The following is a 44,815-nucleotide window of genomic DNA, read 5'->3' on the forward strand; positions in this document are numbered from 1 at the left end:
CGAGAGGGAAGGCGACGACGACAAAGACGACGAGGGGCTCGGGTGGGACCGGCTCACGGAGGCCGCCGCCGGGCCGTTGTCGTCGGAACCGCCGTCAGCGAGTGCCGCACCACCGAATCCCAGCGCCGCCAGCAGTCCGGCCGTCAGCATCACCGCGGCGATGTTCTTCTTGACCTTCATCGTTCTCCCCCTCGGGTGGTTTCTCTCGTCCGGCGTTCCGGACAGGGAGAACCATCGCGGAAAGATCACTATGGGCACGCTGTGCGAACGTTAAGGCCCCGCTAACGCGACCGCAGGTGGGCGAGGATCCACGCGGCCGGCGCCAGCAACCCGGCCGACACGAGCAGGGCGACGGGAATCGACGTACGCCCGGCCAGCGCACCCAGGAGCGGGATCACGGCCGACACGCTAGTCCGGCTACTCTCCCCGTACCCATGAATATTTCTCTTCCGCGTGTGTCCTGTGCCGTGCTGCTGCTGGCCGGCGGGTGTGCCGCACCAGGCACGGTGCCCGAGCCGGAGACCGGGCGGTCCACACCGGCCCGGCCGGCGCCGTCGGTGTCCGTGACCCGCAGTCCCGATCCGGTGCCCCGGTGCATCGACGGGCTGGAGATCTCCGTCGGTGAGGGGGACGCCGCGTCGGGGCTGCGCGTCGTGGGTCTTCAGCTGCGCAACTGCGGCGGGAAGCCGTACCGGATCAAGGGTTATCCGGAATTGAGCATCCTCGATGAGGATCGGAAGCCGCTCGACGTGCGCGTCCTGCGCGGTATCGGCGAGGTCACCGCGCTCCCGCCGTGGGAGGTGCAGCCGAAACAGGAGACGCTGGCTCCCGGCGAATCGGTCAGGGCCCTGCTGGCGTGGCGCAATCTGACGACCGACGCGGAGACGGTGGCGGTCGGTGAGTTCGTGAGCGTCGCCGCGGGCGCGGGGCAGTCACGGCACCTTCTCGCCCTGCACATCGACGCCGGCAACACCGGCAAGGTAGCGATCAGCCCGTGGATCAGCGGCACCTGAGGAGAGGGCACCGAACGTGGGCAGTCATGCCGAACTGGGCGATACCGTCCAGCCGGCCGAGGAGGAACAGCACAGTGACCTGACGCCGGGTGAGGTCCGGCTGCGGCGGCTCCTGGCCGTCGGTGGCGTCGTCGCCCTGGTCGTCGGGCTGCTCGTGTTCGTCCCCCGGCTCCTGCGCACCGGTCCGCCGCCACACTGGGAGCCGCCGGGCTGGGCGGCGACGGTGTTCCCGTTTCAGCCGTCGTGGCTGCCGGACGGATCGCATGAGCCGGAGGTCTTCCGCGGCGGCCCGGCGGTGACGGTGCAGTACTGGTACGGCGGCCGGCGCACACTCAGCGCGCAGGTGACCGCCCAGCGTCCGGAGTGGGATGCGGACCGCACCGAGGAGCACCCGTCCGACATCGGTGGCAGACCGGCGACGGTGCGGACCGCGCCGGACTTCGTGGGGGTGCTCTGGCAGCTCGCCGACGGCCGCTGGCTCAAGGCCGACGGCACCGGCACGTGGACCGAGGACGAGGTCCTACGGTTCGCCCGCGGACTCGGGCCAGGCGCCGTGCCGTCCTCGCCGCCGTTCACGTTCGCCGAGGTGCCGCCCGGTCTCACCCTGCAGCAGCAGAGCCCCTGGAGCATGTGCCTGGCGTCTCCGGAGGCCGCAGCCGAGGTGGTCGGGCCCACCGGGATCTGCGTCGAGCTGCCCCGGTCGGTGGGGCGGATCCAGCCGCTTCCGGATCCGGAGACGGTCACCGTCGCCGGCCGGACCGCGCGCTACCAGGAGAGCCGGGCCGGTGGCGAGATGCAGGTCGACCTCGGCGACGGCCGGACGCTGCTCGTTCAGTGGGACGAGTCCATCCGCATGGATCGGGACGAGGTGATCCGCTTCACTGCGGCGACGAATCCCGCCGGGAGGTAAGCGGATCCGGCTCGCCGCGGCGTCCTATGTGCGACGGAGGGAACCGACGGCGGGAGACGCAGTTGCACAGCGGTTTCGAGGATTATGTGCGGGCCCGGGGGGACGCGCTACGGCGGTTCGCCTACCTCATCTGCGGCGACCGGCACCTCGGCGAGGACCTTGTGCAGGAGGTGCTGGTCAAGGCCTATCGCCGGTGGCCACGGATCGAGGCCGACCAACCCGACCGCTACATCCGTACGGCACTGGTCCGCTCGCATGTGTCCTGGCTGCGCCTGCGGTCCAACGGGGAGCGCCCCGGAGCCGTGCCGGACGAGCCCGCCTCCGGTGACTTCGCCGAGGGGCAGGCGCTGCGCGACGAGCTGTGGACCAGGCTCGGCGGGCTCACCCGGGCCCAGCGGGCGGTCATGGTGCTGCGCTACTACGAGGATCTCGACGACCGGCAGATCGGCGACGTGCTCCGGTGCTCGCCCAGCACGGTGCGGGTGCACGCCGCCCGCGCACTGGCCCGGCTGCGGGCCGACCTGACGACGGCCACGATCGAAGGGGCGAAGCCATGACCCTCGAGGAAGACCTGCGGGTCACTCTGCACGACCGGGCCGCCGCGGCGAGGCCGCCGGCCGACGATCTCCTGACGGAGGTGACCCTCGGAGTCCGTCGTGACGTGCGCCGCCGGCGGCTGGTGGCCGGCGGGGCGGCCGTCGCGGTCGTGGCCGCGGCTCTGGCCGTGCCGCTGCTGCGCCACGACGACGACCGGCCGCGACCGTTGCCGGCGGCGTCTCCCCCGCTCGCCGACGACTGGGACCGCGGCCCGTGGACGCCGTCCCCGTTCTTCTCGCTGCGACCAACCTGGGTGCCCGCCGACCTGGGGACCGGGCCGGAGGTGCTCCAGCTGGGATACAACGAGGTCCTGCAGTACGAGAAGGACGGCGACGTGCTCTCCGCCGAGACCGGTCCCCAGGAGCCGGGCTGGGGGGCCGAGACGACCGGCGAGCACACCGCGGACGTGGGCGGGCAGACGGCGATCGTGCGTACCGCCGACGACTACGACGGCGCCGGGCCCGGTGACCGCTTCATCGCCGTCCGGTGGAAAGTGCCCCCCAGCGACCTGTGGGTGCAGGTCACCAGCTTCGGCGGCCATACCGAGGCGGAGGTGCTGCGGTTCGCCCGCGGGCTCGACGGCGGCACCGGCTCGGTCGCGGGGACCAGTCCGGCCCCGTTCACGTTCAGCGTCTGGCCACCGCGGATGACCACCCAGCATCAGAGCCCCACCCAGGTCTGCCTGGTCGGTCAGGAGCAGCAGCTGCAACGGCAGCCCGAGGGGTTGTGCGTCCTGGTGACGGAGGAACCGTTCGCCCCCGGCACGGACGGTGAGCGGCTGACGCTGGCCGGCCGCGACGCGGAGCTGCACCTCGACGCCGGTTCGCTGACCGTCGACCTGGGCGCCGGCCGGCTGCTCTCCGTCACGTGGGACCCGGAGACGATCCCCCTGAGCCGCAACGACGTCCTCCGTTTCGCGGGCGGGATCACCTACCACGGGTGAATCGCCGGATGGGACCATGAGCGGGTGGATCTTCGTGTCGAGCCCTGGCAGCGGCCCGCTCATCACCCCTCCGGCCGGGAGGCGGCCGTGCTCCTGGTCGTCTTCGCCGCCGATGAGGTGCTGACCGGGCTGGACCTCACCGGCGTGGTTCCGGCGACGGCTCCGGTGGACGCGCTCGACGTGCGCCTGCACCGGCATGCGGAGAACCCGGAGTGGGTCGACGGATTCCGCAGTGGGCCGTTGCGGAGCCTGGCCGAGCGGGAGCTCCGTGATCTGCGGCTGCTCGACGAGGCGACCTGCTGCTACTCGATCCAGGTCCGGGTGCCGGACCCGGCCGACCTGGCCCACCTGCAGCTGGCCTGGGCGGTCGCCGCGGCGGCGTCACGGGCCGGGGCGACCGCGGTGCTCGACGTGTTCGCCCACGACTGGTCACTCGCCGCGTCGATCGCCGGGCTGGACCCGCACCGGCCGTTCACGGTGCTGCGGGAGATCAGCGTGGTCGCCGAGAGCGAGGAGTCGCCCGGGTTCGGGCATGCGGTGCACACCCGTGGGATGCTCAAGTTCGGCCGCCCGGACCTGGTCATGGGAGTTCCCGGGGACCGGATCGGCGAGGCCGCCGAGATCCTCAACCAGCTGGCCCGGATGCTCGCCGACGGTCACGACCTCAAGCCGGGCCAGCAGCTCCGCATCGACGGCGAGCGGACCTTGACGGTCGTCCCCTACGCACCCGACGACCGCATCCCCGACGTCCGGCTGATCGGCGACGGCCTGCTGATCACCTCCTGATCACCCGCCTCGCGCAGCGTTCCGGCGGTTGCCTGCCGGGTCAGGAGCGGCTCCACAGGGCGACGTCGCTGCCCACCGCGACGGCGAGAGTCCTGCCGGACGGGGAGAAACCGGCGGCCCGCAACGGCATGTACCGGGAATGGAAGATGTGCCACCAGGTCACCCCGTGGTCGCCGGCCCAGGGGCTGTGCCACGGCGCGGACAGCAGGACCCGGTGGTGCGGCCAGTCCGGGCCGACCACTTCCACGCCCCATCCGTCCGCCGACACGGTGTGCAGGCCACCGCCGTACAGGCCGGCCATGCGCACCCGGGTTCCGGCGAGCGGGCCGATCCCCGGACAGGTCAGGTCGCCGTCCGGGTGGCCCCGCTCCTGGTCGTAGTCCCGGGCGAGCCGTTCACCGCTCGCGCCCAGCAGGCCGAGCCCCGTGCCCGACGCCACCAGCAGCAGGTCACGCCCACTGTCCGGATCCGTCCCGAACCCGACGCCGACCAGCCCGCCGACGGCCACCACGACACGATCGCCCCACGGTTCCGGCGCCCTCATCTCGGGCGCCGCCAGAAAGCGGGCGCGCATTCCGTCCACGGGCGGCCCGGGTTCATCAGCCATCGCGGCAGTCTGCCGTATCCCGCGAGCCGGCCGGCCCTCCGGGACCGGCATTCGCCACGCGCTCCCCACCCCGTCCACCCTAGGGGGCCGACCACCGTCGAGTGGGCGACCTTGGACGGGTTCGCAGCACCCCCGGGTCCTCCGGCTGGTCACCACCGCTGTCTCCGGACGCTTGAGACAACGCTGACAGCCAGCCAGGCCCACCCGGCTGGTCACCACCGCTGTCACCAGACGCTTGAGACAACGGTGACAGCCAGCCAGACCCTCCCGGCTGGTCGTCACCGCTGTCTCCGGACGCTTGAGACAACGGTGACAGCCAGCCGGGGCCACGTGGCTGGTCGCCACCGCTGTCTCCGGGCGCCTGAGACAACGGTGACAGCCAGCCAGGGCCACGCGGCTGGTCGTCACCGCTGTCTCCGGGCGCTTGAGAGAGCGGTGAGAGCCAGCCGGAGGAGGGCGGGCGGGCGGTGCGCGCGTCGGGGTTCGGGACGGGCAGGGGGTGGTGGGGGTCGGATTCGGCCCGGCGGGCGCGGAGCGGCCGGGAGGGGACGTCCGCGTCGCGGGGGAGCCACGGGACGGGGTGGATCGTGGGGGCGGTTCTAGACGTACGAATGCGGCGGTTTTATCCAACGATGCAGCAGGAAGGCGGCCAGGAGACCGGAACCACCGACGGCGACCGCCGCCGCCGAGAGGGTCGCCGCCGCGGTGATGGCGCCGATCAGGAGGGGCCCGCCGCCCTGGCCGATGTCGGAGCAGAGGCGCCAGGCACCGAGGAACTCGGCGCGGCCGGACGACGGTGACGCGTCGGCGCCGAGGGTCATGACGAGGCCGGCGCTGAGTCCGTTTCCCAGTCCCATCAGCAGCGCGATCAGGGTCAGGCCGGTCACGCCGCCGGCCAGCGGCAGGAGGATGTGGGCGGTGCCGAGCAGGGTCATCGCGGGGACGGCGGCGGCGCGGCGGCCGTAGCGGTCCATGAGTTTGCCGGCGGGGTAGAACAGCAGCATGTCGATGCCGCCGGAGACTCCGTAGATCAGGCCGATGGTGGCCGGGGACAGGCCCAGGGAGACGCCCCACAGCGGCAGGATGGTCTGGCGGGAGGCGCGCAGGGCACCGACCAGCAGGACGCCGGACCCCAGGGTGCGGAGGGTGTGCCGGTGGGTGCGGATGACCGTCCAGAGGCCGGGGCGTTCGGTGCCGGGCGGGACGGCGCGGTCGTGCGGGACCGGCGGCAGGAGGACGAGTACGGCGGTGGCGAGGCTGACGCCGGCGATCGCGACCAGGTAGGCGCCGTCGAGGCCGGACACGTGCATGGCGGCGGCTCCGAGGAACGGGCCGCTGAACGTGCCGATCCGGCCCACACCGCCGAGGGTGGACATGGCCCGGGCGCGGAGTTCGGGGCGGACCGCCTCGGTGAGGTAGGCGTGCCGGGACAGCGCCCACGCCGAGCCGCACACGCCGAGGAGTGCGACGGCCAGCCCGAGGAGCAGGACGTTCGAGGCGGACATGCAGGCCAGGAGAGCGGGTACGGCCAGCGCGGACGCGGCGAGCATGGTGCGGCGTTCACCGATCCGGGAGATCAGCACGCCGGCCGGGAGGGAACCGCTGATCTGCCCGAGCCCGAGCAGGCCGGCGACCACGGCCGCGGTCGCGGGGGACGCGCCGAGGCCGAGGGCGGTGAGGACGATGACCGGGGCGACCGCGCCGATGCCGGTGGAGTAGACCGCGGACGGCAGGTAGACGGTGGGGCCGAGCTGGCGGAGCGTCTGGCCTCGGGTCTCGGTCACCCGCGAACGATAACGGGGGGCGCTCGGGCCCGGCGGGGGACCTCCGCCGGGCCCGAGCCGGGGGTTAGTCCAGCTGGCCGTCGTAGTCGGGAAGCTTGAAGGTGCGTTCGGCGTGGCCGCCGCCGAGGTCGGTGGCGCTGTTGCCGACGTTGGCGACGATGGTGTAGCCGCGCTTCTCGATGTCGATCCGGGCCTTGGTCTTGAGGGTCTGGTTGTCGGAGAAGTCGAAGGTGAGCCGGGTGTAGATGTCGGTCCACCGGTATCCGACGGCGCTCAGGTTGAGCTCGGTGGCGGCTTCGATGATCTCCGGGCGGGCGGTGACGAAGAAGACGGCCGCCCCGTCGGCGCGGGCCTGGCGGGCGAGCGCGAGGACGGCCGGGGTGGCGTCGTACGGCTTGTACTTGCTCTGCAGTGCGGTGTTGTCGATGTCGAGGACGATCGCCGCCCGGACACCGGAGGCGGGGAGCCGGTCGTCGAGGTAGCCGGCGGCCTGGTCGGTGACGGCTTGGACGTCGGCGAGCCAGGTGGCGCGGGACGGCAGGGCCGCGGCGTGTGCCGGGGTGGCGGCCACGCCGGTGGCCAGGGCGACGGCGACGGTGGTCACCAGGATGCGGAGGGAGAGGGTTCGCATGCGCCACATTATCGATGATCATAGATGAACGGGAACTGAATTCCGTTTTGTCTCGCTGCGAAGATGACGTTCATGGAGAAGATTCCCACGCTGTTCCAGCGCGACCCGAACGACCGCAAGCGCGTGCTGCCCGAGGCCAACCCCGTCTGCCGGTGGGTTCTCGACGGCGAGGGGATCGCCACCCGGAAATACGACGGCACCTGCGTGCTGCTCGACGACGACGGCGTCTGGTGGGCGCGGCGCGAGGTCCGGCCCGGGCGCACCCGCCCGCCCGGCTACCGGCCGGTGATGACCGACGAGAACACCGGCAAGACCGTCGGCTGGGAGCCGATCGCCCAGTCCAGCTATGCCCGCTACCACGCCGAGGCGGTCGCCGGGTCGCCGCGGGCGCGGCAGCCCGGCACCTACGAACTCATCGGGGAGAAGATCAACGGCAACCCCGAGGAGGTACGCGGACACGCGCTCGTCGCCCATGCCGAGGCGGAGCGGCTGGACGTCCCCCGCGACCTGGCCGGACTCCGTGCCTGGCTGCTGGCGCACCCGAAGTGGGAGGGCATCGTCTGGCACCACCCGGACGGCCGCCGGGCCAAGCTGAAGTACCGCGACTTCGTCCAGGCCTGACCCGCACCCGGCGCCCTAGCCGGCCGCCGGGGCCGGGCGGATCGCCAGGTAGGACAGCCACCCGACGCCGATGATGAACCCGAGGGTGATCAGCCGGTAGAGCACGACGACCGCGATCGCGATCTCGGCACCGATCCCGCCGGCCATCAGGCCGAGGATCAGAGCGCCGTCGATGATGCCGAGGCCGCCGGGAACGATGGTGATCGTCCCGGCGGCCATGCCCGCGCAGAAGGCGAGCAGCAGCTGCCCGGCGCTGATCGTGCCACCGCCGACGGCGATGCAGCACAGCCACAGACAGGCCGCGTCGAGCAGCCAGTTCAGCAGGGCGAAGGCGACCGCGGCGGCCCCGTGGCCGGGGGTCAGCCGGGCCACCCGCAACTGGTCGAGGAAGCCCTGGACCCGGTCCTGCCCGTGGTCGGCGGGGCGGCGCCGCAGCCGGTTGACGAGCATCAGCACCGGCCGGGTGACGGTGGTGAGGCCGTCCGGATGCCGGGCCAGCCGCCGCACGCCGATGGTGGCGAGCAGGGCGGCGACGGCCAGGGCGGCGAAGGTGCGCCAGTCGGGGGCGCCGTTCGCGGTGATCGCGCTGAACGCGGTGATGCCGGCGAGCGCGGCGGCGGACAGGATCCCGGAGAGGGCGATGCACCAGGAGGCGACCGCGGGCGAGGCGCCGAAACGGCGCATCTGACGGTAGTTGAGGGCGGTGGAGAACGCCGGGCCACCGGGCAGGGTGACACTGAGCGAGTGGGCGGCGTAGGCGAGCGCCACGTGCCGCCGCAGAGCGACCCGGACACCGGCGGAGCGCAGCAGGCGGCGTTGCATCCGTGCGTAGGCCTGCATGGCGGCGAGTTCGGCGAGGAGCGCGGCGGCCAGCCAGCCCGGGTGCGGCGTACGCAGATGGGCGACGGCGTCGGTGAGCGAGCGCCAGCCCAGGGCGAGTTCGGCGGCGAGGACGACGGCGACGACCACCCCGGCGACCCGGTACATCCGCCGAGGTGGCGCCTTTCCCGCGAGGGTGGTCATGGACGGTCCCGTACTCGGTAAACAGGTGTTGACTTAAAAACCGTACCGGCGTACGGCATACTCGGTCAACAGACGTTTACGTCACATCGGCACGGCGGATAAGCTGGCACAACAGAGTGGAGGGAGGGCTGTGGCAGCGAACGAGACAGCGACGTCACCGCGCCGGAGGGACGCCGGCAAGACCCGGCAGCTGCTGCTGGAGGCGGCTCTCCAGCGGTTCACGCGGGACGGCTATGCGGCCACCACGGTGCGCGACATCGCCGACGACGCGGGCGTCAACGTGGCGCTCATCTCGCGCTACTTCAAGTCCAAGGAGGGCCTCTTCGAAGCCTGCCTGACCAGCAGCGTCGACGAGATCAAGCGGACCACCGGCGACACCCCGCTGAGCCGCACCCCGGAGGCCATCGCCCGGCAGATCGCCGGCCCGTGCACCGAGGGCCTCCCCCACCACCTCGTGCTGCTGCTGCGCTCGTCCGGGGACGAGTCCGCCGACCGGATCCGGCTCGACCTGCTCCGGTCGTACGGTCAGCGGCTGGCCGTCGCCGCCGGCCGGTCCGCCGACGACGAGGACATCCTGCTGCGCGCCCAGATCGTGCTGGCCGCGGCCACCGGGATCGCGTTGATGCGGACCAAGTCGGGCCTGGAGCCGCTGGCCTCGGCCACCGCGGAGGACCTGGTGCCGCCGCTGCGCGACCTGATCGGCGCGCTGCTCCAGAAACCCTGATCGGATCAGCCGGTCCGGGCGTGATCAGGGCTTGCTGATCCAGACGTCGTCCACCGCCCCGTGGAACTGGTCGTTGTGGGCGTGGGCGCTCTTGCCGCCGAGGTTGAGCGACATGGCGTTGTCGACGCGCAGCGCCGCCGGGATCCGGGCACCGGCCCGCGGCACGCCGTCGACCAGGATGGTCAGCGTGTCCGGGCCACGCCGGCAGGCGATCGTGTGCCAGCCGCCGTCGGCCACCCCCACGTCGGCGACGACCACGTGGATGGCCCGGGAGCCCTCACCGACCAGCACACAACTGGGATGACCCCCGGCGCCGTCGATCTGGAGCTTGTACTGGCTGCCCTCGGCCGAGTAGCCCTTCTGGAGCACGTTCTGGCCGTCGGTGGTGTGCCGTGGGGACAGCCGTACCGTCGCGCCGAAGCTGAACGGGTCCCGTCCCGGGTTGAGCGCGGGCCGGCTCAGCACCCGCAGGATCAGCCGCGGGCACGGCTCCCGGCGGCACGGCGGCGGGAACTGGACGGCCTGCCCCGCCTCGTGCGGCACCATCCGGATCCGGGCGTCGTTGCCGGTGAACGGGGTGAGGTCGCTCCACGGCCGGGCACCCTCGAACCCGTACCAGGCGACCGTCACCGCCGGTGGCGCACCGGGCACCACCCGGGCCGACGGGGCCGGGCGGTCCGGCCGGCGCGCGAGTACGGCGACGGCGATCAACAGGGCGATCACCAGAGTCTGGCGGCAGAACCTCACACCCGGTCAAACGCCGGCGGCACCGCCGGGGTGGCGGGGGCCGGGACTGACCAGTCCGGTGTCGTAGGCCACGATGGTCGCCTGCACCCGGTCCCGCACCCCGATCTTGCCCAGCAGGGCATTGACGTGCACCTTCACCGTGCCGGTGGTGATGCCGAGCTGGGCACCGATCTCGGCGTTGGACAGTCCCCGCGCGATCGCGATCAGCACGTCCCGCTCCCGTGGGGTGAGCGCGTCGATCCGCGGGTCCGTCTCCGGAGCCGCGGACACCGCACCGGAGGCGAAGGCGTCGATCAGGCTGCGGGTCACCGCCGGGCTGAGCATGGCGTCACCGGCCGCGACGGTCCGGACGGCGGCCACCAGTTCGGCCGGCTCGGAGTCCTTGAGCAGGAACCCGGACGCGCCGGCCCGCAGCGCCTGGAAGACGTACGCGTCGTGGTGGAACGTGGTCAGCACGAGCACCCGCGGCGGGTTCGGGCCCGAGGTGAGCCGGGCGGTCGCGGTGAGCCCGTCGACGCCCGGCATCCGGATGTCCATCAGGATCACGTCCGGCCGCAGTGTGCCGGCCAGCTCGACCGCGGCGGCGCCGTCACCGGCCTCGCCGACCACCTCCAGGTCCGGCTGTGAGCCGACGATGGCGGCCAGCCCGGCCCGGACCATCACCTGGTCGTCCACGACCATCACTCGGACCGCGATGACGACACCTCCGAAGGAGAAACCGGCGAGGAAGGCGGAGCCGGCGCGGAAACGGGAGCCGGCGCGGGAGCGGCAGCCGGCGCGGGAGCGGCAGCCGGCGCGGAAACGGGAGCCGGGTCCGCGGGTGGGGCGGGAGCAGGCGGCGGGGTGGGTGCGGTCTCGGGGCGGCCGCCGAGACCGTCCAGCAGGGAGCGCATGGCGGTCAGTGCCCGCCGGGCGGCGGCGAGCACACCGGCCAGGTCACCGCGCTCCGCCGCGCCGGGCACGTCGGCGGCGTGCCGCAACACGTCCTCGTGCAGTCCGGCGGCGATCCGGTGCCGCTCCAGCAGGGCGTGGAAGGCGGCCTGCTCCAGTTCGTTGGTCAGCCCGTCCGCCTCGCGCCCGCGCAGGCGGTCTCCGCGGCGGCGGCCCGCGAAACCCACGCCCCAGCAGGCCACCGCCGGGATGGCGAACACGATGGCGACCAGCGGTGTCATGACCGCGACGAAGGCCATCCGCTCGGCCGTCCCGTGCAGGGCGAACTCCTTGTCGGAGTCGTCGATGGCCAGGAGCATGGCCGCCACGAAGGCGATCGTCCCCGCGCTGACCGGGACGGCGAGCCAGCTCAGGCCGGGCCGGGCACCGCGGGCCGCCACGGCGTGGACGGCCGCGAAGTCGACGGCGCAGCTGAACAGCAGCAGGTAGCCGTGCTGCTCGGGCACCGCTCCGGCGACGACCAGCAGCGGGCTCAGCAGGCCGGTCAGGGTGACGCCGGCGAACGCCCACCAGGCCGCCCGGCGGCGCCACAGCAGCGGTACGGCGTGCACCACCTGCGCCAGGAGGATCAGCGCGGCCGCCGTCCGGGGCAGGCCGTCCTGGTCGGCGGTCATGATGCCGGCCTGTGCCACGACCAGCAGGATCACGAGGACGGCCGAGGCCCCGAGCGGGCCGCGGAGCCAGGGGTACGCGGTCCGCACGGTCCCGCCCTCCCCCGGCAGCACGACGCGCACCCGCCAGCCGCCGCCGGCGTGGGGCCCGGCCGTGCAGTCCCCGCCGATCGACTGGGCCCGCTCCCGCATCCCGGTGACCCCACGCCCGCCGCCGAGCCCGGTGACCGGCGCGGTGCCACCGTCGTCTTCGACCAGCAGTTCGGTCGGGCTGTAGCGGACCAGTACGTGACCGCCCGGCGCGTACCGCAGGGTGTTGGTCAGGGCTTCCCGGACGATGCCGTAGATCGCCGGGGCGTGCGCCGGGGGCGGGTCGCCATCCGGCAGCTCGACGGTGATCCGCTGCCCGAGCGCCCGGAAGCCGTCGGCGAGGTCCCCCAGCGACGGAGTGTCGTCGCGTCCCGTGGTGACCGGCAGGATCGCGACCAGCCGGCGCAGGGCGTCCAGCGTCTCCCGTCCGGTGCGTGCCGCGAAGTCGAGCGCCTCGGCCCGTAGCTCCGGCCGTTGGTCGCCGAGCATCTCGGCAGCCGAGGAGTTGACGACGATCGAGGTCAGGTGGTGTGCGGTGACGTCGTGCAGTTCGCGGGCGAGGCGGCGGCGTTCGGTGTCGGCGGCACCGAGCCCGGCCTGCCGTGCGGCGTCCAGCCGGCGGGCCGCCTCGGCACGCTCGGCGTGGAACCGGCGGCGGCGGCGCCCGAAGAGGACGATCAGCCCGTGGACGAACACCCCGGCGGCGAGCAACTGCGCCTGGAGGACCCAGTCGATGCCCGGCTTGCCGTCCTGGACGACCGAGACCAGCATCTGCTCGGCGACGACGCCGGCGAAGGCGGCGGGCAGCAGGCGGCCCGGGGCGTGGACGGCGACGCTGAACAGGGCGACGAGCGGGGTGATCGACAGGATCAGGACGGCGTCGCCGGTCTCGACCCACTGGGCGTCGACGGGTGCGCCCAGGACGGCGATGACGTCGGCGGCCAGGACCGTGGCCAGCGCGGACAACGGCCGCTCCCGGCGCTGCACCAGCCCGGCTCCGGCGAGCAGGCACGCGGCGGCGACGACGATCGCGGCGAGGGGGCCCACCGGGTTGCCGGCGAGCAGCGGCAGGACCGGCCAGTAGAGGAGCTGACCCGCGACCAACAGCCCGGGAAGAGTCCATCTGGCCATGACCGGAGACTCTAGCGAGACCGCGCCCCGCCGGACGCCTGACCCGCGCCCGACGTGACGGCCGATGCCATGGAATCGGGCATATCTTGTAACCTGCGTTCCGCTACTTGCGATGAGCCATCGGCCTAGACTCGACCGGGCCGGACAAACGAGGAGACTGATGATGATGAGTGCCGGGGATTCGGCAATGGTGCACGACACCCGCGGCCCGGAGGCCTTCACGCAGCTCGTCGAGCTGGAACAAGAGGCCGCGCAGATCTTCCTCAATCAGCCGCTGCACCTGCCCGGCCTGCTCCAGCGCCGCGACTACGCCGCCGAGATCATCAGCGGGATCACCGGCCTGGCCGAGGACGACCCGGAGCTGACCGAGAGGGTGAACCTGCGGATGCGCCGGGCCGCCACCTTCGCGCAGCGGCTCGACGGCCCGAACCCGCCGCGGCTGGTGGCCGTGATCGACGAGGCGGCCCTGCGCCGTAAGGTCGGTGGCGCCGAGGTGATGCGCGCCCAGATCGCCCACCTGATCGAGGTCTCCCGGCGGGACACCGTGCAGCTGGCGATCGTCCCGTTCAGCGCGGGCGGCCATCCGGGGCAGACCGGCTCGCTGGAGGTGCACGAGGCCGCCGACGGCCGGGCCGCACTGTTCTTCGAGGGGGCCGCGGGCGACGAGCTGATCGTCTCCGACCAGCGGCGCGCGCAGGCACACCGGGATCTGGTGGAGGGCCTCGCCGCGTCGTCGGTGACGGGTTCCGAGGCCCGGCAGCTGCTGGAGAAGATCAGCGACGAGCTATGAGGGCGCCGTCACCGCTGAGACCGGAGATCGGCGACGAAGCTCCGGAAGACCGCGATCTCGAAGGTCAGCACCGGTCCGGAAGGGTTCTTGGAGTCCCGTACGAAGACCGAACCGTCATGGTTCGCGACCTCGACACATTGGCCGCCACTGCTTCGACGGCTCTTTCGCCACGTGAGCGGACCCGGGTCAGTCATATCGCCTCCCGTAGATCATGCACCTCAATGGAGCCGATCAACCACACACAGTACCGGAAATCCAGACTGGTGGATGGCTTGCGCGGCGGGGTGGCGGCCGGGCGGTGCGATAGGGTTCGGCGGATGGAAAAACGCCACCTGCGTCGTGCAGATTCCGCGGGAGCCCGCCGTGTCCACCTCGGCTGACTCCCCGATGGATGTGGGCCCCACGATCGCCCGGCATCTCGTCCGGCAGCGGCTGCGGGCCTTGCGGGAGGCGAGTGAGCTGTCCCCGGCGACCGTGGCCGAGCTGACCGGCTGGTCCCTGTCGAAACTGAACCGGATCGAGAGCGGCGACGTCACCGTCCAGCCGCTGGAGGTCCGCGCGCTGCTGCGTTTCTACGGCGTCGAGGACAAGAACGTCGTCGACACGCTGGCGCGGCTCTCCCAGGCCTCCCGGACCCGTCAGTGGTACAGCAGGTATCGCCTGGCCGGCGACTTCCAGCGATTCGTCGCGTTCGAGCACGAGGCCGCGGTGATCAACATCTGGCAGGCCCTGTTCGTGCCGGGCATGCTCCAGACCGAGGAGTACGGTGCGGCCACCACCGCCCTGTCCATGCGCCTGAGTCCCGGCGACCGGGAGGTGCAGGCCCGGCTGAAGCTGCGGATGGACCGGCAGTGGGCGTTCCGGGAGCGGCTCGGGCAGCCGGGGGCGCCACGGATCGTGGCGGTGCTGGACGAGTCGGTGCTCCACCGGCCGCTGGGCGGGCCTGATGTGCTCCGCCGCCAGCTCGACCATCTGCTCACTCTGGCGGAGCAGAAGGACACGTACTCGTTCGGGGTGATCCCGCTGAACCTGGCGCACCACTCCGGGATCGGCGGCACCTTCGAGTTGTTGCAGTTCGCCGGTTCTGATCACGCCGACGTGCTGTTCGTGGAGACCGCGGCCGGCACCGACTCGCTCACCACGGACGAGGAGCAGACCGGCCTGTTCAAGACGATCTTCCAGGATCTGTTGCGATACGGGCTGACCGGCGAGGACGCACTGGACATGATCCGTGCGCGGCGTGCCGCCCTGCCCGGGGCCTGACTCTCACGGGGTCGCCGGGCCGGGTCTCGGCCCGGCGAGGGGATCAGGGGCGGGGATCGCGGTTGGCCTCGACCGCCCGGATGACCGCGCGGCGGACCCGCTGGAATTCCCGGCTGCTCCGGGACCGGTAGAGGACGACGCGGCGACTGCCGTTGGTCGCCTCCAGAGTCGCCCACCGGGAGCTGCGCCGCTCGCCGAGGACCAGAGCGGCCGCCGTGGCCGCGGCAGCGACCAGGCCGACCACGACGACGAGCGCCGAACCGTACGCGACGGCGAGACCGGCGGACAGACCGATCTCGACCGTGCCGAGAACCAGCGCCAGGGCGTGAGCGTACCGGGCGGCCGCCTCGGCCCGGCGGATCGCCCGCAGGTCCCGGATGCGGTGCCGGCCCTCCCCGTTCTCGATGTAGTGGCTGGTGACGACGATGCCAGGGCCGCGGTAGTAGACGACGACCCAGATCTCCGGCTTGAGTGCCATGGTGACCCTCCCTGCCATCCATCGTGGGCAGCAAATCGGCTGTCAGCAACGGGCACTCGACGGTCTCCCGTCAGCAGGCAGCTATCTGCGTCACGCAGACAAGGAGTTAAGACCGGTTTGATACTGGCTTGCGAGGTTTTGACGACGTCCGGTGCGAGAGGGTTGGAAGGCTTATTCCCGAAAGCGCGATCCGTGCGCGTGGTGCGCCGGGCCGGGACGGCGCACCACGCGGCGGAGGATCAGGCGCCGTCGATCGGGCCGGTCGGCAGTTCCCGGCGCAGGAGCTTGCCGGTGGGATTACGGGGCAGGTCGTCGACGAAGACGACGTCGCGCGGCACCTTGTAGCGGGCCAGACCGGCGCGGACGAAGTCCCGGATCTCCTGCGGGTCCCGGGCCGCATCCGCGGTGGGCACGATGAAGGCCCGCAACCGGGTACCGAAGTCCGCGTCGTCGACACCGATGACCGCGGCGTCCATCACGTCCGCCCGCTCGGCCAGCAGGTTCTCCACCTCCAGCGGGTAGACGTTCTCCCCACCGGAGATGATCATGTCGTCGTCACGGCCGTCGATGTAGAGCAGGCCGTCGGCGTCGAAGTGCCCCTGGTCGCCGGTGGCCATGTGACCGTCGATGACCTGCTTGTGCTGGCCGTCGGTGTAGCCCTCGAACGGGATGCCGGTCCGCACGAAGACCCGGCCCTTCGCCCCGACCTCGGTGACCGGCTTGTCGTCACCGTCGTAGAGCGCGACGTGCACGGTGACCGGCGGCCGGCCCACCGTGCCCGGGGATCTGCGCAGCTCGTGCGGTTGCGCCACCGAGGCGACGGCGACCTCGGTGGACCCGTAGACGTTGTAGAGCACATCGCCGAAGACGTCCTGGAAACGAACGCAGAGGTCGGGCGGCAGAGCCGATCCGGCCAGGAAGACGGTCTTCAGCGACGACGTGTCGTACTTGGCGATGATGTCCGGGCCGAGGGCGAGGATCCGGTTCAGCATGGTCGGAACCGCGACGAGCATGTGCGCGCGGTGCTCGGCGATCGCGGCGAGGATCCGCTCGGCGTCGATGCGGCGCAGCAGCACGGCGTGGTTGGCCAGGGAGAGACCGACGGTCCAGGCGCCGAATCCGGTGGCGTGGAACAGCGGGGACGCGATCACCGCGGTGCCCTGCCGGGGGAAGTCGATCCGGTCCGCGATCATCGCGCTGGCCAGCGGGGACACCTTGGTGCGCGGAGCGCCCTTGGGCAGTCCGGTGGTGCCGCTGGTCAGGATGATGAAGCCACCGGGTTTCTCCGGCAGCGGCAGCGGCACGGTGGTCGGCTCGGCGGCGGTCAGCTCCTCCACGGTGAGCAACCCGGCGGGGCGGTCGTAGTCGTCGTCGGCCCAGCTCAGGTACCGCGGGATGTCGTCCGGCAGCCCGGCCACGGCGTCGGCGAACTCGCTGTCGTACATCAGGAACCTGACGTTCTCCCGCTTCATCACCTCGATCAGCTGGGACGCGGCGAGTCCGGTGTTCAGCATGGCCAGCCGCAGCCCGGCGCGGGCGGTGCCGGTGATGGCCAGAGCCAGGCCGCGGTGGTCCCGGGCGAGGACCCCGATCACCGCCTTCGGCGGCAGGTCCACCTTGCGCAGTGCGTGTGCCAGCGCGTTCGAGCGCTCGAAGAACTGCCGGTACGTCCAGGTGCCACGTTCGTCGGTGAGGGCGGGCAGGTTCGGGTGCTCGGTGGCGGCCTTCTCGGTCAGGGCGGCCTGGGGGCCGAGTTTCGCGTTGTTCCCGGCCGCCTTGACCAGCCGGTCCGGGCGCAGGAGGTTGACGATGCCTATCTGGTGCATCCGCAGAACCGCGTGCAGTTGTTCGAGAGCGCTCACGATCAGCCCTTCCAGGAGGGGGTCCGGTTCTCGGCGTACGCGCGGATGCCTTCAGCGGCATCCGCGGAGCCGATCACCTCGCCGGCGATGTCGGAGAGACGGTCGAAGGCCTCCGCGGCGCCCCAGTCGCGGTGTTCGTCGACGATGCGTTTCGAGAGCAGTACAGCGAGGGGCGCGTTCGCGGCGATGTCCCGGGCGAGTTGCAGCGCGGTGTCCAATGCCGCGCCCGGTGACGTGACGCGGTTGATCAGCCCGAGTTCGTGCAGCCGGCGCGCGGGCATCGGCTCACCGGTCAGGGCCAGTTCCAGGGCGGTGCTGCGGGGCAGGCTCTGCGCGAGCCGGAGCACCCCGCCGGCCGCGGCGACGAGGCCGCGTTTGACCTCGGGGATGCCGAAGGCGGCGTCCTCCGCGGCGACGATCAGGTCGGCGGCCAGTGCCAGTTCGCACCCGCCGGCCAGGGCGGCGCCCTCGACGGCGGCGATCAGCGGCTTGGTCGGCGGCCGGGCGGTGATGCCGAGCAGTCCGCGGCCCTCGGTGACCGGGTATTCGCCGCGGGCGGCGGCCTTGAGATCCATGCCGGCGCTGAACACGGTGTCCGAGCCGGTCAGGATCGCGACCCGGGCGGCCGGGTCGGCTTCGAAGGCGTCGATCGCCCGCTCCAGGGCGCGGGCGGTGGCCAGGTCGATCGCGTTGCGGACCGTCGGCCGGTTGAGCCGCAGGACGGTGACCGGGCCGTGCCACTCGACGATCAGCGGCGACTCGGGCGGCGGCGGCAGGGCGACCCGGGAGGAGGCGCCCCCGGCAGTGGCGGCGCTCCCGGCGGTGCCGGCGGGCGCGGTGAGGTCGAGGGTCGTACCGGCGATGTCGACCCAGCAACCGGACAGGTCGGAGATCTCGGGGGTGCCGGCGAGGCGGAGGACGACCCGGTCGCCGTCGGGGGTGATCGCCGTGACGATCGTCGCCTCCGCCACACCGTCCCGGCCGTAGGGAACGGTGCAGGCCTCCAGGACCGCCGGTCCGGTCCAGGAGCCGAGCGCCCGGCGCGCGGGCGGCCGCGGCAGTCGACGGTCGACGTCGATGTCGCGGTAGCCCGAACGGGGCGGGCGGGCCGACAGGACGGTCGCCGCGTGCTTGGTCAGATACCAGCCGACGGCGGTCGCCAGCCCGAAGCCGCCCGGATCGGATCGCAGGAGCGGCACCAGATTGGCGATTGCGTGGCTGGAGTAGTTGTTACCCGGCCCACCGGCGAAGGTCAGCCCGCCGGTCACGGTCAACGGCCGCGCCGGGTCGTCGGCCGGCAGCCCGAGTTCGAGGGCCGCGATCTGCACGGCGGACGGGAAACAGGCATAGAGGTCGATGTGTTCGACGTCGTCGATACCGATGCCGGTGTGCCCGAGGACGGCCGCACCGATCGCCCGGATCGCGGGCGAGGCGGCGAGATCGGCACGCTCGGTGACGTACCACTCGTCGGTGGCGTGCGCCCCGGCGTGCAGGAACACCCACCGATCCTGGTCGATCCCGGCCTCCTGCGCGGCGGCCGCACTGCACACGATGATGCCGGTGCCCTGGTTCACCTGCACGTTCGCGGTGAGCAGCTTCGGGTACGGCGTGGAGATCATCCGATTGGCGGCGGTCGGCCCGGCCAGTTCCGCGGCGGTGTGCGCCGTCGGCTGCCAGGCGTGCGGATTACCGGCGGCGATCTCCGAGTGCCCGGCCCAGAGGCGGGTGATCCGCTCGCGGTGAGCGGCCGGGCCGAGTCCGAGCCGGGCGCGGACCGCCGACTCGATCAGGGCGTAGAGATAGATCGGGGCGACCAGGCCGGCCGCGGTCTCCGGAGCGTTGTTGGCCGGGGCGTCACCGCCGACGATCCGGCCGGGCGCGGTGCCGTCGGGCTGCCGGGGCCAGTCGAGGTCGCGGCCGGACCGCTCGGCGGCCGCCGCGGTCGACGCAGCCTCGGCGCCACCGAGCAGAGCGATCGACGCGTGACCGGAAGCGATCGTGGCGGCCACATCGTTGAGCAGCCGCAGCGAGCCGTCGCCGCCGAAGATGGTGGTCTGCACGGTCTGTTCCGGGGTCGCGCCGACGTGCCCGGCGATCAGCGCGGCACCGTCCGGGTACAACCACGAGACGCTGGCGACGTACCCCACGAGGTCTGCTTTTTGCAGGATCTCCTGGTTCTTGGCGTCGTCGGCGGCGAGCCGCAGCGCCCGCACGGCGAGGGAGACCGGATCACCACCGGCGGGCTCGGTGGACCGGTCGGAGACCTGCCCGACCCCGACGATCACCGGCGTCCAGGCATCGATCTCCTCACCGGTGCGACCGAACACGATCGGCGCGGGCTTCGGCCCGGGCGGCGGAGGCGAAGCGGTCGCGGAGCGGGACGGAGGCGAGGACCCCACGGCGGTACGCCCGGACGGCGCCCCCGCAGCGACGCGGCCCAACTCGTCCAGGGATGCGCGCATGGCGTCCGCGAGGTTCCGGGCGACCATCGACCCGAGCGGCCCGTCCGCCGGTCCACCCTCGACCCCGCCGTCGAATCGCACCACCGACCTGTCGGCGGCCGGCGTGACACCGAGGTAGAAGCCGACCGTGATGCCCATCGGCGCCGTGCCCTCGAACCAGACGGCCCGCCCCGGGACCACGCCGGTGACCGTCCAGCGGACCTCGCTGGGCACCCCCATCAGCCTGATCCGCTGCCGGAACCGCACCCCCTCGGTGAACGCGGCCGGCTGCCCGTCGATCCACCCGGCGTGCTGGAGCACCCACTCCGGCATCCGGGCCGGGTCGGTGAGCACCGCGAACACCTGATCCGGCCCGGCCGGGGCGGTCACCTGGACGCCGCACGGGTGGGCGAACCGGCGGGGCGGTTCGACGGCCGCCGGCGGCGCGGGCGGCACCGGCCGGGCACGGCGCAGAACGCCCCCGGCGGCGGCCCGCGCGACGGCGAGTCCGGCACCGAGCCGGTCACGCAGGCGGATGGGATCAACAGCGGGCATCGACGCTCCCCTAACAGTCTGACGTGACGGTAAGGGGGTGACCTGGGTCACGGCAAGAGCGGGCTGATCACTGAGGATCCGCTGTGTGGACGAAACTAACCGTCAAGTCGTACGGTAAACGCCGTGAAACGAACGCAGGCCCAGCGCAGTGAGGCCACCCGGGCCAGGATCCTGGAGGCCACGCTCCAGTGCCTGGTCGAGCGCGGCTACGCGGAAACCACCACCGCCGAGGTCCTGGCCCGCGCCGACGTGCCCCGCGGCACCCTGCTGCACCACTTCCCGACCAAGGCGGATCTGCTGGTCGGCGCGGTGCACTACGTGGCGGGCCGGCGCACCGAGGCGCTCACCGCCGAACTCGCCGCGATCCCGCCGGACGCCGACCGCCTGGACGCGCTGATCGACATCATCTGGCGGCACTTCTCGTCACCGCTGTTCTGGGCGGCGCTGGAGTTGTGGAACGCGGCACGCACCGACGCCGAGGTGCGCACCGCGCTGCTGCCGGTGGAGAAGGAGATCTTCGGCGTCCTGCACGACCGGGCCCGTACGCTGCTCAGCGCGAGTTCGCCCGGCGATCCCCGGGTGCCGACCGTGGTCGAGTTCAGCTACGAGGTGCTGACCGGGCTGGCCATGACCGGCATCGTCAGCGGCGACCTGGGCCGTCGTGAGCTGCTGATCCGCCGCTGGAAACGGGCGGCCGCGATCCTGCTCGGCCACCGGGATCCGTCCACCCTCGTCGAACGTGCCCGCTCAAAGGAGAGTTGATGATCGACACCCCGGAACGCCGCGCCCTCGCCGACGCGATGAGACAGTTCGTGTCGCGTGAGATCCGCCCGCGCCTGCCCGAGTGGGAGCGGGCCGGTGAAATCCCCCGCGACGTGCACGCCAGGCTCGCCAAGGCCGGTCTCTACGGGATCGGGTTCGCCGAGGAGTTCGGCGGCGACGGCGGTGACAGCAGCGACACGGTCGTCGCGACCGAGGCGTTCCTGGAGGCGGGCGGTTCCTCCGGCGCGCACGCCTCGATCTTCACGCACGGGATCGCGCTGCCGCACATCATCGCCTCCGGTGACGAGAGCCTGATCGACCGGTTCGTCCGCCCGGCACTGGCCGGGGAGATGATCGGCGCGCTCGGCATCACCGAGCCGGACGCCGGTTCGGACGTGGGCTCGCTGCGCACCACCGCGGTCCGCGACGGCGAGGCGTACGTGGTGAACGGCGCGAAGATGTTCATCACCTCCGGGATCCGGGCCGACTTCGTCACCACCGCGGTCCGCACCGGCGGCCCCGGCGCGTCCGGCATCAGCATGCTGGTGATCGAGAAGGGCACGCCCGGGTTCACGGTGTCCCGCAAGCTCGACAAGATGGGCTGGCTCTGCTCGGACACCGCGGAACTGTCGTTCACCGACTGCCGGGTGCCGGTCGCCAACCTGGTCGGCCCGGAGAATTTCGGATTCGCGCTGATCGGCCAGGCGTTCGTGTCCGAGCGGATCATCGCGGCGGTGCACGCCTACTCGGTGGCGCAGCGCTCACTCGACCTCACCCTGGAGTACGTACGGTCCCGGGAGACGTTCGGCCGTCCACTGATCAGCCGTCAGGTGGTCCGGCACAAGCTGATCGACATGAGGATGCGGATCGACCACTCCCGTCAGTACACCCGCTGGGTCGCCGAGCGGCACGCGGCCGGCGAGGCGATGATCGGTGAGGTCTGCCTGGCCAAGAACGCCGCGGTCGAGGCCTGCAAGCACGTCGTCGACGAGGCCGTCCAGCTGCACGGCGGGATGGGCTACATGCGCGAGTCGGAGGTCGAGCGCAACTACCGGGACACCCGGATCCTCGGGATCGGGGCCGGCGCCACCGAGATCATGACCGATCTGGCCGCGAAGATGTTCGGCTACCAGTGACCGATCGGTGATAGATCTGCATGCATGACTGATCTTGACTGGGTGCCGCCGGGCATCGACACGACCCGGCCGAGTGCCGCCCGGGTGTACGACTATTTCCTGGGCGGCACCCACCACCTACCGGTGGACCGCGAACTGGTCGGCCACATCGAGGCGATGACCCCGGACATCGGCGCCACCATGCGGGCCAACCGCGCCTTCCTGCAACGGGCGGTGCGGTTCCTGGCCGGGGCCGGGGTCCGGCAGTTCCTGGACATCGGCTCGGGCATCCCGGCGACCGGCAACGTGCACGAGATCGCGCAGGCGGAGGCGCCGGGCTCGGCGGTCGTCTACGTCGACGTGGATCCGGTCGCGGTGGAGCACAGCCGGGCGATGCTGGCCGGCGTCGCCGGCACCGGGGTGATCCTGGCCGACGCCCGGGACACCGATCGGATCCTCCGGGAGACGGCGGAACTAGGACTGATCGACTTCGGGCGGCCGGTGGCCGTACTCCTCGCCGGGGTTCTGCATTTCATCCCGGACGAGGCCGATCCGGCCGGGCTGGTGGCGGCGCTGCGGTCGGCGGCCGGGCCGGGCGGCTATCTGGTGATCTCGCACGCGACGGCGGACGGGCAGCCACCGGAGGTGATCGAGGCGCAGAAGCTGTCGTCGCGGACCGGCACCGGCATCGTGTTGCGGTCGCACGCCGAGATCGCGTCGTGGTTCGACGGGTTCCCGCTGGTCGATCCGGGCCTGGTGCACATTCCGCTGTGGCGGCCGGGACCGGGTGAAACGGTTGAGCACCCCGAGCGGTTCGGCGCCTACGCGGGCGTCGGCGCCGCCTGAGGAGGCGCCGCTGGGGAGGCGCCACCTGAGGAGGCGCCGCCTGAGGAGGCGTCACCTGGCCGGCGCCGCCTGGATCAGGGCGTCGATAAGTTTGTCGATGGTCCCGGGGAAGGCCGAGTTGTACATCGACGGCAGATGCTCGCGAACCAGGTGCACGTTGGGGTAACCGTCGGCGGGCAGGGCGGTGTAGACCCGGGACCACGCCTCCTGCTCCGCCGCCTCCTGTTCCTCGGTGAGCTCGGCGGCGTCGACCGCCGCCACGGCCAGCACGGTGTCGACGAAGTCGCGGTAGTGGCGGACCGCGTCGGCGGGGGCGAACCCGGCACTCAGCATGATCCCGATGCCGGTGTCGACGACCCGCATCTCGTGCGGGCCGGCGGTGACCCGGATCGCCCGCAGGTGCGCCAGGCGCGGGTGCAGCCGCATCGACCGGCGCAGCGAGGCGGCCAGGTCGCGCAGTGAGTCGGCCCAGTGGGCGCGCGGCACGAACTCGGCGAACGCGTCGCCGATCAGCCGGTCGGCGAGGGCGAGCAGCAGCGCGTCCATGTCACGGAAGTAGCGGTACACGGCGGTCGGGTCGGCGCCGAGCTCGGCCCCGAGCCGCCGGACGCTCAGTTTGTCGCCGCCGGGCGCGTCGATCAGGCGCAATGCCGTGTCGACGATCAGGTCCGCGGTCAGCACGACACCCGTCCGCGTCTTCCGGCGCCGGGCCCCCACGGTGCGCACACGTTGTGTTCCAGGCACGTCCCCACCTTAGCGCCTCTTATGTCAACGCATTGACATAAGCATGCGCGGAGCGGTTTCATCTGTTCACGAGATCTCCCATCGGCCGACACCCGGGGAGATCTCGAGAGAGTTGAAGGGACTCACCATGGCGGCCACACCCCCCGCTTATGATCTGGCCATCCGCACCGACGAGCAGCGCATCCGCAAGGCCCTGGCCGGCGCGGCTCGCACCCCGTTCTGGCTGGAGGACCCGGGTCGGCCGGCCCCCCAGCCGGCGCTGAACGGCTCCACCGACGCCGACCTGCTCGTCGTCGGCGGGGGCTACTGCGGGCTGTGGACGGCGCTGATCGCCAAGGAGGCCGACCCGTCGCTGGACGTGGTGCTGGTCGAGGGCAACGAGATCGCCTGGGCCGCCAGCGGGCGCAACGGCGGCTTCGTCGAGGCCAGCCTCACCCACGGCACCGAGAACGGGCGCCGGCACTTCGCCGACGAGCTGCCGATCCTGGACGCGCTGGCCGCGGAGAACTTCGCCGGCTTCGAGGCCACGCTGACCCGGCACGGCATCGACGCCGAGTTCCAGAAGGAGGGCGTGCTCGCCGTCGCCACCGAGCCGCACCAGGTCGACGAGTTGCGCGCGGCGGTCACCGGCAGCACCACCTTCTACGACCGCGACGAGTTGGGCGCGCTGGTGAAGTCGCCGCTCTACCGGGCCGGGCTGATGCAGCACGAGGGCGCCGCACTGGTGCACCCGGCCAAGCTGGCCTGGGGTCTCAAGGCGGCCTGTCTGCGGCTCGGGGTGCGGATCTACGAGAACACACCGGTCACCGACATCAAGGACCAGGGCGCCACGGTACGCGCGGCGACCTGGGCCGGCAGCGTACGCGCCCGCCGGGTCGCCCTCGCCACGAACGGCTTCCCGTCGCTGCTCAAGCGCAACCGGCTGCTGACCGTGCCGATCTACGACTACGTCCTGATGACCGAGCCGCTGACCGACGCGCAGGTGCGCGAGATCGGCTGGGTCAGGCGGTTCGGCATCTCGGACACCTCACGGCAGTTCCACTACTACCGGATGACCTCGGACAACCGGATCCTGTGGGGCGGCTACGACGCGGTCTACCACAAGGGCGGCACGATCCGGCCCGAGCACGACCAGAACCCGGAGACCTTCACCCGGCTCGCCGACCACTTCCTGCGTACGTTCCCGCAGCTCGGTGACGTGAAGTTCAGCCACGCCTGGGGCGGCATGATCGACATGTGCACCCAGCTGGCCGCCTTCCAGGGGCGGGCGATGGGTGGCAAGGTCGCCTACAGCAGCGGGTTCACCGGGCTGGGCGTGGCCGCCACCCGCTACGGGGCGACCGTGATGCTGGACCTGCTGGACGGGAAGGACACCGTTCGTACCCGGGTGAAGATGGCCAAGCGCAAGCCACTGCCGATCCCCCCGGAGCCGGTGCTCTACCCGGCCGTGCGGGTGATCCGTAACGCGATCGCCCGCTCGGACCGCAACGGCGGCCGGGACGGCCTGATCCTGAAGGCGGCCAACGCGTTCGGCTTCTCCTTCGACTCCTGACGCCGTCTAGCCGGCGGGCCGGCTCTCTACCGGAGGGCCGGCCCCCCACCCGCCCGGAAGCCGGGCTCGATCTCGCGGATGCAGTGCTCCGCATCCTCGGCCGACACCCCCCGGGCGGTCAGTGCCGCCATCGCCTCGGCCGGCCGTGCGCCGCCGTCGACGACGCTAATCCCGCCACCGCCGCCGCGGACCAGATGAATCCGATACCGCGCGCCGGTCCACTCCACACGTGCCGCGGTTACCGGCCCGTCCGCTGGTTGACTCATGCCGATCATCCTAGGCAACCACCTCCGGGCGTCTGCACCGAGCCGGGTGGCGGGCTGCCTCACTCATCGAGTAGAGCGCCGAGCAGACCCCGCAAGGTCCGCTCGAAGAGATCCACGCGGGGCGCGCCCGGATCCGCGAAAGCGGCGACCAGATGGGGGTACGGCGTGAGGTCCAGCCCGGTGAAGGCCGGGGGCGGCGCGGCCCGCTCCTGACGCACGAAGAGCGTCACGACCCCGGTCATCATCGCCAGCGCCTCGAACTTGGCGGCGCTCGCGCACCGCACCGGCCGGAGGACGAGCAGGCAGTGGTCGAACCAGGCCAGCCCTTCCGGGCCGATGCCGCTGGGCCGGGTGAGCAGCTCGATCAGCCAGGGATGCCGGCGGTAGAGATCGAGCTGCCGGCCGGCCAGCTCCACCAGGGTGGTCATCGGGTCCGGGCCGGGCCCGGGATAGGGGCGCAGCTCGCCGAGCACCCGGTCGGTCATCAGGTCGAGCAGATCGTCGCGCGACGACAGGTAGCGGTAGAGGCTGCCGGCGCCGGTGCCGAGCGCGCCGGCGACCGCCCGCATCGAGACCGCGGCCAGCCCGTCGGCGTCGGCCAGCGTGACGGCCGCCGCCACGATCTCGTCCCGGCTGTGGCCGGGCTGGGGTCCACGGCTGCCGCGTTCCGGTCTCGACCAAATCGGGGGTGCGTCGCTCACCTGCACTACTGTAAACTGCGAACAGCGTTCGCGGTTTACCGACGGAAGGTACCGAGATGATCGAGACAAGAGACGGGGCGAGGATCCCCCTGCACACCACCGGCAGCGGGCCGGACCTCGTGGTCGTGCACGGCGGCGGCGTGACCATCGACATCTACCGGCGGCTGGCCGCCAGGCTCGCCGACCGGTTCACCGTCCACCTCTACAACCGCCGGGGCCGGGCCGACGCGCCGCCGCGCAGCGTCCCCTACTCCATGCAGGAGGACATCGACGACCTGGCCACGGTGCTGGCGCACACCGGGGCGGTCAACGTGCTCGGTCACAGCGGTGGCGCGGTCGTCGCCCTGGAGGCGGCCCGCCTGCAGGTGCCGATGGAACGGCTCGCGGTCTACGACGTGCCGATGCAGGTCGACGATCTGTTCCCGGTCGACTGGCTGCCGGGCGCTCGGGCGGCGGCACAGGCCGGCGACACGGCCCGCGCCCTGGCCCTGACCGGCGCGGGGCTCAACACCCAGTCGGCGGCGGGCAGGCTGCCGGTCGGCATGCAGGTGGCGATCACCCGGATGTTCCTGCGCACGCCGATCGGGCGCATGATGGGCGACCTGGTGGCCATGACGCTGGACGAGTCGGCGTCGATCGACGAGCACGGCGGGCCCGCCTCCCGGTGGGCCGTCGTCACCGCCGAGGTGCTGCTGATGTGCGGCGCGAAGGGCCCGCCCTACTACCCGAAGATCCACCGGGCACTCGCCGCGGCGATACCCCGCGCCCGCACCCTGGAGATCCCGGGCAGTCAGCACGACGGTCTGGCGCGGGCGAATCCGCGGATCGTCGAGCCGTTCGCCGAGTTCTTCGCCGGCCGCTAGTCCGGAGGGGACGCCCAGGGCGCATCGGCCCCGGACGTCCCCTCCGGCTCGCCATGCCGGCTTCCGTCATGCGCGGCTCCCGTCGTCTCGCCTCCTGAACTGAATCGCTTCAGGACGCGCGACTGTCCTGGCGGGAGCGCCCGGTCGACGAATGTTCACCGGGATGCCCGATGAACAGGGAGCACTCCAGCTCGTCGCGGTCCACGACGGGAGCGACCTGGCGCCCCGGGCACCAGGTGTACGGGTTGACCTCCGATGCGCTGAGGGTCCACTGGATCCACCACATCGTGGCGTCGACCTGCTGGCCGAGGGCTGCATGTGAGCCTTCGTGACCCAACTCCAGCTCGCAGCCCAGCTCGGACTGCACACTCGGCGCCCCGGCGGGGAGTGCATCGAAGAAGGCCAACTGTGCCGCGTCGAGCGTGACGCGGGCGGGGCAGTTCACCGGATCCTCACGGTCAATCGACATGTGTACATGGATGCCCTCGACCCGCCTCCGCTACACCGGTTGACTGAACCGGTTTTGTCGGCACGCTCCCCCGCCGTCCTAGCGGCTCCGGGCGGCGGCGGTCCACTCGTCGCTGACGCAGCCCTCCTCGTAGTCCCACCAGCCGTCGCGGGCGCCGGCCCGGAGCACCCGCTGGACGCCGGCGAGATCGGCGTCCGGCGGAACCTCCAGAGCGACCAGGCCGTACTGCTGGATGCCCTCGCCGGTGACGCCGAACGGCTCGAACGCGTCCAGCACCCGCTGACGGGAGCCGTGCAGCGGACCGCTGCGGAACGGCACGACCCGGATCGTGCAGTTGCCCGACCACTCGAGATGCTCGGCCGCCCACAGCACGCCGTCGGCGTCCGCCTCGACCCGCACCAGATCGCCGCTGGCCACACCGCGCACGAACCAGGGCACGTTGGTCAGCCGTACCACGTCGTCGCCGACCGTCTCAGCCCAGAGGCTCTCCACCTCGACCGGCGGCCAGTCGTCGCCGACGCGCGGCAGATCGAAGTGCACCTCGACCGCTGCCATCGCCACCCCGGACCCGAACTCACCGTTCACACGCCGAACGTAGTGTCGCAGAAGATCAGCCCACCCCGACCTCGGGCGTACGGGTGAGTGCGAGCCATTCGTCCCGGGTGATCGCGTATTCGACCTCGCCCTCCGCGGAGCCCGGAATGGGCGGATAGTCCGGGAAGAAGGTCCGCTGGTACCGCAGGCCGGCCTTGGCCATCACGGCACGGGAGCCGGCGTTGACGGTCATGGTCTGCGCGATGATCCGGCTCTGGCCGGCCGTCTCGAAGCCGTGCCGCAGCAACTCCCGGGACGCCTCGGCGGCGTAGCCCCGACGCCAGTGCCGGCGCGCCAGCCGATACCCCAGCTCGGCGACCGACTCCTCGGCGGCCGGCGGCAGCATCATCACCCCGATGAACTCGTCACCGGCGCCGAACGCCACCCAGTACCCGAGCCCGTCGACCCGGCGGCCCCGCTCCATCCGGACGGCGTGGAACTCGGTGACCTCCTCCCGGGTGCGGGCCCGGCCGTCGAGATAGCGCAGCACCTCGGGGTCGGCGTCGAGCGCGACCTCCAGTTCCAGGTGCTCGTCCGCGAGCGGGACCAGCAGCATCCGCCCGGTACGCAGAACAGGTTGCGGCATCCGCCCACGATCACACACCGGCCGTGGCCACGCGACGGAGATTCCTCGCGGCCATCGCTCATGCTGAATGCATGTCGCGCCGCTCGCTCACGTCGCTGCTCCTGGCCGTCGTCCTGGTGGCCACCGGGTGCACCACGCCCGACCTTCCCACTCTGAACGACGGCCCCGCCCTCGCCGAGCGGTGGCGGATCCCGTCACCGGTGAGCGGCTGGGACTTCACCGACCGGGAGTTCGGCCTGATCGGCCAGGACCGGCGGCTGATCTCGGTGGACCCGGCGTCCGGCGCGCTGCGCTGGTCGCTCGATCTGCCGGACGGCTACCGGGTCACCCGCGACTCGGTGTCGGTGGCGGCCGGCGCGGTGGTGGTCCGTGGGCCGGGCGGGTTCCGGGTGGTGAGCGCGACCGACGGGACGATGCTGTGGCAGCGCGAGTCGACCGGCAGGGTGGTCGCCGAGCCGGCCGGGCTCCTGCTCGCCGAGTGCCGCGGCGGGGGCTGCGAGTTGTCGTCGTGGGATCTCCACCGCGGTGAACGGCTGTGGTCCCGTAGGACCGGGGAGCGGGTCGAGCCGGTGCTCTCCACGCCGTACCAGTGCGAGTGTGTGCTCCTGCTGGGTGAGCGCACGATCAGCGCGATCGTTCTCGACGACGGCCGGGTCCCGTGGAGCATGGTCCGGCCGGCCGGGGTGACGCGCCTGATCCCCGCGCTGTACCGGGTGATCCTCTTCGCACCGCCGGCCCGGCCGGGGTGCGCCGCGGTCCTGCGCGGCACCGACGTCGGCACCGTCCACTGGACGCGGGAGATCCCGACGACGTGCGACGCCGCCGGGCCGGTGAACGGCGGCGAACTGGCGGTCCCGGTCGAGGGCGGCGTCGAGATGGTGAACACCTACACCGGCGCCAACCGCACGATCCCGCTCGGCGCGGGTGAGACGCTCGTCGCCGGCCGGATCACCTGGACACCCGGCATCGGTTACCGCGACCTGGACGATCGCGGGGCCCCGCCGGCACAGGTGCCCGCACCGGCGGACGGGCGGCCGGGGGTGGTCGAGCACGAGGCGGGCCTGTGGCTGCTGCGGTCGGGCGACGGCCTGACGCTGTGGAGCCGGGTCCACGGGATCCGCTGGACCGGGCCGGAGCCGGCGCTGATCGCGAGTTCCGACAGGTTGATCTACCTGGACGGCGCCGACCTGGTGGGTGTGGGCCCGCCGGAGGACGCCGGGTGGTGACGGTGGGGTGCGGGGCACGGTGGGCGTGCCCCGCACCCGGGTCACCTGTCGCAGATGACGCCGTTGCGGTCGGGGTCCAGCCCCTGCCGGTCCCGGGTCGCGACCTTGATGCCCTGGTAGCCGTGGTCACGCAGCCAGGCGCACTTGTCGGTGACACCCGGCGGGAACCGTACCGGGATGCAGTGCGCGATGGTGCCGTAGTTGCGGTCGCAGCCGTCGACCGCCGTCGCCACCTTGACCGGGGCCGTCGGCCTCCGTTTCGGCTTCTGCCGGGTGACTCCCGGCTGAGCGGCGAAGGTCTGCACGAACGGTGCCGGCGCCACGTGCCTCCCGGGCCTGGTCGGCGCCGGGCCGGGCCGGTTCTCCGGGGCCTTCTTCGGCACGGTCCGCCCGGACGTGGCCGGACCCGGTGAGGGGCTGACCGGCAGCACCTGCTGCACGGCCACCTCGGTGGTGCCGAACCGGGCCGTCTCCGGCTCCGCGCCGAGTGCCCAGGTGGTGCCGCCCGCCAGGGCGACCGCGGCCAGGGTCAGGGCGGCGATTCGTGTCCTGGTCATCCGACCTTCACCCACTTCGCAACCGACGGGACGCCGTTGGTGCCGACCACGAACAGCATGTACCAGCCGGGCGGCGCCAGGTTGGGATTGCTGGTCAGGTTGAGGCTGATCGTATTGCCGGTGACCGTCATCGGCAGGTCGACGAACCGCTGGTTCGGGTCGCTGGAGTGCGTCACGGCGGCCGGGCGGATCAGCTCGGCCTTCAGGACCGGCCCGTCCACGGTGATCGTGTTCGAGCTGCCGTACGCCCAGTTCAGCGTGGACATCCCGGTGATCTGCGGCCGGGCGCCCTTGAACAGGTACGGCGGCGAGTAGACCGACACCCGCATGTCGAAGGTGCCGTTGCCCGGGTTGTCGCCGACCGCCATCACCCGGCCGTCGGGCAGCAGGAACGCCGACGAGTGGTAGCCGCGCGGCACCGGGTCGGTGGCCATCCCGGCGGTGAACGTGTTGGTGGCCGGGTCGTACATGGACGCCTCGTAGACGGGGTCGGCCCGGTTGTGCATCGCGCCGCCGGTCTCGAAGACCTTGCCGTCCGGGAGCAGGACCGCGGAGACGTACATCTTGCCCTGGTCGCCGGTCTGCGGGACGCCGCCGGTCAGGGTGCCCTGCGGGATCTGCGGGCCGGCGGTGTAGACCGGTGACGGCCGCTTGAGGTCGATGAGGTCGGTGAGCCGGTGGGCGTCCGGGTTGGTCTCGTTGTTGCCGCCACCCATGGTGAGGACCTTCTGGTCCTGGGCCGGCGGCAGCAGGACGCTCATCGACTGGTCCCGCTCGTCCTTCTTGCGCAGGCCGTTGACCGGGGTGATGGTGGCGGTGCCGTAGTCGTAGATCGAGGCACCGGAGCCGGGCAGGCCGTTGCCGAAGACGTGGCTGCCGGTGTAGAAGAGCCGCCCGTCCTGCATCAGGATCATCGACGGGTAGAGGCCCCAGAAGCTCCAGGTCTGCCGGGTCTCGCCGACGCCGAGCCAGCGGCCCTCCGACTCGTCGAAGTACTGGGTGAGCACCGTGCCGCTGGAGTCCTCACCGAGGCCGCCGAGGCTGATCACGTCGCCGTTGCCCATGATCGTCGCCGACGGGTACCAGCTGCCGCCGGTCATGTCGTTGACCCGCTGGTAGGAGTTCGTGCCCGGGTCGAAGATGTACGAGTTCTTCAGCCCCTTGTAGCCGTGACTCCCGTCCGCGGCCGAATAGTCCTTGTTGCCGCCCATCACCAGGATCCGGCCGTCCTTGAGCTGTACGTGACCGGCACAGAAGAGGTCCTCGGGGGTGGGCACCGCGGTGAACGTGCCGGACCCGGGCCGGTAGATCGCGGTCTTGAACGACTTGGCGGCGAACGCCTCCGGATCGTTGCCGGAACCCGCGATCAGCAGCACGTCGCCGTTGCGCAGCACCACGGCGTGGATGGCCCGCACCGCCGACTGGAACGGCATGACCTGCCAGTCGCCCTTGACGCACTTGACGCCCGCGCTGCACGACGCGTCCGGCACCGTCTGGGTGGCGTCGACCATCGTGTAGTCGTCGGTCTTCAGGGTGCCGTTGCCGTAGACGGTGACACCCCAGACGATCTGGTCGGTGTTCGCCGGGATCTGCGGGGTACGGACGCTCTGCCTGGTCCAGGCCGCGGTGACCGGAAGGGTGGCCAGGTCGGTCCAGTAGACCCAGCCCTGGGCGACGTCGTGCCGGAACACGGTCATCACCGTGTTCGGGGTGGACGTCTTGTACCAGACGGACAGGTCGTACTGGTGGCCCGGCGTGACGTTGGGCGCGCACGACGTGTCCTCGAGCATCATCGCCTTGCGGTCGCCCTCGCCCGCGTTGGTCAGCGTGACCGCCATCGACCGGGCGCCGCTGTGCGCGTCGGTGCTGACCTCGAACGTGTGGCCGTTGTTGCCGTAACCGGACTTCTCCCAGCAGACCGGGAACCCGTCCGGTGCCATCGACTCCAGGCCCGGGTTGGCGATCAGGTTGGCACCGGCCGAGGCCGGGCGTTCCGGCAGAGCCAGGAACAGGACGAGTGACAGCACCAGCAACTGGGCTATGTGGAGCCGGTTGCGCCGGCTCATCAGGGGGCGTGACGGGGTCATGACTTCTTCCCGGCGAGATAGATCAGCCTGTCGGAGATCAGGAAACGGATGAGGAAGGACGCGACCAGGGTCAGCATGTTGCCGACCAGGACGCCCAGGTTCAGCCCGCTGACCAGCAACGTCAGCAGGGGGATGCGCAGCACCAGGTCGGCGTTGCCCATCAGGAAGAAGCGGCTGAACCGGCTGAGCGGGCCGCGATCCCGGTGCTTGCGGTAGAGCAGCGTGTCGGTGAGGACGAAGTTCCAGCCCACCGCCACGACGTTGGCCATCACCGCGGCGGCCGTGTAGTGGAGCCCGGTGAAGTGCAGCAGCGCCCACAGCACGGCCTGGTTGGGCAGCAGACCGGAGATGCCGATCAGCGCGAACGCCAGCATCCGCAGACGCGCCGGGCCGAACCGCAGGACGCCCAGGTGTCTGAGGAAGCGGATGCCCTCGGCCGCGGTCGACTTCGACTCGCCGGCGTGCCGGGTCTGGAAGCCGTAGGGGACCTCGACGATCCGGCCGGGCCGGTTGCGGACGATCAGCTCCAGCAGGATCTTGTAGCCGAGCGGGCGCAGCTCACCGGCGTCCAGCGAGCTGGCGCGGATCGCGAACAGGCCGCTCATCGGGTCGCTGACCGACAGCAGACTGTTCCGGAACAGCGTCTTGACCAGCAGCGTCGAACCGCGGGAGACCAGCCTGCGGTACCCGTCGGCCAGGCCGCCGGTGTCGCCGCCGTGCGCGTACCGGCTGCCGACGACCAGGTCGGCGCCGTCCCGCAGGCCGGCCGCGATCAGGTCGGGCACGATCTCCGGCGGGTGCTGCAGGTCGGCGTCCATCACGACGATCCACTCGCCGCGGGCCAGGCGCATGCCCTCGACCACGGCGCCACCGAGCCCGCCCGCACCGTTCTCGCGGTGATGGACGGTGATCGCCATCGGGAAGTCCCGCGCGGCCTGCTCGATGACGGCCGGGGTGTCGTCGGTGCTGTCGTCGACGAACACGATCTCGGTGTCGTCGTGCGGCAGCGCGGCGGCGAGCCGCTCCAGCAGGGCGGGGATGTTGTCGCGCTCGTTGTAGGTGGGCACGATGACGCTCTGCAGCAGGACGGAGGGCAGCGGGCCCACCCCGATCTCACCGGGCAGCACCGCCCGGGTACGCCCGGATCCGCGGTAGCGCTCCAGCGAGAGGGTCTTCTCACCGGGTGTGACGGTGGCCTGGTGCAGCATTCCGACGGCCGCCCGGCCCTGTGCCTGGGTGGTCATGGGTTCTCCTTGTTGATGCGGCGGATCTCGATACGGCCTTCGCCCTCGCCGAAGCCGGCGGCCACCGTCGAGTTCGTCAGCAGGGTGTTCACCGCGGGCAGCGACGTGGAGTCACCGCGCAGCGCGGGCGTCGAGACCAGGTAGTCGACGTCGCGCCAGCCGTTCGGCAGCCGGGCCGCGACGGCCGGGTCCAGGTCGAGCTTGTAGAACCAGATGGTCCGCTCGGGTCGGTAGCCGGCGTCGACGCACTCGAGCCACAGCACGTCGTCGAGCACGATCGTGGTGTTCGCCCGGTCCGGCACCTCGTCGCGCAGGTAGCGGGCGGCGGCCACGTAGCCGTCGTGGTAATCGGCGGTCAGCGCCACCTGGTTGCCGGCCCACCAGCGCGGGGCGACGAACGTCGCGGCGAGCACCGCGAGGACGAGCGGAACCGCGAGGCGCAGCAGACGTCTCCGGGCCGGCGCGCGACGGCCCACCAGGTCGAGCACTCCGCCGACGGCGATGGCGAAGAACGGCAGGAGCTGGACGACGTACATCACCGGGAGGTGGCCGCTGGGACGGCAGGCGATCAGCACCAGGATCGCGCCGGCCACGGCCGGTGGCCGCAGGCGGCGCACGAAGAGGCAGACGACGGTCGCGATCAGACCACCGGCCAGCAGGTACGGGTCGTGGTCGAGCCAGGATCCGACCAGGTTCCCGGCAATCGACCCATCGGTGAAGACGCTGCCGCTGCCGGCCCGGGAGCCCAGCTGGAACTGCCAGGCGCCGATCAGCGACACGTGGTCGGCACCGGGGAAGAGTTCGCCGCGCAGCAGCGCGTACAGCGGATAGAAGACGCCGACCAGGACCAGTCCGCTGAGGTAGCCGCCGGCCGCCCACGGCCGGGTGGAACTGCGGGCGGTGTGCTGCCAGAGAGCGAGCACCACCGCCGGCAGGGTCACCAGCATGGTCTCCTTGCTCAGCACCGCGATCGCGGTGGCCGCGCCGGCGGCGGTGAAGTGCCACAGGTTCCGGCGTGGTGACAGCACCAGGGCCAGGGCGGCGAGCATCCACACCACGGCGAAGGTGTCGAGGTAGACGCCGCGGTACATGACGACGGTGAGCGGGGACAGGCCGAAGACGAGCAGTGCGGCGGCGGACGGCCAGACGGCCATGCCGAGGCGGCGGCAGATCACGTAGACCAGCAGCACGACCGCCGCGATCACCGGGAGCATGGCGATCCGGCCGGTGGTGGCGACCGTCGAGCCCTCCGTCCCGAACAGGCCGGGGATCCAGGACAGCCCGGCCAGCTGGATCCAGGCCAGCGGCGGGTGGTCGTACCAGTAGGTGTAGTGGGCCAGGCCCTGCCCGTTGGCGACCGCCCAGGCCTGCGCCAGGTAGGTGCCCTCGTCGTCGTTCACCATCGGGTACCCGCTGATGTTGACGCCCAGGACGGTGAGCACCAGCGTGGTCAGGGCACCGGCCAGGAGTCCTTCGCCGCCGATGAGCGCGCGCCGCCGTACCCGCGCGGGCCTCTGCTCGTGATCGGGCGCCGGCAGCCGCGGCAGGGTCGTCTCGACGAGCCTGCCGCGCGCCTTGGGGATGAGCGCGGTCGTGGTGGTCTGCTGGGGTTCACTGGTGGTCGTCATGCGGCACCGGCCTCGGCGTTGGCGTTCTGGAGATGGGCGCCGACGTGTGTGGTCAGCTCCCAGTCGCGGCGGCCGCTGTACTCACGCCAGACGGCGCGCAGCGCGGCGACGCTGAGCAACAGGGCGTACGGGAACGCACCGGCCAGCAACCAGGCGTAGTGACGCGGCCTGATCCTGAGCCGGTACTGCTTGCCGAAGTCACGCAGGCCGATGGTCTGGAAGACGATGTTGGCGGCCATCGGTACGAACGGGACGAAGGTGGCCAGCGCGATACCGACCGGCAGATCGGCGAGGACACCGACGGCGACACCGATCGGGATCGCCACGCCGGAGAAGGCCTGCAGGAACGGGCCGGTCAGGGTGTACCGGGCCAGCACCCGCTGGCGCAACGGCAGCCGCCGCCACTCCCCCTTGCGCAGCACCTGGAGGAAGCCCTGGTTCCAGCGGGTCCGCTGTTTGAGCAGGCTGCCGATGGTGTCCGGGGTCTCCTCGCGGGTGACCAGGGAGGCCTCGTAGGCGACGACCACCTTGGCGCCCCGGCTGGACAGCCGCACGCCGAGATCGCAGTCCTCGGCCAGGCAGGTGCCGTCCCAGCCGTTGGCGGTGCGCAGCACGTCGGTACGGACGAACACCGTGTTGCCGCCGAGCGGGATGAAGCCCTTGTCGGCGTGCAGGTGCAGCCGGCTGCGGAACCAGAAGAAGTACTCCAGGCAGTTGTGCAGGCTGTACCAACTGGAGTGGAAGTTGATCAGCTGCACGCCACCCTGGACGACGTCCGCGCCGGTCGTGCGGAACGCGTGGTCGACGTGTTCGAGCAGATGCGGGTGCACCTGGTCCTCGGCGTCGAAGACTCCGACCACGTCGCCGCGGACGAAGGGCAGGGCGGTGTTCAGGGCACGGGGCTTGTTCTTCACCTCGTTGTGGTCGGTGACCACCAGCACCCGGCCGGGCGCCTTCGCCGCCGCGGCGTGGGCCACCGCGGCGGTGTCCGGGTCGTCGTGGCCGACGATCACGATGATCTCGTAACCCTGGTGGGTGGAGTGGAGCAGGCGCTGGATGGTGTGTTCCAGCACCGCCTGCTCGTGCCGGGCCGGCAGCAGCAGGGAGAACGTCAGCCGGTGGTCACCGTCCGGCTCCGCGAAGCGTGTCGCGGCCAGCGTCTCCGGGGTACGCCACGCGTGCATCGTCCACCAGAGCGTCACCGCCGCGAACGTGGCCAGCACGACGGAAATAAGAATCATGACGGCGGCAGCCAAGGTCGTCGCCTTTCAGCAATGAGGGAATTCGACTCCAAAGAATGGAGCGGGCCGACCATATCGCGAACGTCGGCACACTATTCAAGTCGATCTCTCTGATTCCCGCTTTCCGGTGAGTCGTTTCGATTGTGTTTCCCGCGAAACAACGGTCGGATCGGCGACAGATTTCATTCCGGGAACCGATTCCGGGTACGAAAGACGGCCCGGCGCAAGCGTCAGGATGCGACCGGGCGACGGCCGTCGGGGCCGCTGAAAGAACATAAGTCATGTCGGCTCTTTCCCGCGTCACGCGTCCGAGGGAACAACCTCCGGGCATCCGAAAAAATGCACCAAGCGCCCGATTTGCCGACTATTGCGGTATCTGCATGTCTTGATCGCGATATCTACTGGGCGTACTTGATCATCAGGAGCAGGATGAGGTCGTCCCTCTCTTTTTGGAGCACACGATGCTGGACTCAACGCTTCGCCGTCGGTCACTCTTCGCCGTCGGCGGCGCACTCGCCGGATCGGTCGCCCTCGCGCCGGCCGCCCGGGCCTCGCACCCCGCGGGCACACCCCTGGAGCAGCTCCTGGCCGGCAACCGCCGGTTCGTCACCGGCCACGGCCGGCACCCCCACCAGAGCCCCACCCGGATCCACGACATCGCCGCCGGCCAGCACCCGTTCGCCGTCATCCTGGGTTGCGCCGACTCCCGGGTCGCCCCGGAGATCCTCTTCGACCAGGGCGTCGGCGACCTCTTCGACAACCGGGTCGCCGGCAACATCGTCGACGACCTGCTACTCGGCAGCATCGAGTACGCGGTCGAGGAATTCGCCCCGCCACTGATCGTCGTCCTCGGGCACGAGCGCTGCGGTGCCGTCTCGGCCACCCTCAACGCGATCCGGACCGGCGGCGAGGCGCCCGGCCACATCGGCGCGATCGTGGACGCGCTGCGCCCGATCGTCGAGCCGTACGTCGACGACCCGGACGGCGTGGAGAAGGCCGTCAGGGCCAACGTCCGGGCCCAGGTGTCCACCCTGGTCACCCGCAGTGAGATCGTCGCGCACAGTGGCGCACGGGTGGTCGGCGCCCGTTACGACCTGGACACCGGCACGGTCACGGTGCTGTAGCGGTCACGGGCTGTAGCCGTCATGGGGCTGTAGCGGTCACGGGGCTGTAGCGGTCACGGGGCTGTAGAGGGTCTCCGGCTCGCACAGTCCGGTCAGGGCCAGGGCCTGCCGCACATGGCCGGCCGCGTGCACGATGTCGTAGCCGTGCCCACCGCGCATGGCGCGGGTGTAGCCGATCAGCAGCAGCTCGATGCATTCGCTGCCGATCGTCTCCACCCGTGCCATGTCGACGATCACCAGATGGCCACGACGGCCGGAGGCGAACGCGTCTCGCATACCGGCGCGCAGGACCCGGTGGGCATCCCGGTCGAACGCCCCGATCAGATGCAAGTGGACGGTGGAGCCCGTTCGGTGGTTGATTCGCTCGATCTCGTAACGCGGGTCGTTCATACCTGCAAGTGGTACCCGCGGAATGTGTCCGGGAGCCGAAATCCCGGTGACACGGTGACCGAGCCAACAATGGCGCACCTCAGAACGGCACGCAGATCAGCTCACGGTAAAGAAGATCGATCTGGTCCACGCCGAGTGAACGCCCCGGGATCACAGTGCGGCCGCCCAGGCGAGCAGCTCGGTGCGGGCGGCGGTGAGGGTGGCGGCCGGCACCGACGCCACGTCGGCGGCGTTGACCACCAGCGCCACGTGCACCCGCCCCGGCGCCGACCCGGTCGCGTCGAGCAGCAACCGCCGGGCGGTCGTCGCGCCGGTCTCGGTGGCCACCGCGATCGGCCCGCTCGCCGGCACCCCGGCGACGGCACCGAGATCGGACACCACCACCGTACGGGCCGACGGGAACGACCCCGGCAGGTGCAGCTCGGTCGGGGCGGTCGGCGCGGTGGCCGGCTCCCGCCAGACCAGTACGCCGTACTGCCGGCCGGCGACCAGGCCGGCGATCGCGGGTAGCCGGGACGGCACGGTCAGCCACGCCTGCTGCCGGCCCGCGCCCCCGAACCCGTCCCGGGCCAGGTCCTCGTAGGCGAACGCCACCGTGGTCCCGGCCACCGCGCTGGGGAACAGCCGGTCCAGTACCCGCCGGTCCAGTCGCAGCGCCCCGTTCGCGATCACCGAATGGTCCTCGCCGTTCCAGGCGTCGCCGGTGGTCTGCACCTTGTCCGGGTTGAAGTTCATCAGCTCACGGTGCCTGCCGCTGTAGACGTCCCAGTGCCACTGGGTCGACGACAGCACCGGCCCGGAGCCGGCCGCACCGTTCCAGAAGGAGGCGCCGGACACCCGGGAGTCGAGGCCCTGATACATCGACCGGATCATCCAGGGGGTACGGGAGCTGCTGCTCGTGCCGGACATCGCGTTGCCGAACTCGGAGACGAACGCACCGGTCCCGAGCGCGGTGGCCCGATCCCGGATCCGGTTCATCGCCGCGCTGTAGGTCCCGTCGCCGGCCGCCGACGGGTCCAGGGTCATCCGGCCGCCGTCGTAGTAGTGGCTGTTGAACACGTAGCGGGGGCCCAGCCGACCGGCCGTGGCGAGACCGCCCTGCTCGAAGAACCCGGTGTTCCAGAAGACCAGGGGCTCGGCGTAGAGCGGCAGCGACGACCAGCCGGACGCGTCCATCACGTCCCGGAACCGCCGGTAGAACGGCATCAGCCAGGTGGTCTCCCAGGTGGTCCCGGAAGCGCCGTCGAGCCCGCCGTCGAACGGCTCGTTGAACGGATCGACGCCCAGCATCATCCGGTGGTCGACACGGGACCACAGGTGGGTGAGGGCGGCACGGGCCTGCGTGAGGTAGGCGTCCTGCACCCCGTGGCGGTTACGCCAGAAGTCGTACATCGCCGCCCGTACCGCGCCGTTGTTCATCATGTTCTGCCCCCACAGCAGGCAGATGCCGCACGACTCGTCCGGGTAGGTCCCGGCGTCGATCACCCACTTCGGTGCGCCGTCGCCGGTGTACCAGCTGTCCGGGTCGAACAGGTGCGACGAGTACAGGTCCTGATGCCAGTCGAGCAGCACCCGGATGCCCCGGTCGGTGAACTGGCGGATCTGGTCGGCGGCCCGGTCGAGGTATCCGGTGTCGATCCGGTCCCGGGCCGGCTGCACCCCCTCCCAGCTGATCAGGAAGCGGATCGCGTTGGCGCCGGTGAGGTCGCGCATCTGGGCGGCCGCGGCAGCCGCGTCGGCGGTGCTGCGGAACGGGAGGAGTCCGTTCTCGTACAGCTTGGTGCTGCCCGAGACGTTGAAGCCGCGCAGAACGATCTCGCGACCATGGGTGTCGGTGGGGGCGGCGGCGGCAGCCGGTCGCGCCGGTGCCGCCAGACCCGCGACCACCAGCAGAAGTGCCAGGAAGAAGGCCCGCATGTATCGACGGTAATCACTTGTTCACCATGCGCAACACCTATGAGAACAGCGACCCATGGGGCCTTTCCGCACCATGCCGGACGTCAGCTCCGGGCCGGCCGCCGGGTGTGGAGGCAGCCCGACGCCTTGCCGAGCTTGCGCAGACCGGTCAGGTCACCGGCGCCCCACACCGCCTTCTTCGACGTGATCGTGGGGTACATGATCTGGTTCCGGTCGTTCTGCTCCGGATGCGCCAGGCCGATCGCGTGGCCGATCTCGTGCATCAGCACCGCGCCGGTGGTGCCGTGCGACGACGCCCCGAAACCACGATCCAACGACTTCACCGACGTCGCGTTCAGCACCACCGCGCCGGAGAGCATCATCAGCGCGTCACCACCGGACGACGCGTACGCGGTCTGCCACGAGCCCCCGCCCATGCCCAGCACCCGGGACCCCGCCGGCAGCCACGTGCTGTGCCTGCCCGGCGTCGCCCAGGCGATCACGATCTCGGTGCCGGCCGGGTACGTACCCCGGTAGCCGGGCTTCGCCTGCGGGATCACATCGGTCGTCCCGGCATAGCGGAACGTCAGGCCGGTGGCCGCCGTGATCCGGCTGAACGTCGTCTTCACCTCGGCCAGCGAACCCTTCGGCGCACGGTCCAGATTGACCCGGTAGTCGATGGCGCCGCCGCACGGGTTCCAGCGGGCGATCAGGTCACTGCCGTGGGACTGGCTGATGAAGGCGAACGCCTTCGCGCTGCCGGCGGCCGCCAGAGCCACTCCGGGCTGAGCCACCACCAGCGTCGACACCGCGGCGAGCAGGAGCAGTACGCGCTTCATACGGGGGTCCGATCCGATCGAAGGGAAGCCCCATTCTGTGATCGTCACGGGTGCCGTCCCGGGTGACCGCCGGTTGCCGGCCGGTTGCCGCGGGAGTCAGCTTCGGACGTACCCCGGCGACGGCTTCTTCTGCTGGTAGAGACGGGCGTCCGCGACCGCGTAGAGCCCGTCGAAGTCCTCGCCGTCGACCCCGAGGACCGCGACACCGATGCTCACCCCGGTCCGCGCGCCCAGCACCGTCCGCAGACTGCCGGCCACCTCGAACGCGTCACCGTCGGTCAGCAGGACCACGAACTCGTCGCCGCCCAGCCGTCCCACGATGTCATGCGGATGCACCTGCGAGCGCAGCGTCGCCGCCACCCACCGCAGCAGCTCGTCACCGGCCGCATGCCCGTGCGCGTCGTTCACCAGCTTGAACCCGTCCAGGTCCAGCACCAGCAGCGCGGCGCCCCGGCCGGTCCGCCGGCTCTGCGCGACCTCGGCCGCGAACCGCTCCGCGAAACCCCGCCGGTTCAGCACGTCGGTGAGCACGTCCACCCGCGACAACCGGGTCAGCATCCGGCGCTGACCGGCCGCCGCCCGGCCCTGCAACGCGCACGCCACCGCTGCGGCCGCCGTCCCCAGCAGCTGCAACGCCAGATACCACCCGGAGGCGTCACCGACCCGCAGCCCCACCATCAGATAGAAGGCCCCCGCCGCCAGCGCCAGCGGGGCGGCCACCTTCGGCCGCATACCGAGCATCAGCAGCGGGATCGGCAGCAGCACCCCGATACCCAGTGGCTGATCCACCCCGCCGTCCAGGGTGGCGATCGCCGCGCAACTCAGGAACGAACTGAACGCGAACGCCAGCATCAACGGCCGGGCCAGACGCGACCGGCTCAGCCAGTCGGCGCCCACCACCACCGCCAGACCGGCGAAGAAACCCCACAGCGACAGCGCGACCATGCCGGCCCGGTGCGCGTGATCGTTCGCGACCAGCACCACGTAGACCAGCGCCACCACCGTCTGCGTGATCGACACCCAGCCCGGATCGGCGATCGAATGCCGCCGCCGTTCCCGCGCCTCCACCGCCGCCACCGGGCCGGACGGCCGGATCCCGGAACGCGCACCGGCCACCGCCGCGGCTGTCGGCGCCCGGCGTACCCGGACCGCCTTGTCCTGATAGAGGCGCTGGTCGGCGGCGAGCAGCAACCCGGCGACGTCGCTCGCGTCGCCCGGGAACGTCGCCGAACCCAGACTCGCCGGCGAACACACCCGCAACCGTTCCCGCAGCCGCTCGACCACGACCTCCGCGTCCGCCGCGCCGGTGCCCGGCAGCAGCATCGCGAACTCGTCGCCACCCTGCCGGCCCACCACGTCGTGCGTGCGCAGGTCCGCCCGCAGCTCCTGAGCCGTCCAGGTCAGCAACTCGTCACCGGCCCGGTGGCCGTGCGTGTCGTTGACCTCCTTGAAATGGTCCAGGTCCAGCAGCACCAGAGTCACCGGGCTGCCACCGCGCTCCGCGTCGGCCAGCTCGGCCGCCACCCGCTCCTCGAAACCGCGCCGATTCAGGCAGCCGGTCAGCGGGTCGGTGCGCGAGCTGTCCGCCAGCCGCCGCCGCAACGACGCCAGCACCGCCGAATGCCGCAGGCACAGATACGCGATGCAGCCGAAAGCCAGGGCGTGGACCAGCGGATACCCGGCGGGCGGCCGGTCACCGACGATCATGACCGAGGTGTACGCGGTGACGCCCAACCCGGCCGTCACGAGAAAGGCCCGAGGTGGCATCACGATCGCCAGCAGCACCACCGACAGCGGGATGAGCGTGCCCAGCGGTCCGGCCACGCCGGTGTCGAGGACCCCCAGTGCCGCCGAGCCGGCCAGGTTGACCGCCGCGGCGGTCGACTGGATCCAGATCCACCACCGGGTCCGGGCGATCCGGCCCGCCGCCGCCCAGCCGAGCCCCGCGAACCCCACCATCGCCGCCGTGACCAGCAGCATCGCCGCCCGGTTCGGATCTTTCCAGGTGCCGATCGTGTACGCCGCGGCCAGCACCGCCGGAACCGCACCGTAGACGGCCGACGCCCGCAACGACTCCCGGCGGGACCGCTGGACCATGCCGAGGGAATCGCGCTTCACGACGCGGCACCTCCCTGGCTGAACCTGACCCAGCCCCCATCGGCGCCGGCACGCTCCCCTTGAGGCTTTCCGGGCCCACCCGCGCTCCCGAGCCGGCCCGCCAGGGCGGAATCACCCCTCGGGACAGCGAATCACCCGCACGGGACCGCCCGTTTCCGGACCATTCCCCCGAGGCTGGATAGGTCCACTACACCGGTGAGCACGGCAGGGGGAACGGTCGGATGCAGAGCCGGCTCCGCATCGCGGGCCACGGGATGCAGCCGCTGCTGCTGATGTTCCCCCTCGGCCTCTTCTGGACGGCGTTCGTCCTCGACCTGGCCACCCTGCTCGGTGCGCCCGCCATGCTCGGCACCGCGGCCTTCTGGAACCTCGTCGCCGGACTCGGCGGCGGCCTGCTGGCCACGCTGGCCGCCGTCGCCGACGCCGTGGCGGCGACCGGACCCGCCGGAACCCGCATCTTCGTCCTGGCCCTGCTCCTCGACGTCGGCGTCCTCATCATCTACGCCGTCCTCACCCTCATGCGCGTCCGCGAACCCGACCGCACCACCTCCGCCAGCCTGCTCACGATCGAGGTCACCGGCCTGGCTGCCGCCGCATTCAGCGCCTGGTTCAGTGGCCGGCTCGCCGCCCCGGGTGCCCCGATCGCCGACCCCCGGCGCCCCACCGACAGCCCGCACCGCCCGTCCGCCACCACCCTGAACCAACTCCTCACCAACCCGCCGCCCCCCGGCCCCCGCCCGGCCCCCTTCCCACCACCCGCGCCCGCACCCCACCCACGGCGCCCAACCGTCTCCCCCCGTCCGGCCCCCTCCCCCCGCCGCAACCCCTCGCCACGCCCCGCCGCTCCGCCACGCGCCGGCAATGCCGAATCCCGGCCCACCCCAGCCCCGCGACAAGCCGGCAGCGATGCCCGGCTGGCGGCAGTGCCGCCCCGCGCCCGCTGAGGCGCCGGTGACAGCATCTGCCCAGCCGAGTGACGGCTGGCTGCCACCGCTGCCTCAGCACACCTGAGACAACGCCCAGAACCAGCCCGAAAGAACCGGCTGGCTACCACCGCTGTCTCAGCGCGCCCGAGACAACGGCCAGGACCAGCCGGGAAGAACCGGCTGGCTGCCACCGCTGCCTCAACGCGGCCGAGACAACGGCCACAACCAGCCGGGAAGAACCGGCTGGCTGCCACCGCTGCCTCAACGCGGCCGAGACAACGGTCGGGACCAGCCGGGAAGAACCGGCTGGCTGTCAGCGCTGTCTCAGCGCGGCTGAGACAGCGGTGAGGGCCAGCCACCGAAGGTGCGGGGGAGTGCCGCGCGCCGCGGGGGGTGTCCCTATGGTTTCTGTCAAGCGGCGAGGGCGATTTTCTCTGCCGGTTTGTGCTGGTAGGGGGTGGTGGTGCGGAGCATCGCGTGTAG

General features: G+C 71.6%; 44 protein-coding genes (1 of these 44 cut by a window edge). 18 read left to right on the top strand and 26 right to left on the bottom strand.

Going from position 1 to position 44,815, the window contains the following annotated elements:
* The 6 genes from BC793_RS49565 to BC793_RS14390 form a co-directional block, all read left to right on the top strand.
* A protein-coding gene (locus BC793_RS49565; protein ID WP_158319252.1) for a hypothetical protein crosses the window boundary here: on the top strand, positions 1 to 274 show its 3' portion. 158 nt of this gene lie to the left of the window's left edge; 274 of the gene's 432 nt are visible here — the last part of the coding sequence; its start codon lies off the left edge, out of view; it ends in the stop codon at positions 272 to 274.
* A 160-nt stretch (positions 275 to 434) separates the two neighbouring features.
* Complete coding sequence (locus BC793_RS14370) at positions 435 to 1,013, top strand: DUF4232 domain-containing protein (protein WP_109592978.1); 579 nt, start codon at positions 435 to 437, stop codon at positions 1,011 to 1,013.
* Between the two features lie 16 nt (positions 1,014 to 1,029).
* Positions 1,030 to 1,923, top strand: a complete 894-nt coding sequence (locus tag BC793_RS14375) for a hypothetical protein (RefSeq protein WP_109592979.1) — start codon at positions 1,030 to 1,032, stop codon at positions 1,921 to 1,923.
* A gap of 62 nt (positions 1,924 to 1,985) precedes the next feature.
* Positions 1,986 to 2,480 (top strand): SigE family RNA polymerase sigma factor, encoded by a 495-nt coding sequence (locus tag BC793_RS14380; RefSeq protein WP_239170006.1) that lies wholly within the window; start codon positions 1,986 to 1,988, stop codon positions 2,478 to 2,480.
* Positions 2,477 to 3,463 (top strand): hypothetical protein, encoded by a 987-nt coding sequence (locus BC793_RS14385; protein WP_109592981.1) that lies wholly within the window; start codon positions 2,477 to 2,479, stop codon positions 3,461 to 3,463. Before BC793_RS14380 ends, BC793_RS14385 begins: the two co-directional genes overlap by 4 nt.
* A 24-nt stretch (positions 3,464 to 3,487) precedes the next feature.
* Positions 3,488 to 4,249 carry a hypothetical protein gene (locus BC793_RS14390; protein WP_109592982.1) on the top strand — a complete coding sequence of 254 codons (762 nt, stop codon included), beginning with the start codon at positions 3,488 to 3,490 and terminating at the stop codon, positions 4,247 to 4,249.
* A 40-nt stretch (positions 4,250 to 4,289) separates the two neighbouring features.
* On the opposite strand, the gene BC793_RS14395 is transcribed toward BC793_RS14390, so the two are convergent.
* From BC793_RS14395 to BC793_RS14405, 3 genes are all read right to left on the bottom strand, one after another.
* Complete coding sequence (locus tag BC793_RS14395) at positions 4,290 to 4,856, bottom strand: hypothetical protein (protein WP_239170007.1); 567 nt, start codon at positions 4,854 to 4,856, stop codon at positions 4,290 to 4,292.
* A gap of 599 nt (positions 4,857 to 5,455) precedes the next feature.
* A complete protein-coding gene (locus tag BC793_RS14400; RefSeq protein ID WP_109592984.1) occupies positions 5,456 to 6,640 on the bottom strand; it encodes an MFS transporter in 1,185 nt (394 codons plus the stop codon).
* Positions 6,641 to 6,704: 64 nt separating this feature from the next.
* Positions 6,705 to 7,271, bottom strand: a complete 567-nt coding sequence (locus BC793_RS14405) for an HAD family acid phosphatase (RefSeq protein ID WP_239170008.1) — start codon at positions 7,269 to 7,271, stop codon at positions 6,705 to 6,707.
* A gap of 72 nt (positions 7,272 to 7,343) precedes the next feature.
* Here BC793_RS14405 and BC793_RS14410 point away from each other — a divergent pair, with 72 nt between their 5' ends.
* Positions 7,344 to 7,892 carry a hypothetical protein gene (locus BC793_RS14410; RefSeq protein ID WP_109593060.1) on the top strand — a complete coding sequence of 183 codons (549 nt, stop codon included), beginning with the start codon at positions 7,344 to 7,346 and terminating at the stop codon, positions 7,890 to 7,892.
* A 15-nt stretch (positions 7,893 to 7,907) separates the two neighbouring features.
* Here BC793_RS14410 and BC793_RS14415 read toward each other — a convergent pair whose 3' ends face one another.
* The gene (locus tag BC793_RS14415) at positions 7,908 to 8,915 is read right to left on the bottom strand and encodes a lysylphosphatidylglycerol synthase transmembrane domain-containing protein (RefSeq protein WP_109592986.1); all 1,008 of its coding nucleotides are present in this window, start codon (positions 8,913 to 8,915) and stop codon (positions 7,908 to 7,910) included.
* A gap of 130 nt (positions 8,916 to 9,045) precedes the next feature.
* On the opposite strand from BC793_RS14415, the gene BC793_RS14420 reads away from it, so the two are divergent.
* Positions 9,046 to 9,639, top strand: a complete 594-nt coding sequence (locus BC793_RS14420; RefSeq protein WP_239170009.1) for a TetR/AcrR family transcriptional regulator — start codon at positions 9,046 to 9,048, stop codon at positions 9,637 to 9,639.
* A 24-nt stretch (positions 9,640 to 9,663) separates the two neighbouring features.
* Here BC793_RS14420 and BC793_RS14425 read toward each other — a convergent pair whose 3' ends face one another.
* Genes BC793_RS14425 through BC793_RS14435 form a run of 3 tightly spaced genes read right to left on the bottom strand, consistent with a single transcriptional unit; the run spans position 9,664 to position 13,169 of the window.
* The gene (locus tag BC793_RS14425; RefSeq protein WP_109592987.1) at positions 9,664 to 10,362 is read right to left on the bottom strand and encodes a LamG-like jellyroll fold domain-containing protein; all 699 of its coding nucleotides are present in this window, start codon (positions 10,360 to 10,362) and stop codon (positions 9,664 to 9,666) included.
* Positions 10,363 to 10,392: 30 nt separating this feature from the next.
* Entirely contained in the window at positions 10,393 to 11,067 is a 675-nt protein-coding gene (locus BC793_RS14430) for a response regulator (RefSeq protein WP_203896197.1), read from the bottom strand.
* Complete coding sequence (locus tag BC793_RS14435) at positions 11,067 to 13,169, bottom strand: sensor histidine kinase (RefSeq protein ID WP_146246274.1); 2,103 nt, start codon at positions 13,167 to 13,169, stop codon at positions 11,067 to 11,069. The genes BC793_RS14430 and BC793_RS14435 overlap by 1 nt, the downstream gene beginning before the upstream one ends.
* Before the next feature lie 166 nt (positions 13,170 to 13,335).
* Between BC793_RS14435 and BC793_RS14440 the strand changes: the two genes are divergently transcribed.
* Positions 13,336 to 13,959: a DUF5753 domain-containing protein gene (locus BC793_RS14440; RefSeq protein WP_146246275.1), complete on the top strand. Its 624-nt coding sequence runs from the start codon at positions 13,336 to 13,338 to the stop codon at positions 13,957 to 13,959.
* Positions 13,960 to 13,967: 8 nt separating this feature from the next.
* Here BC793_RS14440 and BC793_RS14445 read toward each other — a convergent pair whose 3' ends face one another.
* On the bottom strand, positions 13,968 to 14,153 hold the full coding sequence (locus BC793_RS14445; protein WP_109592991.1) for a DUF397 domain-containing protein: 186 nt from the start codon (positions 14,151 to 14,153) through the stop codon (positions 13,968 to 13,970).
* Between the two features lie 169 nt (positions 14,154 to 14,322).
* Here BC793_RS14445 and BC793_RS14450 point away from each other — a divergent pair, with 169 nt between their 5' ends.
* Positions 14,323 to 15,222 (top strand): helix-turn-helix domain-containing protein, encoded by a 900-nt coding sequence (locus tag BC793_RS14450; protein ID WP_158319253.1) that lies wholly within the window; start codon positions 14,323 to 14,325, stop codon positions 15,220 to 15,222.
* Between the two features lie 43 nt (positions 15,223 to 15,265).
* Here the strand turns inward: BC793_RS14450 and BC793_RS14455 are convergent, their stop codons facing one another.
* The 3 genes from BC793_RS14455 to BC793_RS14465 form a co-directional block, all read right to left on the bottom strand.
* Positions 15,266 to 15,700: a DUF6232 family protein gene (locus BC793_RS14455; protein WP_109592993.1), complete on the bottom strand. Its 435-nt coding sequence runs from the start codon at positions 15,698 to 15,700 to the stop codon at positions 15,266 to 15,268.
* A 239-nt stretch (positions 15,701 to 15,939) separates the two neighbouring features.
* A complete protein-coding gene (locus BC793_RS14460) occupies positions 15,940 to 17,562 on the bottom strand; it encodes an AMP-binding protein (RefSeq protein WP_109592994.1) in 1,623 nt (540 codons plus the stop codon).
* A 2-nt stretch (positions 17,563 to 17,564) separates the two neighbouring features.
* The gene (locus BC793_RS14465; RefSeq protein ID WP_109592995.1) at positions 17,565 to 20,558 is read right to left on the bottom strand and encodes a type II toxin-antitoxin system Rv0910 family toxin; all 2,994 of its coding nucleotides are present in this window, start codon (positions 20,556 to 20,558) and stop codon (positions 17,565 to 17,567) included.
* Positions 20,559 to 20,681: 123 nt separating this feature from the next.
* Here BC793_RS14465 and BC793_RS14470 point away from each other — a divergent pair, with 123 nt between their 5' ends.
* From BC793_RS14470 to BC793_RS14480, 3 genes are read left to right on the top strand one after another with little or no spacing between them, the layout of a single operon-like run.
* Positions 20,682 to 21,320: a TetR/AcrR family transcriptional regulator gene (locus tag BC793_RS14470; protein WP_109592996.1), complete on the top strand. Its 639-nt coding sequence runs from the start codon at positions 20,682 to 20,684 to the stop codon at positions 21,318 to 21,320.
* Positions 21,320 to 22,456: an acyl-CoA dehydrogenase family protein gene (locus tag BC793_RS14475; RefSeq protein ID WP_109592997.1), complete on the top strand. Its 1,137-nt coding sequence runs from the start codon at positions 21,320 to 21,322 to the stop codon at positions 22,454 to 22,456. The genes BC793_RS14470 and BC793_RS14475 overlap by 1 nt, the downstream gene beginning before the upstream one ends.
* Positions 22,457 to 22,480: 24 nt before the next feature.
* Complete coding sequence (locus BC793_RS14480) at positions 22,481 to 23,281, top strand: SAM-dependent methyltransferase (RefSeq protein WP_109592998.1); 801 nt, start codon at positions 22,481 to 22,483, stop codon at positions 23,279 to 23,281.
* A 51-nt stretch (positions 23,282 to 23,332) separates the two neighbouring features.
* Here BC793_RS14480 and BC793_RS14485 read toward each other — a convergent pair whose 3' ends face one another.
* Positions 23,333 to 24,025, bottom strand: a complete 693-nt coding sequence (locus BC793_RS14485) for a TetR/AcrR family transcriptional regulator (protein WP_109592999.1) — start codon at positions 24,023 to 24,025, stop codon at positions 23,333 to 23,335.
* A gap of 127 nt (positions 24,026 to 24,152) precedes the next feature.
* Here BC793_RS14485 and BC793_RS14490 point away from each other — a divergent pair, with 127 nt between their 5' ends.
* Positions 24,153 to 25,577, top strand: a complete 1,425-nt coding sequence (locus BC793_RS14490) for an NAD(P)/FAD-dependent oxidoreductase (protein WP_109593000.1) — start codon at positions 24,153 to 24,155, stop codon at positions 25,575 to 25,577.
* A 26-nt stretch (positions 25,578 to 25,603) separates the two neighbouring features.
* On the opposite strand, the gene BC793_RS14495 is transcribed toward BC793_RS14490, so the two are convergent.
* Together BC793_RS14495 and BC793_RS14500 are read right to left on the bottom strand one after the other, a co-directional pair.
* A complete protein-coding gene (locus BC793_RS14495) occupies positions 25,604 to 25,843 on the bottom strand; it encodes a hypothetical protein (protein ID WP_146246276.1) in 240 nt (79 codons plus the stop codon).
* Positions 25,844 to 25,902: 59 nt separating this feature from the next.
* Complete coding sequence (locus BC793_RS14500) at positions 25,903 to 26,544, bottom strand: TetR/AcrR family transcriptional regulator (protein ID WP_239170010.1); 642 nt, start codon at positions 26,542 to 26,544, stop codon at positions 25,903 to 25,905.
* 56 nt (positions 26,545 to 26,600) lie between these two features.
* Between BC793_RS14500 and BC793_RS14505 the strand changes: the two genes are divergently transcribed.
* Positions 26,601 to 27,407 (top strand): alpha/beta fold hydrolase, encoded by an 807-nt coding sequence (locus BC793_RS14505; RefSeq protein ID WP_109593002.1) that lies wholly within the window; start codon positions 26,601 to 26,603, stop codon positions 27,405 to 27,407.
* Between the two features lie 109 nt (positions 27,408 to 27,516).
* On the opposite strand, the gene BC793_RS14510 is transcribed toward BC793_RS14505, so the two are convergent.
* The 3 genes from BC793_RS14510 to BC793_RS14520 form a co-directional block, all read right to left on the bottom strand.
* Positions 27,517 to 27,876, bottom strand: a complete 360-nt coding sequence (locus BC793_RS14510; protein ID WP_109593003.1) for a hypothetical protein — start codon at positions 27,874 to 27,876, stop codon at positions 27,517 to 27,519.
* Between the two features lie 78 nt (positions 27,877 to 27,954).
* On the bottom strand, positions 27,955 to 28,461 hold the full coding sequence (locus BC793_RS14515) for a DUF4265 domain-containing protein (RefSeq protein ID WP_203896193.1): 507 nt from the start codon (positions 28,459 to 28,461) through the stop codon (positions 27,955 to 27,957).
* 25 nt (positions 28,462 to 28,486) lie between these two features.
* The gene (locus BC793_RS14520) at positions 28,487 to 29,056 is read right to left on the bottom strand and encodes a GNAT family N-acetyltransferase (protein WP_109593004.1); all 570 of its coding nucleotides are present in this window, start codon (positions 29,054 to 29,056) and stop codon (positions 28,487 to 28,489) included.
* 71 nt (positions 29,057 to 29,127) lie between these two features.
* Here BC793_RS14520 and BC793_RS14525 point away from each other — a divergent pair, with 71 nt between their 5' ends.
* Entirely contained in the window at positions 29,128 to 30,282 is a 1,155-nt protein-coding gene (locus BC793_RS14525) for an outer membrane protein assembly factor BamB family protein (protein ID WP_109593005.1), read from the top strand.
* 41 nt (positions 30,283 to 30,323) lie between these two features.
* Here the strand turns inward: BC793_RS14525 and BC793_RS14530 are convergent, their stop codons facing one another.
* The 5 genes from BC793_RS14530 to BC793_RS14550 are packed head-to-tail and all read right to left on the bottom strand — an operon-like array spanning position 30,324 to position 37,039.
* Complete coding sequence (locus tag BC793_RS14530) at positions 30,324 to 30,839, bottom strand: hypothetical protein (RefSeq protein ID WP_109593006.1); 516 nt, start codon at positions 30,837 to 30,839, stop codon at positions 30,324 to 30,326.
* Positions 30,836 to 32,926: a galactose oxidase early set domain-containing protein gene (locus BC793_RS14535; RefSeq protein ID WP_203896194.1), complete on the bottom strand. Its 2,091-nt coding sequence runs from the start codon at positions 32,924 to 32,926 to the stop codon at positions 30,836 to 30,838. The genes BC793_RS14530 and BC793_RS14535 overlap by 4 nt, the downstream gene beginning before the upstream one ends.
* Entirely contained in the window at positions 32,923 to 34,170 is a 1,248-nt protein-coding gene (locus BC793_RS14540; RefSeq protein WP_239170011.1) for a glycosyltransferase, read from the bottom strand. The genes BC793_RS14535 and BC793_RS14540 overlap by 4 nt, the downstream gene beginning before the upstream one ends.
* Entirely contained in the window at positions 34,167 to 35,798 is a 1,632-nt protein-coding gene (locus BC793_RS14545) for an ArnT family glycosyltransferase (protein WP_109593007.1), read from the bottom strand. The genes BC793_RS14540 and BC793_RS14545 overlap by 4 nt, the downstream gene beginning before the upstream one ends.
* Positions 35,795 to 37,039 (bottom strand): glycosyltransferase, encoded by a 1,245-nt coding sequence (locus BC793_RS14550; RefSeq protein ID WP_109593008.1) that lies wholly within the window; start codon positions 37,037 to 37,039, stop codon positions 35,795 to 35,797. Before BC793_RS14550 ends, BC793_RS14545 begins: the two co-directional genes overlap by 4 nt.
* 461 nt (positions 37,040 to 37,500) lie before the next feature.
* Here BC793_RS14550 and BC793_RS14555 point away from each other — a divergent pair, with 461 nt between their 5' ends.
* Complete coding sequence (locus BC793_RS14555; RefSeq protein ID WP_109593066.1) at positions 37,501 to 38,163, top strand: carbonic anhydrase; 663 nt, start codon at positions 37,501 to 37,503, stop codon at positions 38,161 to 38,163.
* A 36-nt stretch (positions 38,164 to 38,199) separates the two neighbouring features.
* On the opposite strand, the gene BC793_RS14560 is transcribed toward BC793_RS14555, so the two are convergent.
* From BC793_RS14560 to BC793_RS51285, 4 genes are all read right to left on the bottom strand, one after another.
* The gene (locus BC793_RS14560; protein ID WP_109593009.1) at positions 38,200 to 38,553 is read right to left on the bottom strand and encodes an STAS domain-containing protein; all 354 of its coding nucleotides are present in this window, start codon (positions 38,551 to 38,553) and stop codon (positions 38,200 to 38,202) included.
* A 150-nt stretch (positions 38,554 to 38,703) separates the two neighbouring features.
* The gene (locus BC793_RS14565) at positions 38,704 to 40,470 is read right to left on the bottom strand and encodes a cellulase family glycosylhydrolase (protein ID WP_109593010.1); all 1,767 of its coding nucleotides are present in this window, start codon (positions 40,468 to 40,470) and stop codon (positions 38,704 to 38,706) included.
* An 83-nt stretch (positions 40,471 to 40,553) separates the two neighbouring features.
* The gene (locus tag BC793_RS14570; RefSeq protein ID WP_109593011.1) at positions 40,554 to 41,288 is read right to left on the bottom strand and encodes a matrixin family metalloprotease; all 735 of its coding nucleotides are present in this window, start codon (positions 41,286 to 41,288) and stop codon (positions 40,554 to 40,556) included.
* 96 nt (positions 41,289 to 41,384) lie between these two features.
* Positions 41,385 to 43,406 (bottom strand): GGDEF domain-containing protein, encoded by a 2,022-nt coding sequence (locus tag BC793_RS51285; protein WP_146246277.1) that lies wholly within the window; start codon positions 43,404 to 43,406, stop codon positions 41,385 to 41,387.
* A 221-nt stretch (positions 43,407 to 43,627) separates the two neighbouring features.
* Between BC793_RS51285 and BC793_RS50575 the strand changes: the two genes are divergently transcribed.
* On the top strand, positions 43,628 to 44,350 hold the full coding sequence (locus BC793_RS50575; protein ID WP_211340635.1) for a DUF2231 domain-containing protein: 723 nt from the start codon (positions 43,628 to 43,630) through the stop codon (positions 44,348 to 44,350).
* The last annotated feature ends 465 nt before the right edge of the window (positions 44,351 to 44,815 follow it).

The sequence above is a fragment of the Actinoplanes xinjiangensis genome, assembly GCF_003148685.1.
Lineage (GTDB): Bacteria > Actinomycetota > Actinomycetes > Mycobacteriales > Micromonosporaceae > Actinoplanes > Actinoplanes xinjiangensis.

What these genes read in the sequence shown, in the direction of transcription:
- BC793_RS14465 (WP_109592995.1), bottom strand. Translation starts at nt 20,558, where the DNA reads ATGCCCGCTGTTGATCCCATCCGCCTGCGTGACCGGCTCGGTGCCGGA.
- BC793_RS14505 (WP_109593002.1), top strand. Translation starts at nt 26,601, where the DNA reads ATGATCGAGACAAGAGACGGGGCGAGGATCCCCCTGCACACCACCGGC.
- BC793_RS14520 (WP_109593004.1), bottom strand. Translation starts at nt 29,056, where the DNA reads ATGCCGCAACCTGTTCTGCGTACCGGGCGGATGCTGCTGGTCCCGCTC.
- BC793_RS14475 (WP_109592997.1), top strand. Translation starts at nt 21,320, where the DNA reads ATGATCGACACCCCGGAACGCCGCGCCCTCGCCGACGCGATGAGACAG.
- BC793_RS14415 (WP_109592986.1), bottom strand. Translation starts at nt 8,915, where the DNA reads ATGACCACCCTCGCGGGAAAGGCGCCACCTCGGCGGATGTACCGGGTC.
- BC793_RS14480 (WP_109592998.1), top strand. Translation starts at nt 22,481, where the DNA reads ATGACTGATCTTGACTGGGTGCCGCCGGGCATCGACACGACCCGGCCG.
- BC793_RS14395 (WP_239170007.1), bottom strand. Translation starts at nt 4,856, where the DNA reads ATGGCTGATGAACCCGGGCCGCCCGTGGACGGAATGCGCGCCCGCTTT.
- BC793_RS14565 (WP_109593010.1), bottom strand. Translation starts at nt 40,470, where the DNA reads ATGCGGGCCTTCTTCCTGGCACTTCTGCTGGTGGTCGCGGGTCTGGCG.
- BC793_RS14525 (WP_109593005.1), top strand. Translation starts at nt 29,128, where the DNA reads ATGTCGCGCCGCTCGCTCACGTCGCTGCTCCTGGCCGTCGTCCTGGTG.
- BC793_RS14490 (WP_109593000.1), top strand. Translation starts at nt 24,153, where the DNA reads ATGGCGGCCACACCCCCCGCTTATGATCTGGCCATCCGCACCGACGAG.
- BC793_RS14570 (WP_109593011.1), bottom strand. Translation starts at nt 41,288, where the DNA reads ATGAAGCGCGTACTGCTCCTGCTCGCCGCGGTGTCGACGCTGGTGGTG.
- BC793_RS14430 (WP_203896197.1), bottom strand. Translation starts at nt 11,067, where the DNA reads ATGGTCGTGGACGACCAGGTGATGGTCCGGGCCGGGCTGGCCGCCATC.
- BC793_RS14550 (WP_109593008.1), bottom strand. Translation starts at nt 37,039, where the DNA reads ATGATTCTTATTTCCGTCGTGCTGGCCACGTTCGCGGCGGTGACGCTC.
- BC793_RS14440 (WP_146246275.1), top strand. Translation starts at nt 13,336, where the DNA reads ATGAGTGCCGGGGATTCGGCAATGGTGCACGACACCCGCGGCCCGGAG.
- BC793_RS14560 (WP_109593009.1), bottom strand. Translation starts at nt 38,553, where the DNA reads ATGAACGACCCGCGTTACGAGATCGAGCGAATCAACCACCGAACGGGC.
- BC793_RS50575 (WP_211340635.1), top strand. Translation starts at nt 43,628, where the DNA reads ATGCAGAGCCGGCTCCGCATCGCGGGCCACGGGATGCAGCCGCTGCTG.
- BC793_RS14540 (WP_239170011.1), bottom strand. Translation starts at nt 34,170, where the DNA reads ATGACCACCCAGGCACAGGGCCGGGCGGCCGTCGGAATGCTGCACCAG.
- BC793_RS14445 (WP_109592991.1), bottom strand. Translation starts at nt 14,153, where the DNA reads ATGACTGACCCGGGTCCGCTCACGTGGCGAAAGAGCCGTCGAAGCAGT.
- BC793_RS14370 (WP_109592978.1), top strand. Translation starts at nt 435, where the DNA reads ATGAATATTTCTCTTCCGCGTGTGTCCTGTGCCGTGCTGCTGCTGGCC.
- BC793_RS14545 (WP_109593007.1), bottom strand. Translation starts at nt 35,798, where the DNA reads ATGACGACCACCAGTGAACCCCAGCAGACCACCACGACCGCGCTCATC.
- BC793_RS14385 (WP_109592981.1), top strand. Translation starts at nt 2,477, where the DNA reads ATGACCCTCGAGGAAGACCTGCGGGTCACTCTGCACGACCGGGCCGCC.
- BC793_RS14530 (WP_109593006.1), bottom strand. Translation starts at nt 30,839, where the DNA reads ATGACCAGGACACGAATCGCCGCCCTGACCCTGGCCGCGGTCGCCCTG.
- BC793_RS14435 (WP_146246274.1), bottom strand. Translation starts at nt 13,169, where the DNA reads ATGGCCAGATGGACTCTTCCCGGGCTGTTGGTCGCGGGTCAGCTCCTC.
- BC793_RS14510 (WP_109593003.1), bottom strand. Translation starts at nt 27,876, where the DNA reads ATGTCGATTGACCGTGAGGATCCGGTGAACTGCCCCGCCCGCGTCACG.
- BC793_RS14555 (WP_109593066.1), top strand. Translation starts at nt 37,501, where the DNA reads ATGCTGGACTCAACGCTTCGCCGTCGGTCACTCTTCGCCGTCGGCGGC.
- BC793_RS14495 (WP_146246276.1), bottom strand. Translation starts at nt 25,843, where the DNA reads ATGAGTCAACCAGCGGACGGGCCGGTAACCGCGGCACGTGTGGAGTGG.
- BC793_RS14410 (WP_109593060.1), top strand. Translation starts at nt 7,344, where the DNA reads ATGGAGAAGATTCCCACGCTGTTCCAGCGCGACCCGAACGACCGCAAG.
- BC793_RS14455 (WP_109592993.1), bottom strand. Translation starts at nt 15,700, where the DNA reads ATGGCACTCAAGCCGGAGATCTGGGTCGTCGTCTACTACCGCGGCCCT.
- BC793_RS14535 (WP_203896194.1), bottom strand. Translation starts at nt 32,926, where the DNA reads ATGACCCCGTCACGCCCCCTGATGAGCCGGCGCAACCGGCTCCACATA.
- BC793_RS14405 (WP_239170008.1), bottom strand. Translation starts at nt 7,271, where the DNA reads ATGCGAACCCTCTCCCTCCGCATCCTGGTGACCACCGTCGCCGTCGCC.